The organism is Burkholderia cepacia (assembly GCF_001039005.1).
Taxonomy (GTDB): domain Bacteria; phylum Pseudomonadota; class Gammaproteobacteria; order Burkholderiales; family Burkholderiaceae; genus Burkholderia; species Burkholderia theae.
Window position 1 is genome coordinate 1 of sequence record NZ_LDWR01000032.1, and the last position, 51,478, is coordinate 51,478.

Here is a 51,478-nt window from a genome sequence, read left to right on the forward strand (position 1 = left end):
TGTGGGGGCGGGATGGGTGGGGTGTCGGGAAGGTCGGGCGGCTTGGTGGAAAACCGATGCGCGTCGGAAGGCGACCCGCCGGGGCGGCGACAGGCGCTGGCGCCCCGTGTGACAAGGGTTTTGGTGGCTTGAGGCGGTCACCCTCACCGTTGGAATGCACAGCGTTCCGATTGGTCGATGGCGCGGGATGTCCACAATGCCGCGCCCGCTGGCCGATCGGGCTCGCGCGCTCACCGTTCGATTGCACAGCGTTTCGAGTGGCGTCGGGGCGGAGATGTCCACATCCGTCATTGGTCTGCAATTCGCTCCGGCGCCGATCCTCACCGTCGACATTCACAGCGCGGCGAGTGGATTTCGGCGGTGGATATCCACACCGGGATCGGCGCATTGCGTCGGTCCGCCGTTCACCGTCACCGTTCGAATACACAGGATCGCGAGTGCGCTCGCCGGCCGGATATCCAGGTCGGATCTGCCTGCCGCGCAATCGCGAGGCTCGCCCTCACCGATGAATTACGCAGGGCTTCGAGTGGCTGCAATGGTCCTTGTCCAGGCCGGAACCGGCATTGTCACCCGGTCTCGCGCCGACCCTCACCGTTGAAAACCACAGCGCTTCGAGTGGGTCGGAGGGCAGGATATCCACATGAACGAGAATCGGTCGATCGATCGCGGGCGCGCATTTCGAATACGTACCGACGACCGGCAATCCACGCCTGACGCTGCACACCGTCCGATCAGGCGCCGACGCTCACCTTCAGAATACACAGTGGCGAGAGTTGCTTCGGCAGCCGGATATCCACACTGGAATCCGCGTTTTCTTCGTTCGCGTGCTGGCATCCGAGCCGGACCCACGCAGCGTGTCAGACGGCTTCGGCAGCCGAATGGCCGCATCCTGGCGGGCGTTCCGCCGATCGCGTGCAGATGCTCACCATTGAATTGCACAGCGCTTCGAGTTGCTTGAGAAGACGGGTATGCGCAGCGAAATCCGCACGTTGCAGACCACGCGCCTGCGCTCACCGTTAGAATGCACACCCCTTCGAGAGGCTTGCGGAACCGGATATCCACGTCGCGGCGCACTCGCGCTTCAGTCGCGCATGCGCGCGTTCGGCTAGAATGCGCGGCGCCCCGAACCACGCCAAAGACCGGGAAACGGCGCTGGAGTGGGCGCGTCGCGAGATCGGGCGCCGACACTCACCGTTTAATTTCACAGCATTTCGCTTCGTCTCGCGGGCGAGTTGTCCACAACCCTCTTCATCCGTTTCGCGGCATCCGGTCATCCTCACCTGTGAATTGCACAGGGCGCCGAGTCGTTTCGGGGGGGATATCCACAACTGATTGCGCAAAGAAACCTGCATCTCCACATCGGCAGAACCAGCCCGCGCATCGGCTCGCGGCCATCGGGCGATAACCGGAAAGCCCCATCCGGACGGCCTCCGCGGCACCCTCACCATTCAAATGCACAGCGTTTCGAGTCGCCTTGGCGGTGGGTTGTCCACATCCGTCCGGCCACGCATCGTCGAGCAGGCACGCGCTCCCGAGCGGCGCTATTCCGCAATCGACCGGATGACCGTCGCCGGATTACCGCCGACCAGCGTATTCGGGGGAACGTCCCTTGTGACGACCGCCCCGGCCGCGACGACCGAATTCTCGCCCACCATCACACCGCCGATGATCGTCGCGCCGGCGCCGATCCACACATTCCGTTCGATCAGGATCGGCTTCGCGACGACGAAGTCGCGCCGCCGGGAAGGCTCGACGGGATGGCCGGACGTGATGAGGCTGACGTTAGGCCCAATCATCACGTCGTCACCGATCTCGAGCCCGCCCAGGTCGTAGAACGTGCAGTTCTGGTTGACGAACACGTTGCGCCCGACCTTCATGCCGGCGCCGCCCGTCGCATGGAACGGCGGGATCAGCACGAAGCCGTCGTCCACCTGCGTGCCGACGAGTTCGCTGAACAGCGCGCGAACTTCAACCGCATCGTCGAACGTCAGACGGTTGAGCTTCGCGGTGATCGCCATCGCTCGTTTCACCTCGGCGACCATTGCCGCCGATTCCGGTGTTCTTCGCGGAATGATCGTGGTGCGATCGTCGTTTGACATGCGTGACTTGCCTCCTTGATTTCAGCGTCTCACGACGCGCGGTGATTGCGGCCGGAAGCTGGTTTCGCCGAGCGTGCGGGTGCTGCGGAATCGGCCGAGGCACATTGTAGAGATGCCGATCTGCGCGTCAGTTTTCGCGCACCTTATAACTAGTTTTAATATAACTAGTTATTCATTTAACTCTTATTGCAGCAGGCTTTGTCCGGCTTTCCGCCCGATTCCCGTTCGACACAACGCGTCGAACCAGACTCACACACCTGGGCGCCCCTGTCCGAACCTCCTGCGCTCGGGTACGCTTGAGCATCCACCGGACCGACACCTGCATCCACACGCGGAGGCGCGATGAAGCTCTACTACTGGCCGAAGACCCGGGCATTCCGGGCGCTGTGGATGCTCGAGGAAATCGGCGTCGTGTACGAACTCGTGCCGATCGACCTGCGCTCGCACGAACAGGGCAGCGACGCGTTCGTGCAGGTCAACCCGATGGCCAAGCTGCCCGCGCTCGACGATGGCAGCGTACCGTTCGCCGAATCGGGCGCCGTACTGCTCTATCTCGCCGACCGCTGTCCGGGCGCCGGGCTCGGCATTGCACCCGACGATCCGCTGCGCGGCCGTTTCCTGCAGTGGATGTTCTTCACGCCGACCTGCCTCGAACCGGCGATGGCCGAGAAATTCACGGGCGCGTCGGGCAATCCGGTCGCGTTCGGCTGGGGCAACATCACGCGCGTACAGCGTGCCCTCGCGCAAGCGCTCGCCCATAGCCCGTGGCTCGTCGGCGACCGTTTCACCGCGGCCGACCTGCTGCTCGCCAGCACGCTGAAGATCGCGCTCGACGCGCATCTGCTGCCGCACGAAGGCGTGCTCGGCGATTACGTCGCGCGCGCCGAGGACCGCGATGCGTTCCGCCGCGCGGTCGCGATCGAGCAGCGCGAAGCGGCCCGTCTGCTGCACGCGTGACGCCTGGCCGCCGCCGGCCACCCCGGGCACGCTTACGCGGCCGGGCCCGGTGCCGCGGCGCCGGCTTCGACCACCACGCCCGGCGAGCCACGCTCGTCGGTGTCGGCATCGACCGGCACGACCTCGTGAAAATGCGTGTAGTCGATGTGCGTGACGCCGCCCTCGTCGTGCATCAGGTCAACGTAGCGGTGACGCCAGCGGATCTCCCCATGCGCCCACGAGTGACGCGCCTGCATGACCTGCGCGGTCGTCTCGTCCGAGCCCTCGATCGTGATCAGCAACGACGCGTCGCGCGCGGCGAGCGACTCGGGCGTCTCACCGAACAGCGCGCTCGATTCGTCGATCACGTGCATCAGGTTCCAGCCGAGCAGAAAAATCGGATGCTCGCTGCGCACGAGCGACAGGTCGTGGATCTTGCGCAGCGTGTAGCCCTCGTGCGTGCCTTCGACGCGCATCAGCCGCAATTTCGCCTGCGCCTCGGCAATCACGTTCTGGCGCGCATTCGCGGCGCGCACCATCAGCGTCATCCGGCCGTTCAGCGGCCGCACGATCGCGTAGCGCGCGAACAGGATCTTCGCCTGCGGCCGGGAAAACCGCGCGAACACCAGCCCCGTGGCCAGCGCGATGCTCGACATCCCGACGAAGATTTCGAATGTCGCGACCATGTGCGCATAGAGGGTCTGCGGATGCATGTCGCCGTAACCGACGGTCGCGAGCGTCTCGACGCTGAAGAAGAACGCGCCGCCGAACCCGGCCGGCGACTGGTTCGCGATCGGCGCGCGGCCGAGCAGGTAGAGCGTCGCGAAACCGCCGTTGAGCAGCAGGAACACCAGCGCGAGCGACAGGAAGAACACGGGCCAGCTCACCGTCAGCGCGCGATGATAGAAGTCGCGCCAGCCGAGCGGCGGCATCCCGTACGCGACCACCGGGCGGGTGCCCGACCAGATCTTGCGGCCACGACGGCGGGGAGCGGAGGAGGACGAATCGACGTTCATCGCACGGTGCCTGTTGCAGGGAGGCGATGAGCGTAGCACGCGCGGCGGCGGCCGGGAATGCGGGCCGGTTCGGAACGGAAACCCGAACGAAAATCCGCTGCGCGGCCGTGCAGCGTCGAAAAAAAACCGGCCGCGTGTGAGCGGCCGGCAGCATCGTTATCGTGCGAACAAGCGCGGTGCGCGCCGCGGTCACTTCCGGTCGACGATCACCTGATCGAACGTCCCGCCATCGGCGAAATGGGTCTTCTGCGCGTTCGCCCAGCTGCCGAAGACCTGCTCGACGCTGAACGTCTTCAGCGACTTGAACTCGGACGCATGCTTCTTCAGCACGTTCGCGTCACGCGGGCGCAGATGGTGCTGCGCGATGATCTCCTGCGCTTCCGGCGTGTACAGGAAGTCGAGGTACGCCTGCGCGACCTTGCGCGTGCCCTTCTTGTCGACGACCTTGTCGACGACGGCGACGGGCGGTTCCGCGAGGATGCTCGCCGACGGATACACGGCGTCGAACTGCGCACCCGACGCGCCCGTGTCCATCAGCGCGACTTCGTTCTCGAACGTGACCAGCACGTCGCCGATCCCGCGTTGCGTGAACGTCGTCGTCGCGCCGCGGCCGCCCGAGTCGAGCACCGGCACGTTGCGGAAGATCGCCTTCTCGAAGTCGAGCGCCTGCTGGTCGGTCGCGCCCTTCTGCTTCTGGAAACCCCAGGCGGCCAGATACGCATAACGACCGTTGCCGGACGTCTTCGGGTTCGCGATGATCACCTGGACACCCGGCTTCGCGAGATCGCTCCAGTCCTTGATCGCCTTCGGGTTGCCCTTGCGCACGAGGAACACCATCGTCGTCGAGTACGGCGAGCTGTTGTCCGGGAAACGCGCGCGCCAGTCCTTCGGCAGCAGCTGGCCGCGTTCGGCGAGCAGGTCGATGTCGTTCGGCTGGTTCATCGTCACGATGTCGGCCTGCAGCCCCTGCAGCACCGACAACGCCTGCGCGCTCGACGCGCCGTGCGACTGCTTGATCGCGACCGTCTCGCCGGTCTTCTGCTTGTAGGCGGCGGCAAAGCTCGTGTTGATGTCCTTGTACAGCTCGCGCGTCACGTCGTACGACACGTTCAGGATCGACGTATCCGCGTGGGCGGCCGTCGCCGCCACGACCAGCGCCGCCGCCGCGCCCGTGTGCAGCCAGCGGCCGATCCCCTTCATGCTTGCCATCGTGATATGCCCCGTTCCAGTGGTGGTGAAAGTGCGTGACGGCACGCGTACGCGCTGTCATCGAAACGTAAGCGGGCATTCTAGCGGCCGGGCGCGGCGCGCTTTCCAATCAGTCGTGGAAAGCAAATCTCGAATCCTGCTAAACGCAGGCGGACGCTCGCGCGTGCGTCCGATCCAATGTTAAGATCGCCGCTCAGCCCACTTCACGGTTCATCCATGTCCGCTGCCCTGCGTTCGCCCTCGATCCTTGCCGCCATCGCGGCAGGTGCGTGCGCGGCCGGGCTGAAACTGAAAAAACGACTCCTCGACTGACGGGGACGTCGCGTCCCGTCAGGCGAATGCCGGACGGGATGCCCGCAGGTCGTTTCTTTCTCCTTGCACGCATGCCTCATTCCGGCAAACCGCCGGCGGAACGGTTCCTTCCCACTCCGTTTCCACCATGAGGCTTTGCATGAACACACGTTTCGAAGGTATCTGGCTGCCGATCATCACGCCGTTCCACCACGGCGAAGTCGATCATGCGGCACTCGCGCGGCTCGCGCGCCGCTATGCGGCCGCGGGCATCGCGGGATTCGTCGCGGGCGCGACGACCGGTGAAGGCGTGCTGCTCGACGCGCGCGAACAGGACGCCGTGTTCGCGACGCTGCGCGACGCGGCGCCCGGACTGCCGATCGTCGTCGGGCTGACCGCGAGCGCGACGCACTTCGCGGCCGCCCGCGCACGCGAACTCGCCGCGCTGCGGCCCGACGGGCTGCTCGTCACGCCGCCCGTCTACGTACGGCCGACGCAGGACGGCATCCGCCGCCATGTCGAGGCGATCGTCGACGCGGCCGACCTGCCGGTGCTCATCTACAACATCCCTTACCGCACCGGCGTGAACGTCGAACTGGACACGCTGCAGGCGCTCGCGCGCGACCCGCGTATCGCGGGCATCAAGGAATGCGGCGGCACGCTCGACCGGATGAGCCGGCTCGTGCACGACACGCCGCTCGCGATCCTGTCCGGCGACGACAACCAGAACTTCGCGGCGCTGTGCGCCGGCGCGCACGGTGCGATCGCGAGCAGCGCGCACGTGCTGCCCGAATGGCATGTGCGCATCCATGCGCTGCTGCGCGACGGGCGGCTCGCCGATGCGCGGCGCCTGTCGGTCGCGCTGCAGCCGCTCGTCGCGGCGCTGTTCGCGGAGCCGAACCCGGCACCGGTGAAGGCCGTGCTGGCCGCGCAAGGGTGGTGCGAAGACGGGTTGCGGCTGCCGTTCGTGCCGGCGAGCGAAGGGTTGCGGGAGCGGCTGGCAGCCCTCTGCGCGGCACTCGACGAAATCGAGTCGAACGTCGCGGCAGCATAGGCTGCCGTGACTCCCCAGGGCGCAGGCGATGAGTGAATCTCGACCCGGAGACTATTTCAAACTGTCAGAACCAGAGACAGGCCGTACCGCGCAAGAAGCGCGTCGGCGGTCACGAGCTGAAGCGGCTCGTGCCGCGCCTGCGCGACCAGCCAGCGATCGAACGGATCGCGATGGTAGTGGGGCAAATCATGGACTGCCGCCCCATGCACGGCCCTGACCGGCAACTCGCGAATCCCGCTTGCGCCGATCGAGCGGACCAGCTTGCCCACATCGATGTCGAGCTTTCCCAGGCCGGCCTTGATGGCGGCTTCCCAGATACTCGCGCTGCTGACGAAACGTTCGTCGGCAGCCGAGATCAGTCTGCGCGCCCGTGCGCTGAGCCTCGGGTCATGGGTCACGATCCACAAGAAGATGTGCGTATCGAGCAGCAGCCGCATCAGCGCCCTTCGAAGGCATCCAGCAGGTAATCGGGAAGCGGAGCGTCGAAGTCGTCCGCGATCCACGCCTGCCCTTGCAGGATGCCGAACCGAATGGGCGGCTTGGCGGACGCCCCGTCGCCGCGGGTCGTGGCATCGGCCCGTTGCGACGGATCGATCGCACTGGTATCGGGAATGTTCGCGTTTTGCATGATGACCTCCGTTACAGGTGACCCTCACTGTAGTCAGGTTCGCCCGAGCGATCCATTCGACCAATCGGCAGATGGACTGTCGAGTCGCAGCCCGCCGCAGCAATCGAACGTCTCGTCACGCCGCCAGCGCCACCGCCGCCCCCTCCGTCGCCTCCCGCACCGCCTGCGTCACGATCTGCGCGAGCCGGTCGACGGTCGGCGTCGCCGACGACGTGCGCCGCAGCAGGATCAGCGGCAGGCTCGGCAGCGCCGGCAGGCCGAACGACGCCGCGTCAAGCACGCGCACTGACGCGGGCAGCCCGTAGTGCGAGCGCACCGTCAGCCCGAGGCCGGCTGCCGCCGCGGCCCATAGCCCGGCAAGGCTCGGCGTCGTGAACGCGACGCGCCACGGCACGCCCGCGCGGTCGAGCGCGCCGGTCGCCGCGCCGAAGAACCGGCACGGCCGGTCGAATACGACGAGCGGCAGCGGCTCGTCCGGCGCGCGCACCGCACGACTGCCCGGTTCTCCCGCACTGCCGCCTGCGCCATCCTCCCCGCCGCCGTCCGCCCCGCCGAAACCGCCCGCGCCTGCCGCGCCGATCCATTGCATCGGCACCTGCGCGATCACTTCGCCGTCGATCCCCGTCCGCGCGACGAACGCCGCCGACGCCGGATCGCCCCACACGAGCGCGAGATCGAGCTGGTTCGCGTCGAGCCGGTCGAGCAGATCGGCATTGCGCGCCACGCGCGCCTCGATCTTCACCTTCGGATGCGCACGCGCGAATCGCCCCAGCACGTCGGGCAGGATCGCCTCGCCGAAGTCCTCCTGCAGCCCGACCCGCACCCAGCCGTCGAGATTCACGCCGCGCACGGCTGCGGCCGCCTCGTCGTTCAGCTCGATCATCCGCCGCGCATAGCGCAGCATCGCGTCGCCGGCGTCGGTCAGCGCGAGCCCGCGCCCGGCCTTCACGAACAGCGGCGTGCCGGCCTGCTCCTCGAGCTTGCGGATCTGCGCGCTCACCGCCGACGACGAACGTGCGACGCGGTCGGCCGCCTTCGCAAAACTGCCGAGATCCACGCCCGCGACGAGGCTGCGCAGCGCCGCCACGTCGAAGTTGGGCCGGGCCAGCGCGGCATCGGGCACCGCGAGCGACTCGCCGCCGCCGCGCGGGATATCTTGTCCGGACATGTCAACCATCCTGTTTTATCGAACGATTTATCAAAAACTTTCCGATTTTCAGGATGAATGTAGGCCGCCACACTGTCGATGTCAATTTCCAACCGGGACTGCCGCCATGGACACCTCGTGCATCGCTTCTCCCTCCTCGCCCGTCCGCGCCACGCGCGGCCCGGCCCATCGCTGGCGCGTGCTGGCGGCCGGCGTCGCCGCGAACATGAGTTTTTCGGCCGCCGCGGCCGGCATTCCGACCACCGCCGTGTGGATGCGCACGGCCTATCACCTCGACAACGGCGCGCTCGGGCTCGTGCTCGGCGCACTCGGCTTCGGCGTCGCGCTGTCCGAGCTGCCGTGGGGGATCGCCGCCGACCGCTTCGGCGATCGCCGCGTGCTGCTGACCGGGCTCGTCGCGACGGCCGCGATGCTCGCATTGATGGTGTGCACGATCGTCCCGACCGCGCACGCGGTGCCGCCGCTGATGCGCGTCGTCGTGGCGATGTGCGGCGTCGGCCTGCTCGGCGGCAGCGTGAACGGGTCGAGCGGGCGCGCGGTGATGCGCTGGTTCGGCGAACGCGAACGCGGGCTCGCGATGAGCATCCGGCAGACCGCCGTGCCGCTCGGCGGCGGCGTCGGCGCGGCGCTGCTGCCGTCGCTCGCGTCGCATCTGGGCTTCGCCGCGGTGTTCGGCGCGCTGATGCTGCTGTGCGCGGGATCGGCCGCGCTGACCTGGCGCTGGCTGCACGAGCCGCCCGCCGCACCGGCTGCCGCGTACGTCGCCGCGCCTCGTCCGGTCGAGCAGCCGCATCAGCCCGTGCGGCACGCGCGCAGCCCGCTCGCGAGCGGCGCCGTGTGGCGCATCGTGCTCGGCATCGGCGCGCTGTGCGCGCCGCAGTTCGCGGTGCTCACGTTCGCGACGGTGTTCCTGCACGACTTCGGCCGGCTCGACCTCGCCGGCATCAGCGCGGCGATGGTCGCGCTGCAGCTCGGCGCGATGGTGATGCGTGTCTGGAGCGGCCGCCATACCGACCGGCACGGCAACCGGCGTGCGTATCTGCGCGGTTCGGTGCTCGTCGCGGCCGGGTCGTTCACGCTGCTCGCGGCCGCGACGGCCGGCAGCGCGCACGTGCCGCTCGCGGCGATCGTCGCGATTCTCGTGTTCGCGGGCATCTGCGTATCGGCGTGGCACGGCGTCGCGTACACGGAGCTCGCGACGCTCGCGGGCGCGAACCACGCGGGCACCGCGCTCGGGATGGCGAATACGATCGTCTACCTCGGGCTGTTCGCGACGCCGCTCGCGATTCCGCCGCTGCTCGCCGTCAGTTCGTGGAGCGTGGTGTGGCTCGCGGCCGCGCTGGTCGCGGGCGCGACCTATCCGCTGTTCGCCGCGCGATAGCCACCGCGCGTTGCTTGCGGGCGTCGCGGCATGCACCACGACGCCCGCCTCTCCGTTAGCCCGCCTCGCGCGCCAGCGCACGCCGAGCGGCCGGCCGTTCGGCCTCGCGCTGCGCATGCGCGGTCCACGCGGGATGCCGCGCCATGTCGAGTCCGATCGCGACGCCCCAGCGATGCAGCACGAACAGGAACGGATCGACGATCGAATGCGCGCCCGGCTCGGCCCACGTGCGGCCGTCGGCGAGCGCGGCTTCGATCGACGCGTTCGCGGTTTCGATCACGCCGCGACCGTGCTCGCTGACCGCACCGTGCAGGGCCGGATCGCCGATGAAGCGGCCGGGCCGCCACAGCGCGCCGTAACCGACGCCATGCACCCAGCCGACCAGCCAGGCGAGCCATTCATGGCAGCGCGCCTCGCGCAGCGGATCGCCGAGCGGCAGCAATTGCGCGTCCGGATAACGGCGCGCGAGATACGTGAGGATCGCGGGCGTTTCGGTCAGCACGCGCAGTTCGCCCGGAATCGCGAGTACGGGCACGCGCGCCTTCTCGTTGATCGCGAGATAACGCGCTTCGAGGTTCTGCTGCTTCTGCACGGAGACGATCTCGACGTCGAACGGCGCGCCGGTTTCCTCCAGCGCGATGTGAGCGGCCAGCGAGCAGGCGCCCGGCGAAAGATAGAGACGATATGCGTTCATGGTGGTGTGGCCCGACGGGGCTGTGGAAGACGGAACCGAGTGTAGGAACGCGTGCCCGTGCGCCGCAAACGATGAATTGTCGTGCTCGGACATTAGTGTTACTAATACCCGAATGCGACGCATCCACCTTCCCCCGCTGCAGACGCTGCGTGCGTTCGAGACCGCCGTGCGGCTGCAGAGCTTCACGCGCGCGGCCGACGCACTCGCGCTCACGCAAGGCGCGGTCAGCCAGCACATCCGCGCGCTCGAGGCGCAGCTCGGTTATCCGCTCTTCACGCGCGAACGCAACGGCGCGACCCCGACGCAGGCCGCGCATGCGCTCGCGCTGCAGGTGCGCCAGGGCCTGAGCGTGCTCGAACGCGCATTCGAACCGGCGCTCGCCGTGCGCAGCCGCCCGCGCACCTGCGACGTCACGCTGAACGTCAGCGTGCTGCCGAGCGTCGCCGAGCGCTGGCTCGCGCCGCGCCTGCCGCGCTTCGCGGCCGCGCATCCGCACATCGCGATCGCGCTGCACCCGGACGTGGCGCTCGCGCCGCTGCGCAAGCGCGACCGCATCGACGTCGCGCTGCGCTACGGGCCCGGCACGTGGCCGGGCGTCGTCGCCGAGAAGCTGATGAACGAGACGATCTTCCCGGTCGCGAGCCCCGCGTACCGCAATCGCGACGGCGTCGCGCCGCGCGCGCCGGCCGACCTCGTGCGCGCGACGCTGCTGCGCCATCCTGCACAGCCGTGGGAACCGTGGTTCCAGGCCGCACGGCTCGACCTCACCGAATCCGCGCGCGCGCCGCGCTTCACCGATGCGAACGCGCTGATCGACGCGACGCTGAAAGGACGCGGCGTCGCACTCGCGCGCCGCTCGCTGATCGAACCCGAACTCGCGGACGGCACGCTCGTGCGCGTATCGACGGTGCGCGTGACCGACGTGTATGCGCACTACGTCGTGTGGCGCCCCGGCCACCCGCACGAAACGGCGATCCGCACCTGGCTCGACTGGCTGCGCAGCGAGGTGCGGCGCAAAACGCCTCGGCGCTGATAGGCGGCACGCGGCGATGGCCACACGCCGCCCGCATGCACACGCACGAAAGCAATTAGTCGGCTTGCCGAAAGCATTTCGCGATCACGCACCGGTCGCAAACGATTCACCGAAACGTCGCATCGCTTCGGCATACTCGAGAACGTTTCCCGATCAGCCTGCCAGGAGAGAAGTCATGCGTCGCGTTTTCGTCGCCGTCGTTCTGTGTGCCGCCGCTTTCGTCGCCGCCTGCAGCGATGACGCGCAGCACGATGCGCACGCGACCGACGCCTCGCAGCAGGCCGGCGCATCGGCCGGCTCCGCCAGCGCGTTCAACAGCGATGCATCCGCGAACGCCACCGCGTCCGATGCCGCCCCGCTCGCGCCGCCGGTCGTGCACTACCCGCCCGATGACGACGACGACACGAAACCCGCGATGAACGCGGCCGCGTCGGCCACCGCCGCGTCGTCACCAGGCTGATCGCGCCGTTTTCGTCCCCCTGACCGCAGAACCGAGGTGAACAACATGCCGTCATCGAGCCGCCGCCGTTTCCTGCATACCGTCGCACAATCCGCGGGCGCCGCCGTTGCGCTCAACGCGTTTCCCGAATCGATCCGCCGCGCGCTCGCGATTCCCGCCGCGCGCGGCACCGGCACGATCCGCGATGTCGAGCACATCGTCGTGTTCATGCAGGAAAACCGCTCGTTCGATCATTACTTCGGACACCTGCGCGGCGTGCGCGGCTACAACGACCGCTTCCCGATCCCGCTGCCGAACGGCAAGCCGGTGTGGTACCAGCCGTCGAAGGCCGATCCGGGCAAGCCGGTGCTGCCGTTCCGGCTGAATACGCTGACGACGAGCGCGCAGTGCGTCGGCGACCTCGACCACTCGTGGTACAAGACGCACGCGGCGATCGACGGCGGCCGCTACGACCAGTGGCCCGCGAACAAGACCGACATGACGATGGGCTATCACGTGCGCGAGGACATCCCGTTCCACTACGCGCTCGCCGATGCGTTCACCGTGTGCGACAACTACTTCTGCTCGCTGCCAGGGCCGACGCACCCGAACCGTTCGTACCTGATGACCGGCACGGTCGACCCGACCGGCAAGTTCGGCGGCCCGCTGCTCGACAACAGCGACTATGTCGACGGCGACGGGCCGCCCGCCTATCAACTGCTGTCGTGGACGACCTTCCCCGAGCGCCTCGAGGCGCACGGCGTGTCGTGGCAGATCTACCAGCAGGGCACGACAGGCAACGATCCGTACAACGGCAACTACGGCACGAACGTCCTGCAGAACTTCGCGAACTTCATCAACGCGAAGCCGGGTTCGTCGCTGTACCAGCGCGCGCAGACGGTGCGCACGCTCGACAACCTGAAGGACGACGTGATCAACGACCGGCTGCCGCAGGTGTCGTGGCTGTGCCCGCCCGCCGCGTTCTCCGAGCATCCGAAATACACGCCCGCATACGGCGCGAACTACACGTCGCAGATCCTCGACGCGCTCACGTCGAACCCGGACGTATGGCGCAAGACCGTGCTGTTCATCATGTACGACGAGAACGACGGCTTCTTCGACCACATCGTGCCGCCGCAGCCGCCGACGTCGGCCGCGCAGGGCGCATCGACCGTGACGACCGACGGCGAGCTGCATACGGTCGTGAACCCCGGCCGCGGCGGCAGCTACACGGCCGACGGGCTGCCGTACGGCCTCGGGCCGCGCGTGCCGATGACGGTCGTGTCGCCGTGGACGAAGGGCGGCTTCGTGTGCTCGCAGGTGTTCGACCACACGTCGGTGATCCGCTTCATCGGCGAGCGTTTCGGCGTCGACGAACCGAACATCACGCCGTGGCGCCGCACCATCTGCGGCGACCTCACCGCCGCATTCGACTTCCGCTCGTCCGACGCGTCGTTCCCGCCGCTGCCCGACACGAGCCAGTACCGCTCGATCGCGGACCAGCAGTGCACGTCGCAGCCCGCGCCGACCGTGCCCGCGACGCCGTCGCCGGTCGCGCCGCAGGAGCCCGGCGTGCGGCCGGCGCGTGCGCTGCCGTATGAACTTCATGTGAACGCGAGCGTCTACGGCGGGAACACGCTGCGCATCGAGCTCGCGAACCGCGGCAACCAGGGCGCGCACTTCCACGTGTATTCGACGAACCGCACCGACGGCCCGTGGCGCTATACGGTCGGCGCGCGCCGCCTGCTGCATGCGGATTTCGACCTGACGGTGACGAACGGCGCGTATGCGTTCTCGGTGTACGGGCCGAACGGCTTCGTGCGCGTGTTCTCGGGCAACGTGTCGGCCGGAACCGCGCCCCACCGCAAGCCGGCGCAGCCGGAGGTGAAGGCCGGCTACGACGTCGCGAACGGGAATTTGTACCTGAAGCTGCACAACCACGGCGGGGCGCACATCACGCTGACGCTGACCGACAACGCGTACGGCGCGCCGGCGCGGCAGGTCACGCTGCACGGCGGCGACGAGCGCGTCGAGCAGTGGGCGCTCGTGTCGAGCCACCAATGGTATGACGTGACGGTGAGCGACGGCGCGAACGGCACGTTCTCGCGCCGTTTCGCGGGCCACGTCGAGAACGGCCGGCCGAGCTATTCGGACCCGGCCGCGGTGCAGCCCGTCTCCGCGTCGTAAGCGCGACGGCGCGGCGTTGCGCGGCCCCCGCCGCGTAGCGCGCGCTACCTGGTCCGATCCGTCAGACCGCGTGCGCGAGCGCGCGGTCGACGAGCGCGGCTTCGAAGCCGTCGTCCGCGTCGCGAAAACGCAGCGGCGCCGCGCAATGGACGAGCGTGTCGATGAAGTACTTCGCGCGCGGCCACGGCCCGAAACCGGCGGCCGTGTTGATGTGTCCGGCGTCGCCGAGGTTCACGAACGCGCTGCCCAGGCGCTGCGCGAGCGTGCGCGCATCGGCGAGCGGCATCCACGGATCGGTCTCGCTGCCGATCACGATCGACGGCGCCGCGAGCCGGCGCGCGTCGAACGGCCCGGCGAACTTGAATTTCGCCGGACTGGCGGGCGCGACGAACAGCACGCCCGCGACGTCGCCGGCATGCGGCCACTGCGCGAGCGCATGCGCGGTCGCGAGGCAGCCGAAGCTGTGCGCGGCCAGCACGAACGGGCCGCGCTCGCGGTCGAGCAGCGCGCGCACGGATTGCGCCCAGCGCACGAGATCGGGCGCATCCCAGTCGTCCTGCTCGACCCGCAGCGAGCGCGGGAACTGTCGTTCCAGCCAGGTCTGCCAGTGAGCGCCTTCGCTGCCGTGCAGGCCCGGAACGGTGACGAGCCGCGGCGGCCACGCCGATTTGCTGCATGCGCGCATGATTGCCCTCACTTGCTTGAAGACGGGGTTCGATTGTGGCGCGCCGTATCCGGCGGCCGAACCAATATTTTGTGCTTTGCTTTTGCGCGGGGCGGCCATCCGCGGGGCGGCGACCCGGGGCGGGCCACCCCGCGCCGGGCGGCCCGTCCGCGCACCGGCACGCATTGCGCCGCGAAACCGTAGAATGTGGGCTTCCCGTCAGCTTCACACGGAACCGGGCCGGGCGCCGACGCGCCGGGCCCGGTCGTCAGGAGACGCCCCGATGTCCGCTACGCCCGCCGGCGCGCTGCGCCCGTTCCACCCCGCCTGTCCCGTGACGCGCCGCACCGGCGTGCACGAAATCACGCGATGAGGATCCTTTTTTATTCGCCTCACCAGGAAGCCGGCGCGTGGCGCGACGAGATCGCGCACGCGCTGCCGGAAGCCGAACTGCGCGCATGGCAGCCGGGAGACACGGCCGCCGCCGACTACGCGCTCGTCTGGCGCGCGCCGCACGAGTTCTTCGCGCCGCGCGACGGCCTGCGCGCGATCTTCAACCTCGGTGCGGGCGTCGACGCGCTGCTTGCGCTCGACCGTGCGCATCCGGGCACGCTGCCGCCACACGTGCCGCTCGTGCGGCTCGAGGATTCGGGCATGGCGCAGCAGATGGTCGAATACGTGACGCATGCGGTGTTGCGCTACCTGCGCCGCTTCGACGAATACGACGCGCAGCAGCGCGAGCGCCGCTGGCACCCGCTCGAACCGCATCCGCGCGCGAGTTTCACCGTCGCCGTGCTCGGCCTCGGCGTGCTCGGCGCGCAGGTCGCGCTCGCGCTCGCCGCACTCGGCCTGCCCGTGCGTGGTTACAGCCGCAGCGCGAAGCAGCTCGACGGCATCACGACCTTCGCCGGCGACGGTGCGTTCGACGCGTGCATCGACGGCGCGAAGGTGCTCGTCAACCTGTTGCCGAGCACGCCCGACACGGACGGCATCCTGTCGGCGCACACGTTCGCGCGGCTCGCGCCCGGTGCGTACGTCGTCAACGTCGCGCGCGGCGCGCATCTCGTCGAGGCCGACCTGCTCGACGCGCTCGAGAGCGGCCGGATCGCCGCGGCGACGCTCGACGTGTTCCATCGCGAGCCGCTGCCGGAAGACCATCCGTTCTGGCGCGCGCCGCGTATCACCATCACGCCGCACAGCTCGGCCGAGACACTGCGCGCGGAGGCCATAGAACAGATCGCCGGCAAGATCCGCGCATTCGAACGCGGCGAGCGCGTCGGCGGCATCGTCGACTACGCGCGCGGCTATTGAATTCCGCCTTGCCCAGATATCAGGAACCAGGAGACAACCATGACGTTCCCCACCGCCGTCAAGATCGTCGAAGTCGGCCCGCGCGACGGGCTGCAGAACGAGAAAACCTTCGTGCCGACCGACGTGAAGATCGCGCTCGTCGACCGCCTGTCGCGCGCCGGCTTTCGCAACATCGAGGCCGCGTCGTTCGTATCGCCTAAATGGGTGCCGCAGATGGCCGACGGCGCCGACGTGATGGCCGGCATCGAGCGCCGCGCGGGTACGGTGTACTCGGTGCTCACGCCGAACCTGAAGGGTTTCGAGAACGCCCTCGCCGCGCGCGCCGACGAAGTCGTGATCTTCGGCGCGGCAAGCGAGGCGTTCTCGCAGCGGAACATCAACTGCAGCATCGCCGAGAGCATCGCGCGCTTCGAGCCCGTCGCGAAGGCCGCGAAGGATGCGGGCCTGCGGCTGCGCGGCAGCGTGTCGTGCGCGCTCGGCTGCCCGTATCAGGGCGAGGTGCCGGTCGCATCGGTCGTCGACGTCGTCGAACGCTTCGCGGCGCTCGGCTGCGACGAGATCGACATCGCCGACACGATCGGCGTCGGTACGCCGAACCGCACGCGCGAAGTGCTCTCGGCCGTCACGCGCGTGTTCCCGCGCGAACGCCTGTCGGGCCACTTCCACGACACCTACGGCCAGGCGCTCGCGAACATCTACGCGGCGCTGTTCGAAGGGATCGAGATCTTCCACGCGTCGGTCGCCGGCCTCGGCGGCTGCCCGTACGCGAAGGGCGCGACCGGCAACGTCGCGACCGAAGACGTGCTGTACCTGCTGCAGGGCCTCGGCATCGACACCGGTGTCGATCTCGAGCAGGTGGTCGCCGCCGGCGACTTCATCTCGAACGCGATCGGCCGCACGAACGTGTCGCGCGCCGGCCGCGCGCTGATCGCCAAGGCGCAGAGCGCGGCCGACGCCGCGAACTGCGTCTGACCCCGGCATTCCATGGATTCCTCAATATGACGACACCTGCTTCATTCGATTCCCTCCCTGATTCCGCGCGGCGCGTCGCGCTGCTGCTGCGCGAGCGCGGACATGCGAAAGGCATCGTGATGCTCGCCGAAACCGGCAAGACCTCGGCCGAGGCCGCGGCCGGGCTCGGCTGCTCGGTCGCGCAGATCGCGAAGTCGATCCTGTTTCGCCGGCAGTCGGACGGCGCGCCCGTGCTGGTGGTCGCGAGCGGCGTCAACCGGGTCGACGAGAAGAAGGTCGCCGCGCAGGTCGGCGCGGTCGGCCGCGCGGACGCGAAGTTCGTGCGCGACAACACCGGTTACGCGATCGGCGGCGTCTGCCCCATCGGCCATCTCGTCGAACCCGTCACGCTGATCGACGCCGATCTGCTCGAGCTCGACAGCCTGTGGGCCGCCGCCGGCCATCCGCACGCGGTGTTCAACCTGTCGCCGCACGAACTCGTGTCGCTGACGGGCGCGCCGGTCGCGGATGTCGCATTGCGGGACCAGGCATGAGCGACGTGCCGGTGGCAGTGGTAGTCGGCACGGTCGCATCGCCGTGCACGGACGTCTGCAGGATCGATCCGCGCACCGACTGGTGCGCGGGCTGCCTGCGCACGCGCGGCGAGATCAAGGAGTGGCGTGCGTCGGACGACGACGCGAGGCGCGCGCTGCTCGCGCGGCTCGATGCGCGGCGGCGCCTGATCGCCGGCAGCGAGACATAAAAAAAAGCCGTTCAGCCTCACGGGCGAACGGCGTCGAGATCGGAATCCTGTGAACGTGATCAACGTCACAGCCCGCATCATACGAGCGACGCGGCCGCATTGCATCGGGTGTTTCCCTACAACTTCTTACAGCGTTTTTCACGCGTGCGCGCGGGCCCCTTTCGGGTGCAATCCGCGCGCAATCCTCGTTCCCGACCAACACACCAGGCAAGCCGCGGCGATGCCCCGCAGCGGCGCCGAATCGTACGATCGTTTCAGTTGCCGACCGCCGCGCGACGCACGGGCACGATGCGCCAGCCGAGATTCACGCCGGCCGCCGCGAGCAGGATCAGCAGCGCGCCGAACACCTGCGTCCACGCGAGCGTCTGCCCGAACGCGACGTGATCGACGACGATCGCGACGACCGGATAGACGAACGACAACGCACCGGTCATCGCGGTCGGCAGCTTCTGGATCGCGCCGTACAGCAGCACATACATCAGGCCCGTGTTCACGACGCCGAGCACGACGAGGTCGAGCCACTGCGCGGCGGTCGCCGGCAACGTGCCGAAGTGCGCGAACGGTGCGAGCAGCACGACGCCGAGGCCGGCCTGCAGCAGCGCGAGCAGATGCGGCGGCGTGCCCTTCAGGTGCTTCGTGACGATCGACGAGATCGCATACAGGAATGCCGCGCCGAGCGACAGCGCGACGCCTTCCAGATATTCGCCCGGCACCGCGAGCACGGCGGGTTCGACCCGCACCACGAAGACGAGCCCGGCGAACGCGAGCGCGAGCGCGAGCCACGCGATCGTCGACGCGGAGATCCGTTCGCGGAACACGATCGCGCCGAGCGCGACGAGCATGAACGGCTGCGTGTTGTAGACAGCGGTCGCCATCGAGATCGACGCGCGCGAATAGGCGGCGAACAGCAGCAGCCAGTTCGCGACGATCGCAACGCTGCCGAGCGTCGCGAGCGCGAGCATCCGCGGCGAGAACAGCGAGCGGCGCAGGAAGCCGAACGCCGCGCAGACGATCGCGAGCGTCGCCGCGCCGAACAGGCAGCGGAAGAACACAACGTTCGTCAGCGGCTGCTTCGACGACATCACCAGCCAGCCGATCGTGCCGGACATCATCATCGCGACGATCATCTCGGCGGCACCGCGGCGCATTTCATTCGAGGCCATCATGAACTCCGTTGAAGAGAGTGGATGACTTCGATTCTAGAAACTTGCTTTCGTCGCAACCATGGCTAAACTGAAGTGAAATAACCGATTCACCTTCGAAAGCAAAGCGATCATGCCGAAACGCCTTTCCCCGCCTGCCGTCACGTCGCTCGACGCGACCGACCGCGCGATCCTCGCGGCGCTTGCCGACGACGCGCGCATCGCAACCAGCGAACTCGCACGGCAGATCGGGCTGTCGGCACCCGCGACCGCCGACCGTGTGCGGCGGCTCGAGGCGCAAGGCGTGATCGCCGCGTTCACCGTCGAGCTCGATCCGCGCGCGCTGGGCTACACGCTGCAGGCGATCGTCCGCGTGAAGCCGCTGCCCGGCCAGTTGCATCTGGTCGAGGAGTTGCTGCGGCGGATTCCCGAATTCGTCGAATGCGACAAGGTGACCGGCGAGGACTGCTTCATCTGCCGGCTCTACCTGCGCACGATCGAGCACCTCGACGACATCCTGTCGAAGGTGACGGAGCGCGCGGAGACGAGCACCGCGATCGTGAAATCGACGCCCGTGCCGCGCCGGCTGCCGCCGCTCGCCGAGGACGACGGCGCGCACCGCTGAGCGGGCGGCGCGCGCCGCCCGCGCGCGCCCCTTACGCGGCTGGGTCGCGCGCCTCGAAGAACGCGAGCAGTTCGTCGATCAGCGCGACGGGCGCCTCTTCCGGAATGTAGTGCCCGCACTCGAGCGCACGGCCGCTGACGTCGCGCGCGACGCGCCGCCATTCGTCGAGCGGATCGAAGCAGCGGCCGACGATCCCGTTCGCGCCCCACAGCACGCGCAGCGGGCACGCGACCTTGTTGCCGCGTTCGAGGTCCGCACGGTCGTGCTCGAGATCGATCGTCGCCGACGCGCGGTAGTCCTCGCACATCGCATGCACGGCGCCCGGCTGCGCGAGCGCGGCACGGTACGCGTCGAGCGCCTCGGGCGCGAACGGCGCGAGCCCGGCGGACCGGTTGCCCATCACGCGCTCGATATACGCATCGGTATGCGCGCCGATCAGCGTCTCGGGCAGCGGCTCCGGCTGGATCAGGAAGAACCAGTGGAAATACGCGGTCGCGAACGCGCGATCGGTTTTCTCGTACATCGCGAGCGTCGGCGCGATGTCGAGCAGCATCATCCGCTCGACGGCGTCCGCGTGATCGAGCGCGAGCCGGTGCGCGACACGCGCGCCGCGATCGTGCGCACACACGTGGAACTGCTCGAAGCCGAAATGCCGCATCACGGCGACCTGGTCGGCCGCCATCGCACGTTTCGAATACGGCACGTGCTGCGCGTCGCTCGGCGGCCGGCCCGATGCGCCGTATCCGCGCAGGTCGGTGGCGATCACCGTGAAGTGATTCGCGAGCGTCGCGGCAACGCGATGCCAGATCATGTGGGTTTGCGGATGCCCGTGCAGCAACAGAAGCGGCGGGCCCGTGCCTCCTTTGACACCGAAGATGTCGGTGTCCTGCACCGTCACGCGAAACGGTGCAAACGCCTCAAACGACATGGTTTATTTCTCGTTGGTTTGTTATGGCGGCTATTTTAGGAGCGCTTGCGCGTCTTCACAGTGGGGTAGCCACCAGAATCCGTAGAACGAGAACACTCACTCGATTGCCGCCACACCGCGCAGTTTGTTAAGCTCGCGTAGAATCGCACGACCGTTCGTATTAATATGAGCGAACGAAGTCGTTCCGCAGCTACACTCGAATCACCGTTCGAAACGCAAAGCATGGTGTCGGCGTCAGCGCGACCGCGCGGGTGCCGACCGCCCCTGGAGACTGGAGACATCACATGGCATTGCCCACTGTCCTGCAGAACCTGACGCTGCCCGTCATCGCGTCGCCGATGTTCATCGTCAGCTACCCCGAACTCGTGCTCGCGCAATGCAAGGCGGGCATCGTCGGTTCGTTCCCCGCGCTCAACGCCCGTCCGGCCGAACTGCTCGACGAGTGGCTCACGCAGATTCAGTCGGCGCTCGCCGAGCACAAGGCGCAACACCCCGACGCGGTGATCGGCCCGATCGCGGTCAACCAGATCGTCCACCAGTCGAACGCGCGGCTCGAGCACGACGTGCGCGTCTGCGTCGAGCACAAGGTGCCGATCTTCATCACGAGCCTGCGCGCGCCGGCGCGCGAGATCGTTGACGCGGTGCACAGCTACGGCGGCATCGTGCTGCACGACGTGATCAACCTGCGCCACGCGCAGAAGGCGCTCGAAGCCGGCGTCGACGGGCTGATCCTGGTCGCGGCCGGCGCCGGCGGCCACGCGGGCACGACGTCGCCGTTCGCGCTCGTCGGCGAAGTCCGCAAGATCTTCGACGGTCCGATCGTGCTGTCCGGCTCGATCGCGAACGGCGGCTCGATCCTCGCCGCGCAGGCGATGGGCGCCGATTTCGCGTACATGGGCACGCGCTTCATCGCGACGCAGGAAGCGCACGCGATCGACGACTACAAGCGCGCGATCGTCAACGCGAAATCCTCGGACATCATCTACACGAACCTCTTCACGGGCGTGCACGGCAACTACATCCGCGAGAGCATCGAGAAGGCCGGCCTCGATCCGGAAGCGCTGCCGGAATCCGACAAGACCAAGATGAATTTCGGCGGCGACAAGACGAAGGCGTGGAAGGACATCTGGGGTGCCGGCCAGGGCGTCGGCCTGATGGACGACTTGCCGAGCGTGGGCGCGCTCGTCGAGCGCCTGAAGCGCGAGTACGACGACGCGAAGGCGCGGCTCGGCATTACGCGCTGAAGGATGCGGCGGCCATGATCCGACCGCCGCAACGACGATTAACGCCGGACCAAACAAAAAGCGCGAACCGCAATGGTTCGCGCTTTTTTCATGGCCCCGTCGCAGCGGGACGCGCCGCTTAGCCTGTGCGCTTGATCCGCGTGATCGGCAGCACGCGCAGCCGCGACTCGATCGACGGGCACAGCGACTGCCCTTCGAAACGCGCCGCCAGGAAATCGACGAACGAACGCACCTTCGCGGACACGTGCCGGCGGCTCGCGTAGACCGCATAGATCGGCGCCTCGTGCGGCGGCACCGAATCGAGCAGCACCGGCACGAGCCGGCCGGATTCGATATCGTCGCCGACCACTTCGGTGCCGAGCAGCGCGATGCCCGCGCCCGCGAGCACGGCCGCACGCAGCCCTTCGAGATGGTTCACGATCAGGTTGCCGTTGAGGTTCACGCGCGACGCGGCCGCCGCATCGATCACCAGCGAGTCGAGCATCGTCGAATTCGAGTCGCGCCGCAGGTAGTTGTGGTGCGCGAGATCGGCGATCGTGTCGGGCGTGCCGTGCTTGTCGAGATACTCGGGCGACGCGACCAGCAGGATGTGTGCGGTCGCGATCTGCCGCGCGACCAGCGACGACGATTTCAAGCCGTTCGGCGCCGCACGCACCGCGACGTCGTAGCCTTCCTCGATCAGGTCGACCACGCGATCGGACAGCGTCATGTCGACGGTCACGTCCGGGAACCGGCCCGCGTAATCGGTAACGGCCTGCATCACGTGCCGCAACCCGAATGCGGACAGCGACGTCACGCGCAGCCTGCCTTGCGGCACCACGCTCGCGGCGCCGACGGCCTGCCCGGCTTCGTCGAGTTCGGACAGCGCCTGCACGAGGCGCTCGTAATATTCGCGTCCGGCCTCGGTAGGCGCGACGCGTCGTGTCGTGCGATGCAGCAGCCGTGCGCCGAGCTGCTGCTCGAGATGCATCACGTGCTTGCTCGCCATCGCAGCCGACATCTGCATGCGCTCGGCCGCGCCGACGAAGCTGCCCACTTCGACGACGTAGCGAAACACATTCATGCTGACGAGGGTATCCATCGAACTAGCTCGTAATGACGGGGGAATGGTCCAATTACGAGATAGGGTAACAAAGGCGAGGAAACAGAAAGGTCAACAAAGGCAAAACGGCGCCGCGGGTGGCGGCGCCGTTTCGGGCGGGAAAACATGTAGACGGGACGCGCGATTTCCGCGTGCGTCCGGCGCACCGATCGCGCGTGCGCGTCAGAACTTCGCGCGGATGCCTGCGCCGAACGTGTTGCCGCTCGACAGGCCGCTGATGTGGTCGTTCATGTACGCCGCGTAGACGTCCGTGCGCTTGGACAGCGGATAGTCGTAGCCGACCGCCCAGGTCTGCCGCGTCTGGTCGAGGCCGCCGGCGTCACGCGAATACGCGTACGACGCCATCGCGCTGCCCACGCCGAGCGGCACCGACACGCCGCCCTGCGCGGTGTTCACGTGCCAGCTGCCCGCGACCTGGTCATTCTTCGTATACATGTACTGGCCGAACAGCTTCACGAGCTTCAGGTCGTAGGTCGCGCCGACCAGCGCGATGCCCTGGCTCTTCATGCCGGTGACGAGTGCGCTCAGGTCCTGCGGGCCGTTGTTGAAGTTCACGTACTGATACGTGGCGGTCGCCGCGAACGGGCCGTTCGCATAGTTGAACTGCGCGCTCCACTTCTTCGAACGGTTGTCGCCGGCCTGGTTGCCGAGCGCGTACATTGCGCCGAAATTCAGGCCACCGAACGACGGCGACGTGTACGACAGCGCGTTGTTCCAGCCCGAATCGCCCACCGCGCCCTGATCGCTCGGGTAGGTCGGGAACGTGCCGAGGCCGAGGAACACGTGATACACCATCGGCGAGAAGGTGTACGAGTCGTAGAACGGGTTGAACAGGATCGTCGACAGGAACAGGTGCGTCGTCAGGCGGCCGGCCGTCACCGTGCCGTACGGCGAATCGATGCCGACATACGCGTTGCGCGCGAAGAACGTGTCGCCCTGGAAGCGGCCGAACTGGCCGTTCTGCGCGCGGAAGAAGCTTTCCAGCGTGAAGATCGCCTTGTAGCCGTTGCCGAGATCCTCGGTGCCGTGCAGGCCCCAGTACGACGTCGACATCCCGCCGCCGCTCACGTTCCACGCGCGGTCGCCGCCCGGGAACTTGGTTGCGCCGACCCATTCGTCGACCTGACCGTAGAGCGAAACGCTCGATTGCGCATGGACGGGAGCGGTAGCCGCCACGCAGGCGGCGGCTGCGATCAGCTTGACGGACGTGCGCGACGCACGGCGGGCGAATGCTTTCATGGGATCTCCAGGTTTTGTCGAATAGTCGATAAGTGGCGCGAGCGTTGTTTTATGGAGCCGAGTGCTTGCGTCGTATGGGGCGCAGCCATCTTTACGGATCATTCGTCCGGTCAAAATTGCGCACACTTATTGCTGGTATAGCGCCAGCATTAACTTCGAGGAATCGATACATGGCCGGGTACACGTCGGCGGCCCGGCGCAAAAGCGACGGCGCGGCGGGACGGCGGCGTGGCACACGCGAGCCGGGCGCGAAAGATAGCGCAATGCGACGGGAAAATCAGCGGAAATCTGCGCGCGACTGTGGCGAATTCGCATCAGCCGGCGGGGGGACGAGCGCGCGGGCGCTCAGTTTCGGTAGAACGGGGAGAACAGCGGTGAGTGTGCAGGCTCTTCCTGCGAGCGGGGCGGCGGCATCGGACGGCCGCCGCGCTCCTCGTTGTAGCGCGCGACGTCGGCGCGGATCGAACCGGCGCGCAGCGGCACGTTGCCGCCGCCCGGCGGGCGCGGCATCTGGCGCGCGTCGGCGCTGATCGGACGATACGGGCTTTGCGCGGCGTAATGGCCGTACGACGGCGTCGGCCGCAGCCCCCAGCGGGAGCCGTAGCTGCTCACGCCGCCGGGGCGCACACCGGCGGGAGGCGGAACGCGGCGCCAGACAGGCCCGCCGCCGGCCTGGCCGTACGCTTGACCGTACGCGCGCATGTCGCCGCCGCCGAAGCCGTGGCCGCCGAACGCATGACCGCCGTGGGGCGGTTGCGCGAGCGCGAGCGGCATCAGCAGCGTGCCGAGCACGCCTGCCACCCATCGTCCGATCTTCCGTTTCACCCGTTCCGTCATCGTTCAGTGCCTGTCCACGCCCGCCGCCGGCTCCTTTCGGCCGACCCAAGGCTTTCAGCAGTAATTTATGAGCGGCCCGAAAATGTGTCGAGCCAAAAAGTGTTATGTCACGGGCATCGGTGTAACACCATGTTACTGCTAGGTTTTTTCACTTCAGGGCGCGAACGCGACAGAACATTTTTCTGCCGTTTTGCGCATTGCCGGGCGTGAGCGGTGGTCGTTGTCACATGCAATCGATTCATCAATCGATTCTCACAATGAATTTGTGTAGTGAATGACCAACCGGGACAATAACGCCATCCGCGCGCGCGACGCGCGCCTTCGTCGTTTCCGAATCGAGTTTCCGATGGCCCGTCCCCGTTTTCTTCCCGACAACTTCACGCTCGCGCTGGTCGGCACCGTCGTGCTCGCGAGCCTCCTGCCTTGCCGCGGCCCGGCCGCCCATGCGTTCAACTGGGCGACCAACATCGCCGTCGGCCTGCTGTTCTTCCTGCACGGCGCGAAGCTGTCGCGCGAAGCCGTCGTCGCGGGCGCGACCCACTGGCGGCTGCACGCGGTCGTGCTGCTCAGCACGTTCGCGCTGTTCCCGCTGCTCGCTCTCGCGCTGAAACCCGTGCTGCAGCCGCTCGTCACGCCGACGCTTTATGCAGGTGTGCTGTTCCTGTGCACGCTGCCGTCGACGGTCCAGTCGTCGATCGCCTTCACGTCGATCGCGAAGGGCAACGTGCCGGCCGCCGTGTGCGCGGCATCCGCGTCGAGCCTGCTCGGGATCTTCGTCACGCCGGCGCTCGTCGGGCTGATGATCACGTCGCAGTCGGCCGCCGCCGCGTCGCCGTGGAGCACCGTCGGCAGCATCGTGATGCAGTTGCTCGTGCCGTTCGTCGCCGGCCAGCTGCTGCGCCCCGTGATCGGCGGCTGGATCGAACGCAACCGCGGCGTGCTGCGCTTCGTCGACCAGGGCTCGATCCTGCTGGTCGTCTACGTCGCGTTCAGCGAGGCCGTCAACCAGGGCCTGTGGCACCAGATTCCGGCCCACGCGCTCGGCGGCCTGCTGGTCGTCAACCTCGTGCTGCTCGCGATCGCGCTGCTGCTGACCGCGTTCGTCAGCAAGCGGCTCGGCTTCAACCGCGCCGACCAGATCACGATCATCTTCTGCGGATCGAAGAAGAGCCTCGCGGCCGGCGTGCCGATGGCGAAGGTGATCTTCTCGGCGAACGCGGTCGGCGCGATCGTGCTGCCGCTGATGCTGTTCCACCAGATCCAGCTGATGGCGTGTGCGGCGCTCGCGCAGCGCTGGGGCGCGCGCGACATGAGCGGCGAGCGCGGCGGGCAGGACGATGCGACGCCCGCGCCCGGCACGCTGAGCGCGGGCAAGCGCTGACGCACGCAGCGACGCGATGCACCACCGGCGCCCATTGCGTCACGAAATCTTCATTCAATTCTCCGCGAGCGGTGCCGTTAAGCCGGGCGTCCCGTCGATTCGGCTGCCCTCGCCCATGCCCGCGCTCCACCCCGCCCCCGCTGCCGTCAGCACCGCGCGCCTGATCGCGGACCGCGCGCTCGCCGCCGTCTTCCAGCCGATCGTCGACCTCGGATCGGGGACCGTCGTCGGTTACGAGGGCCTGATACGCGGCCCGCGCGGCACCGATCTCGAACAGCCCGCCGCGCTGTTCGCGCAGGCCGCGCGCGAAGGCGCAACCATCGCGCTCGAACAGGCCGCCGCGCGCACCTGTCTCGACGCGTTCGCGGCGCTCGGCTGCGACGGCAAGCTGTTCCTCAACTTCAGCGCGGGCACGATCCTGCAGCTCGCGCGCGAACGCGAGCGCGCACGCCTGCTGCTCGGCCGCGCGCGGGTCGGCGCCGAGCGCATCGTGATCGAGCTGACCGAGCAGAACGCGGTGCCGGACATCGCGCACATCGGGCCGGCGGTCGCCTCGCTGCGCGACGCCGGCATTCAGTTCGCGCTCGACGACTACGGCACCGCGAACGCGAGCATGAACCTGTGGCTGCGCCTGCATCCGGACGTCGTGAAGATCGACCGCTTCTTCATCCACGACATCGCGCGCGACCCGCTCAAGTTCGAGGCCGTGAAAGCGATGCAGCACTTCGCGCACGCGAGCGGCGCGCAATTGATCGCGGAAGGCATCGAGAACGAATGCGACCTGATCGTCGTGCGCGACATGGGCATCTGCTGCGTGCAGGGCTTCCTGCTCGGCCGGCCGAACGCGCAGCCGTCGCGGGTCGTCGCGCCGGCCGCGCGCGACGCGATCCGCGCGCCGCACATCGCGGTGTTTCCCGGCGCGACGCGCACCGTGCGGCCGGCCGGCACGATCGCCGCGAAGATGCTCGTCTCCGCGCCGGCGCTGTCGCGCGACGCGACCAGCAACGACGTGCTCGACCTGTTCAACCGGATGCCCGAGCTGCACGCGGTCGCGCTCGTCGAACGCGGGCGGCCCGTCGCGCTCGTGAATCGCCGCGGCTTCATCGACCGCTTCGCGCTGCCGTACCACCGCGAGGTGTTCGGGAAGAAGCCGTGCCTGCAGTTCGCGAACGACGCGCCGCTGATGATCGACAACGCGACGACGTTCGAGCAGCTCGCGATGCTGCTCGCGAGCCACGACCAGCGCTATCTCGCGGACGGCTTCGTGATCACCGAACACGGCCGCTACGTCGGGCTCGGTACCGGCGAGAGCCTGGTGCGCGCGGTGACCGAGATGCGCATCGAGGCCGCGCGTTACGCGAATCCGCTGACGTTCCTGCCCGGCAACATCCCGATCAGCGCGCACATCGACCGCCTGCTGCAGCGCGACGCCGGCTTTCATGCGTGCTACGTCGACCTGAACCAGTTCAAGCCGTTCAACGACCAGTACGGCTACTGGCAGGGCGACGAGGTGCTGAAATTCGCCGCGACGGTGCTGGCCGGCGTGTGCGATCCACAGCGCGACTTTCTCGGGCACGTCGGCGGCGACGATTTCCTCGTGCTGTTCCAGCACGACGACTGGCACGCGCGCGCCACCGACGCGATCGCGCGCTTCAACGACGGCGCGCAACTCTTCTACACGCAGGCCGACCGGGAGGCGGGCGGGCTGCGCGGCGAGGACCGCCACGGCAACCCGGCGTTCTTCGGCTTCGTGACGATGGCGATCGGCGCGGTCGGCGTGCCGGCCGGCGCGCACGGCACGCAGCGCTACGGCAGCGACGAGATCGCGTCGGTCGCGGCGCTCGCGAAGCGGCGTGCTAAGCAGCAGCCGGACGGGCTCGCGGTCGTCGATCTCGACGCGGGGCGCGCCGCGCTGCGCAATCGCGGCGAACCGCCGGCCGCGGCGATGCGCTGAACGGCGGGCGACTGCCGTTCGCGAATACGGCGGCGCCTCGTGCGAACGGGGCAAACGTCCGCCCGTCTTCCGCCGGGCCGTTGCGCACCGGCTTCCGACCGGCCCGTGCAGGCCACCGAGCCCCCGCGTGGACGCGCGAGGCGCGCTCGCTTCCCGTCCACTTCCCGCCCGCCGTGCGCGCCGCCACGCACCCGCACGGTCACCTTGCCTTTTTCGCGTTTTGTTTAGTATTTTTAGTAACGTCGTTTTCGCAGATTAGCGCCTAAATGCCCGTAATTTTCGGGTATTCCCCGGTTATCCGGCCCGAATTCCGCGATACGTTTTACTATACAATCGCTTTCACCCTAAACAAACCGGACCCCGAACGATGGGTACCACCATTCGCGATGTGGCGCGGGCGGCAGAGGTCTCGATCGGCACCGTCTCCCGCGCGCTGAAAAACCAGCCGGGCCTGTCCGAAGCAACGCGTGCGCGCATCGTCGAGATCGCGCAGCAACTCGGCTACGATCCCGCGCAGTTGCGGCCGCGCATCCGCCGGCTCACCTTCCTGCTGCACCGCCAGCACAACCGCTTTCCCGCGAGCCCGTTCTTCTCGCACGTGCTGCACGGCGTCGAGGATGCATGCCGCGAACGCGGCATCGTGCCGACGCTGCTCACGGTCGGCCCGAACGACGACGTGCTGCGCCAGATGCGTCCGCACGCGCCCGACGCGATCGCGGTGGCCGGCTTCATCGAGCCCGAGACGATCGAGGCGCTCGCCGCGACCGGCCGGCCGCTCGTGCTGATCGACCTGTGGGCGCCCGGGCTGCGTTCGGTCAACATCGACAACGCGACGGGCGCCGCGCTCGCGATGCGCCACCTGCTGGCCACCGGCCGCTCGCGGATCGCGTTCATCGGCGGCTCGCCCGCGCACTACAGCATCGCGCAGCGCGCGATCGGCTACCGGCGCGCGTTCTTCGAGGCTGGGCGGCTGTTCGATCCCGCGTACGAAGTGACGATCGACGCGGGGCTCGACCCCGACACGGGCGCCGCGCGTGCGATGGAGCAACTGCTCGACGCGCCGGGCCCGCGCCCCGAAGCCGTGTTCGCGTACAACGACGCGGCCGCGCTGGCCGCGCAGCGCGTGTGCACCGCGCGCGGCCTGCGGATTCCGGACGACATCGCGATCGTCGGCTTCGACAACATCCCGGCCGCCGCGCACGCGAGCCCGCCGCTCACGACGCTCGCGGTCGACAAGGAAGCGCTCGGCCGCCGCGGCGTCGAGCTGTTGCTCGCCGAGTCTCCCGAGCGCACCGAGCTTTCCCTGCCCGTCGAGCTGATCGTGCGGGCCAGCAGCCAGCCCGCCGGCTCCCCGGCACTCGATATCGCCACGGCCACCGAATCATGAACATGCCCCCGGTCCAACCCTGCACGGCCGCGCCGGCCGCCCACACGCAAGCCGCGCCGTTCGTCGCGAGCTTCCGCGATCCGTCGTTCCTGCTGTCGCACATCGAGGACACGCTGCGCTTCTACGCGACGAACGCGTTCGACCCGACGGGCGGCTTCTACCACTACTTCCGCGACGACGGCAGCATCTACAACCGCACGTCGCGCCACCTCGTCAGCAGCTGCCGGTTCGTCTTCAACTACGCGATGGCGTACCGGCATTTCGGCGATCCGCGTCACCTCGAGTACGCGCGCCATGGGCTGCGCTTCCTGCGCGACGCGCACTGGGACGACGAACTGCAGGGCTACGACTGGGAACTCGACTGGCGCGACGGCGCGAAGCGCGCGACGCTCGACGGCGCGCGCCACTGCTACGGGCTCGCGTTCGTGCTGCTCGCGGCCTCGCACGCGACGATGGCCGGCATCGACGAGGCGCGCCCGCTGATCGCGGCGACCTACGAACTGGCCGAGCACCGCTTCTGGGACGCGGCCGCGGGCCTGTATGCGGACGACGCAACGCCGAACTGGATCGTGTCGTCGTACCGCGGCCAGAACGCGAACATGCACATGACGGAAGCGCTGCTCGCGGCCTACGAGGCGACCGGCCACCTCACTTACCTCGATCGCGCGGAAAAGCTCGCGAGCCACATCACGCAGCGCCAGGCCGCGCTGTCGGGCGGGCTCGTGTGGGAGCACTACCATGCGGACTGGTCGGTCGACTGGGACTACAACAAGGAAGATAGCTCGAACATCTTCCGTCCGTGGGGCTTCCAGCCCGGGCACCAGACCGAATGGGCGAAGCTGCTGCTGATCCTCGACCGGCACCGCCCGCTCGACTGGCTCGTGCCGCGCGCGGCCGAGCTGTTCGACGCGGCGCTGACGCACGCGTGGGACGCCGATCACGGCGGCCTGTACTACGGCTTCGGCCCCGACTTCACGATCTGCGACCACAACAAGTACTTCTGGGTGCAGGCGGAAACCTTCGCGGCGGCCGCGATGCTCGGCGCACGCACCGGCAGCGAACGCTTCTGGGACTGGTACGACGAGATCTGGCGTTATAGCTGGACGCACTTCGTCGATCACCGCTACGGCGCGTGGTACCGGATCCTCACCTGCGACAACCGCAAGTACAGCGACGAGAAGAGCCCTGCCGGCAAGACCGACTATCACACGATGGGCGCGTGCTACGACGTGCTCGCGACCCTCGCACGCACGGTGCGCAGCGAGCCGACGCAATGAGCGGCGGCACGTTTCCGGCTTTCGTGTCGGCGGGCGACATCCTGACCGACATGGTGCGGGCGGGCGATGCGCAGTGGACGTCGGTGCCGGGCGGCGCCGGCTGGAACGTCGCACGCGCGGTCGCGCGGCTCGGCGTGCCGAGTGCGCTCGCGGGCTCGATCGGCGAGGACTGCTTCTCCGACGCGCTGTGGCACACGAGCGAAGCGGCCGGGCTCGACCTGCGCTTCCTGCAACGCGTCGCGCGGCCGCCGCTGCTCGCGATCGTCCACGAGACGCGGCCGCCCGCGTACTTCTTCATCGGCGAAGCGAGCGCCGATCTCGCATTCGATCCCGCGCGGCTGCCGGCCGGCTGGACCGACCACGTGAAATGGGCGCATTTCGGCTGCATCAGCCTCGTGCGCGAACCGCTCGCGGGCACGCTGGCCGCGCTCGCGGCCGACCTGCATGCGCGCGGCGTGAAGATCAGCTTCGACCCGAACGTCCGGAACCTGATGACGGCCGCGTACCGGCCGACGCTGGAGAAGATGGCCGGGCTCGCCGACCTGATCAAGGTATCCGACGAGGATCTGCGGCACCTGTTCGGCGGCGACGGCCCCGACGCGGTCGCGGCGGTGCGCGCGCTGAACCCACGCGCGGCCGTGCTGGTCACGCGCGGCGCGCAGGCGGCGACGCTCTACGCGGACGGCGACGTGCACGAAGCCAGCCCGCCGCGCGTCGAGGTGGCCGACACCGTCGGCGCGGGCGACGCGTCGATCGGCGGCATGCTGTTCAGCCTGATGGCCGCGCCGCAGCGCGCGTGGCGCGAGCATCTCGGGTTCGCGCTGGCGGCGGGCGCCGCCGCATGCCGGCACACGGGCGCGCACGCGCCGACGCTCGACGAGGTGGTCGCGCTGATCGAGCGCTGATCGAGCGCCGACCGGGCCGTTCGGTCACCGATAAGCGCCGCTGTACATGCTGCGCCGCAGTGCTACGATGAAGTGTCGTTTTGCGGGAGAGCACGATGGACACCAACACGTTCACGAAAGGCATCTACACGGCCAAGGCGCATACCCAGCATTCGGCCAACGGGCAGTTCCAGGGTTACGTGATCCTCTCGCGGGACGACGGGGACGATACCGAGAACACGCGCTACGACGTCCACTCGACGAGCCCCAGCGAGGATGAGGCGTTCGACGAGGCGAAGGCGCTCGCGCACCGGATTCTCGGCGAGATCGAGCTGTAGCGCGCGCCGCCGATTCGGCGCGGCTCAGAGCAGCCGCGCCACCATCGATACCAGCATCGTCAGCACCAGCGTCGACATGAACGGGAACGGGTAGCGCCGCCCGCCGAGCGTCAGCGTGACGTCGCCCGGCATCCGCCCGATGCCGAGCTTGCCGAGCCACGGCCAGCAGCGTGTCAGGATCATCACCGCGACGAACGACGTCATCAGCCAGCGCAGCATGTGCGGCCCCCGTCAGAGCGCGTGCGAGCGATCGCCGCGCGCAAACGCGTCGAGCGTACCGTCGATGCCGCGCGAGAACGCGATCACCTTGAACAGCTCGCCCATCTCGGCTTCGGAGATCAGCTTCTGCACCGCGTTCGCGGCCGGCAGGAATTGCCGGATCTCGGACGGATCGATCGCGGCCAGCGCGTCGGTGATGCCCGCGTTCAGCAGGAAGCGCGCCTGCGACGTGTAGCCGAGCAGGTCGGCGCCGGCGGCGACGGCCGCGTCGTAGATGCCGGTGAATTCGACGTGCGCGGTGATGTCCTGCAGCCCCGGGTACAGGAACGGGTCGTCGTGCGCGTGGTGGCGGTAGTGGCACATCAGCGTGCCGCGGTCGCGCTGCGGATGGTAGTACTCGTGCGCGGGAAAACCGTAGTCGACCAGCAGCACCGCGCCGCGCGCCAGCATCGTGCAGACGGTGCGCGTGAACGCCAGCGCGGCCTCGTGCGTCTCGGTCACATAGCCGTCGGCGACCTCGGCGGCGAGCCCCGCGAGCACCGGCGGCTGGCTGGCCGGCGCGGCCGGCCGGTCCTCGAACACGAACGCCTGCCGCGCGTCGAGCGCGACGCCGCGCTCGTGCCATGCGCCGTCCGCCTTCGCGAACAACCGCACCGGCATTGCATCGAGCACCTCGTTGCCGACCACGACGCCCTCGAACCGCTCGGGCAGCGCGTCGAGCCAGCGCACCTTCGCCGCGAGCGCCGGCGCGGCCGTCGAAATCGTGTCGCGCTGCCGCTCACGCAGCTCGCCGGACAGGTCGACGATCAGGTATTCGTCGAGTTCGGCGCCCAGCGCGTCCAGCGCCATGAGCAGCCCGGCCGCGAGCTTGCCCGTGCCGGCGCCGAATTCCATCACGCGACGCGTGCCGCTCGCCGCGAGCGCTTCCGCGACCGGTTGCGCGAGGGTCTGCGCGAACAGCGGCGACAGCTCGGGCGCGGTGACGAAGTCGCTGCCGTCGTCGGCGCGGCGCCCGAATTTGCGTGCGCCGCCGCTGTAATAGCCGAGGCCCGGCGCGTACAGCGCGCGTTCCATGAAGCGGTCGAACGGCAGCCAGCCGCCGGCCGCCGCGATCTCGTCGCGCAGTTGCGCGGCGAGGGTTTCGGACTGCGCGAGCGCGTCAGGGCCGGGAGCAGGTAAACTAGCGGGTTCGTGAGCTTTCGGGTTCATCCCGGCATTGTAAATGACCGTTTCAGCCGATACGTCGACCCTGCGCGTGGTGCTCGTCGCGGGTGCCCTGGGCAGCGCGGCCGACGCCGCGTCGATCGGCCGCGCGCTCGCGACGGGATTCGCGCGGCGCGGCTGGGACGTCGCGCTGCAGCGCAGCCAGGGCGCGCCGCGCGCGGCCGCCGACGCGATCGTCGCCGAAGTCGCGGCGCTCGGCCGCCGCGCGGCCGTGCTCGACGCCGATCTGGCCCTGGAAGCCGATGCAGCCGCGCTGGTCGCCTCATGCGGTGCGGCGCTCGGCCGGCCCGCGTGCGCGGTGTTCGTGAGCGCCAGCGCGGGTGCCGACGACGCGCTCACGGTGGACGGTGCGTCGCTCGCCGGCGCGCTCGCGCGCAACGTGACGGCGCCGCTCGCGCTGGCCCGCGCGCTCGCCGACGCGACGCCCGACGCCGCACGCGAGCACGAAGCGCTGCGCGCGTGTGCGATCCACGTGCTGGACCAGGCGCTGTTTCACCCGGCGCCGGAACAGCTGTCGCACGCGCTGATGCAGGCCGCGCTGAACCGCGCGACGGCGGCGCTGGCGGTCGCGCTCGCGCCGAAGGTGCGAGTCGCGGCGCTCGTGCGCGGCCACGCGCCGCACGCGGACGACATCGCGGCGGCCGCCTGCTATCTCGCGAGCGCGCCCGGCGTCACGGGCGCGACGCTGACCGTCGACGGCGGCGAGCACCTCGTGCCGCCCGCCGCCGGCCCGAATGAATGAACCGCGCGGGCGTGCGGCCTTGACCGCCGCCGCCCGCGCCGCTTTGCGTGCGCGCACGCCAATTTGACTGGGACGACCATGTTTTCCGCTCTCCTGCACCCCCGCCTCGCGGATTGCCGCAGGCTCTACCTGCGCGATTACGAGGTGCACATCAACATCGGTGCCTTCGAACACGAGAAGCGCGGCGAGCAGCGCGTCGTCATCAACGTCGACCTGTTCGTGCCGCTCGCGCTGTCCACCCCCGTCGACGACCGGCTGCACGAAGTCGTCGACTACGACCTGATGAAGCAGAGCGTCGCGCAATGCGTGGCGCGCGGCCACATCCACCTGCAGGAAACGCTGTGCGACTCGATCGCCGCGCACCTGCTGGCGCACGATGCCGTGCGCGCGGTACGCGTCTGTACCGAGAAACCGGACGCTTATCCGGACTGCGACGCCGTCGGCGTCGAAGTCTTTCGCATCAAGGACGAGGAGCGCGCATGAACGCCCCCCACATGAATGACACGGCGGCCGATGCCGCCACCCTCGACGCGGCCGCCCCGGCCGGCCGCCAGGTGCTGACGCGCCGCGAGCAGAAGGAAGCGTACGAGAACAACAAGCTGTTCAAGCGGATCGTGCGCCAGGTCGGCCAGGCCATCGGCGACTACAACATGATCGAGCACGGCGACAAGGTGATGGTCTGCCTGTCGGGCGGCAAGGACAGCTACGCGATGCTCGACGTGCTGCTGCGCCTGCGCGAGCGCGCGCCGATCGACTTCGACATCGTCGCGGTGAACCTCGACCAGAAGCAGCCGGGCTTCCCCGAGCACGTGCTGCCCGAATACCTGAAACAGGTCGGCGTGCCGTTCCACATCGAGAACCAGGACACCTACAGCATCGTCAAGCGGCTCGTGCCCGAGGGCAAGACGACCTGCTCGCTGTGCTCGCGGCTGCGCCGCGGGATCCTGTACCGCGTGGCCGGCGAGCTCGGCGCGACCAAGATCGCGCTCGGCCACCACCGCGACGACATCGTGCAGACGCTGCTGCTCAACATGTTCTACGGCGGCAAGCTGAAGGGGATGCCGCCGAAGCTGCAGTCGGACGACGGCAAGAACATCGTGATCCGCCCGCTCGCGTACGTGAAGGAAACCGATCTCGAGAAATACGCGGAGCTGCGCGAATTCCCGATCATCCCGTGCAACCTGTGCGGCAGCCAGCCGAACCTGAAGCGCGCGGAAATGAAGGCGCTGATCCGCGAATGGGACAAGCGCTTCCCCGGCCGCGTCGAGAACATGTTCAACGCGCTCGCGAAGGTCGTGCCGTCGCACCTGATGGACGCGACGCTGTTCCCGTTCGCATCGCTGCGCGCGACCGGCGAAGCCGATCCGCACGGCGACATCGCGTTCGACGAGGAACCGTGCGCGTCGGGCGACGACACCGCGGCGCCGGGCGCCGCCAAACCGATCTCGATCGTCCAGTTCGACGATCTGTAAGCGGGGCCTGAACACCCGCCGGAATGGGGCGCCGGCCGCCGTTTCCGGCGCTGCCGCACCGGCGCGGCGGCCCCGGAACGGCGGGGGCCGCATGCTAAAATGGACAGCTTCGAACTCCTCTGACAAGCTGGCGCCATGAATATCGTGATTTTGGCGGCAGGCACCGGCAAGCGCATGCGTTCCGCGCTGCCGAAAGTGCTTCACCCCCTGGCCGGCAGGCCGCTCCTCTCCCACGTCATCGACACCGCGCGCACGCTGCAGCCGTCCCGGCTGGTCGTCGTCGTCGGTCACGGCGCCGAGCGGGTCCAGGCCGCCGTCGCCGCACCCGACGTCCAGTTCGCGGTGCAGGCCGAACAGCTCGGCACCGGCCACGCGGTGCGCCAGGCGCTGCCGCTCCTCGATCCCGCACAACCGACGCTCGTGCTGTACGGCGACGTGCCGCTCACCCGCGCGTCGACGCTGCAGCATCTCGTCGACGCCGCGCGCGAAGGCCGCTACGGGATTCTGACCGTCACGCTCGACGATCCGACCGGTTACGGCCGCATCGTGCGCGACGTGTCCGGCTTCGTCACGCGCATCGTCGAGCAGAAGGATGCATCGCCGGAACAGCTGAAGATCGCCGAGATCAACACGGGCATCATCGTCACGCCCACGGCCCAGTTGTCGATGTGGCTCGGTGCGTTGAAGAACGAAAACGCGCAAGGCGAGTATTACCTGACCGACGTCGTCGAACTCGCGATCGAGGCCGGCTTCGAGGTCGTCACGTCGCAGCCCGACGAGGAATGGGAAACGCTCGGCGTGAACAGCAAGGCGCAGCTCGCCGAACTCGAGCGCATTCATCAGCGCAATGTCGCGGACACGCTGCTCGTCGAAGGCGTCACGCTCGCCGATCCGGCGCGCCTCGACGTGCGCGGCACGTTGCGCTGCGGCCGCGACGTGTCGATCGACGTGAACTGCGTGTTCGAAGGCAACGTGACGCTCGCCGACAACGTGACGATCGGCGCGAACTGCGTGATCCGCAACGCGTCGGTCGGCGCCGGCACGCGCATCGATGCGTTCACGCACATCGACGGCGCCGAACTCGGCGCGAACACCGTGATCGGCCCGTACGCGCGGCTGCGCCCCGGCGCGCAGCTCGCGGACGAAGCGCACGTCGGCAACTTCGTCGAGGTGAAGAACGCGGTGATCGGCCACGGCTCGAAGGCGAACCACCTCACGTACATCGGCGACGCCGACATCGGCGCGCGCGTGAACATCGGCGCGGGCACGATCACCTGCAACTACGACGGCGCGAACAAGTTCCGCACCGTGATCGAGGACGACGTGTTCGTCGGCTCCGACACGCAGCTCGTCGCGCCCGTGCGCGTCGGCCGCGGCGTGACGATCGCCGCCGGCACGACGATCTGGAAGGACGTTGCCGACGGTCTTCTCGCGTTGAACGACAAGACCCAGACCACGAAGAGCGGCTACGTCCGCCCGGTCAAGAAGAAAAGCTGAACCTTTTGCGGGCGCCCGTGCGGCGCCCGCGTCGACTTACAGGACTGACCCATTCATGTGCGGCATTGTCGGCGCAGTTGCGCAACGTAATATCGTTCCGGTGCTGATCGAAGGATTGCGGCGCCTCGAATACCGTGGCTACGACTCGTGCGGCGTCGCCGTGCTCGAGCCGGGCGCACCGAAGCGTGCGCGCAGCGTCGCACGTGTCGCCGATCTCGACGCGCAGGTGCGCGAGTCGCACCTCGAAGGCACGACGGGCGTCGCGCATACGCGCTGGGCCACGCACGGCGCACCCGTCACGCACAACGCGCACCCGATCTTCTCGTCGGACGCGCTCGCGCTCGTCCACAACGGCATCATCGAGAACTTCGAGCCGCTGCGCGAAGCGCTGCGCGCGAAAGGCTACGAATTCGTGTCGCAGACCGACACCGAAGTGATCGCGCACCTCGTGCACAGCCTGTATCGCGGCAACCTGTTCGACGCCGTGCGCGAAGCCGTGCTGCAGCTGCACGGTGCGTATGCGATCGCCGTGATCCACAAGGACCAGCCGCACACCGTCGTCGGCGCACGCCAGGGTTCGCCGCTCGTCGTCGGCCACGGCGACGGCGAGAACTTCCTCGCGTCCGATGCGCTCGCGCTCGCGGGCAGCACCGACCGCTTCACGTTCCTCGAGGAAGGCGACGTGTGCGAACTGTCGCTCGACGGCGTGAAGATCCTCGACCGCAACGGCGCGCTCGCGCAGCGCGAAATCCGCGTCGTCAGCGCATACGGCGGCGCGGTCGAGCTGGGCCCGTATCGCCACTTCATGCAGAAGGAAATCTTCGAGCAGCCGCGCGCGATCAGCGACACCGTGCCGCAAACCGACGCGTTCGACGCGACGCTGTTCGGCGACGCCGCGCCCGCCGCGTTCGCGGACATCGACAGCCTGCTGATCCTCGCGTGCGGCACGAGCTACTACTCGGGCCTCACCGCGAAGTACTGGCTCGAATCGATCGCGAAGATCCCGACGCAGGTCGAGATCGCGAGCGAATACCGATACCGCGAATCGGTGCCGAACCCGCGCCAGCTCGTGCTCGTGATCTCGCAGTCGGGCGAGACGGCCGACACGCTCGCGGCGCTCAAGCATGCGCAGTCGCTCGGCCACACGCATACGCTCGCGGTCTGCAACGTCGCGACGAGCGCGATGGTGCGCCTGACCGAAATGCAGTTCCTGACGCACGCGGGCACCGAGATCGGCGTCGCGTCGACGAAGGCGTTCACGACGCAGCTCGTCGCGCTGTTCGTGCTGGCCGCGACGCTCGGCAAGCTGCGCGGGCACGTCGACGCCGCGCAGGAAGCCGAATTCCTGAAGCAGCTGCGCCACCTGCCGGCCGCGCTGAACAGCGTGCTCGCGCTCGAGCCGCAGATCATCGCGTGGTCGGAGGAATTCGCACGCAAGGAAAACGCGCTGTTCCTCGGCCGCGGGCTGCACTACCCGATCGCGCTCGAAGGCGCGCTGAAGCTGAAGGAAATCTCGTACATCCACGCCGAGGCCTATCCGGCCGGCGAACTGAAGCACGGGCCGCTCGCGCTCGTCACGGAAGCGATGCCGGTCGTCACGGTCGCGCCAAACGACACGCTGCTCGAGAAGCTGAAGTCGAACATGCAGGAAGTGCGCGCGCGCGGCGGCGAGCTGTACGTGTTCGCCGATGCCGATACGCAGATCGTCAACGACGACGGCCTGCACGTGATCCGGATGCCGGAACACTACGGGCAGCTGTCGCCGATCCTGCACGTGGTGCCGCTGCAGCTGCTCGCGTATCACACCGCGTGTGCACGCGGCACCGACGTCGACAAGCCGCGGAACCTCGCGAAATCGGTGACGGTGGAGTAAGGCAGGACGACCGGGACGGCCCTCGAGAGGCTGTCCCGACCCGTATCGGCACGAAGCAGGCCATTTGGCGAGGTCGAAATATGTACCACGTAGTGGTATATAATCCTGTGCTAATTCGATCGGCCCGACATGCCTGCTTCCGTACGACGCGTCTTCAAGACGAAGTGGTTTCACAAGGCAGCCAGAAAAGCAGGCATCGCCGATGCCGAACTCTGCCGCACCGACGCCGATATCGCGACGCTGATCGCACTGAAAGAGCTGGTGGAGATTTGCAATGGCCAAGAGTCGATTCAAGAGCGACGCAACGGAGGCGATCCACAGCGCCGCGTCGGGTCTCTATCGCGCCGCGCTGATCGACAAGAAAACGATGCGCGAATACGACGATCTCTGCATCGAAGCCGCCCCGCAATTCGATCCGGAAGCGATCGCCCGCATCCGCAAATCCGTCAACGTCAGCCAGAGCGTGTTCGCGCTCTACCTGAACACGACAACGTCGACGATCCGCCAATGGGAACAGGGCGACAAGCGGCCGAGCGGCATCGCCGCACGGATGCTCCAGATCGTCGAGAAACACGGGCTCGAGGTGTTCTCCTGAACCGGCCTCCCCGAATGCGCATGCACGGCCGCCCCCGCACCGGATACCGCGACGCGACCCGCAAGGAATATGACGGAGACACAATGGTAGCAAGACTGTTTGGATGCGGATTGCTGGCGCTGACGTTCGCGTCGACCGGCTGGGCCGCCGAGCACTACGTCGAAGTCTGGAACCCGCCCGAGGCGCGGCAGCCGGCAGCACATGCGCCCGCGCATGCGGGCGCCGACGCGCACGCCGGCAAGAGCGCGGAGAAGCACGCGAGCGCAACGCCGAAAACCGCCGTGAAAGCGCACAAGCGCCGCGTTGCGCAAGCCGTGAAAGCCGGTTCGCATCACCCCGCCGCCACGGCCGTGGCGCCCGCCGTACCGCGCCCCGTCGCGCAGCCCGCACCGGGCCGCCTCACGGTGATGCAGCCTGCCGACCCCGACGCGACGCGCACGCTCAAGTTCTCCGACATTCCGCGACAATACACGCCGGACGGCAACGTGCTGCGGGTCGGCACGCACGACCGCTCCGCGGAGGTGACTCGATAATGGAAGCGCAAACCTACCTCGGCTACCAGATCTGGGGCCACGCGATCCTGCAGCAGGACGAGATCCTGCAACCCGAACGCTTCGCGGCGAGCGGCACGATCACGCAGAACAACCGGCTCGTCGAAGCGTCCGGTGTGCTCGGCGTGTTCGACACCGAGGACGACGCACGCGAGGCCGGACTCGAATGGGCCCGCGCGTGGATCGACAGCCACCGCTGACCGGCATGGCCGCGTACATCCGGCGTGCGGCCGTACACGGGCCGGCCGCGAGCCGTAAACGAAAGAAGGGGCGTCCATGACGCCCCTTCTTTCGTTCTGACCCGGCACACTCACGCGGCAGGCCGCGGCGACCTCACCGCCGCGTGCGGACGGCCGACGAGCCGCGTCAGCACGACGATCGCCACCAGTGTCGCGACGTATGCGGCGATCTGGATGCCCGCCGGACGCGCGGTATAGCCGATCAGCGTATGCAGCGCCTTGCCGACGATACTCGTCTCCTTCAGCAGCCACGATGTATCCCAGATCATGTCGCCCCACGACGGTACGAGGCCGGCCGCCAGCAGGAAACCGACACACTGGCTCGCCATCCCGGCCGCCAGCAGCACGATCAGCGCGTTGGTGACGGAGAAGAGGCGCTTCAGCGGAATCTGCAGCAGGCCCGCATACATCGCATAACCCAGCCCGGCCCCGCCGAGCACGCCGAGCAGCCCGCCGGCAATCATCTGCGGCGTCTGCCCCGGGTCGCCCGCGGCGATGCCGTACAGGAACAGCACGGCCTCGGAGCCTTCGCGCAGCACCGCGACGCCGACCACGATCGCCAGCCCCGTCAGCGGCCGGCTGCCGGCCGCGACGGCCCGGCCGACTTCGCCCATATGCAGCGCCATCTCACGACCGTGCCGGCTCATCCAGATGCAGTGCCAGGCCAGCATCAGCGTCGCGACGAACATCACGCCCGCGTTGAAGACTTCCTGCCCCATGCCGGACGCCCACTGCGAGATCACGTCGGCGAACGCCGCGATCAGGCCCGCGCCGATCACGCCGCCGACGAGCCCGCCGCCGACCCACCAGCCGCGCCGCGGCACGCCCTTCGTGGCGGCCATCACGATCGAGACCACCAGCGCGGCCTCGAGCACTTCACGAAAGACAATCAGCGCGGTAGACAGCATGGCGGGATTCGCTTATTTGACGGTCAGGTGGGTCTTCGACTGCGCTTCGTGATACTCGTCGTGAAACTCGTAGGTGCCGGCCTTCAGCGGTCCGACCAGGATCTCGGCCGATTTGCCGGCAGGAATGACCTTCTCGGCCTTGAAGTCGTCGCTCTCGAATTCCGCGGGCGTCGCATCGAGGTTCTTCACGACGAATTTCACTTTCTTGCCGGCCGGAATCGTCACGCCATCGGGCGAAAACTTGTGGTCCTTCAGCGTCAGGTTGACGACGTCGTCGGCGGCGAATGCGGTGGCGGCGGACATGCCCAGCAGGACAGCGGCGAAACCCAGTGCGAAACGGTTCATGTGCGTGACGAAATGAAATATCGAAGGGCATTGATATTAAGATCGATTCGCATTTTCATATCGCACGCCCTTACTGTCACTATGGAGATAGCGCTTCACAAGGTCGCACCGTGCGTTGCCTGGCAAGGCTCTCGTCGCATGGCGCCGGTGGCGCACCGGCGTCAATCGGGAAAGATTCCGACTGACTCATGCGACTGCCTTCCGATTCGTCTGACTTCACGCTGGCGAGCGATCTCGCCGCGCGGGGCGACCACGCATGTGACATGCTGTATGAATGCGCTTGACCTTCCCACCATGGCAAGCTTCATGCTGACCCTACTCGTCAATCGTCAACTCAGGAGAACACGATGGAATTCGAAGTCCAGGACATGACCTGCGGCGGCTGCGCCAATGCGATCACGCGCGCGGTAACGGCCGCCGATCCCGCCGCGAAGCTCGACATCGACGTCGCGGCGAAGCGCGTCACGGTCGAATCGGCGCAAGGCGCCGAGCGCGTGCAGTCGATCATCGAAGCCGCGGGCTTCCACCCCGCGCTGCGCAGCGCGTAACGCGGGCTGCGGGCGCACCGCCGAACGGCGATGCGCCCCGGTAGCGCGTCAGCGCAGCCGGATGAGCGTCGACTTCAGCTCGGTGTACTTCTCGAGCGCGTGCAGCGACTTGTCGCGGCCGTTGCCCGACTGCTTGTAGCCGCCGAACGGGAAGTTCATGTCGCCGCCCTCGTCGTAGCAATTCACCCACACCGTACCCGCACGCAAGCGGCGCGACACGTCGTGCGCGGTCGTCAGGTTCGACGTCCACACCGCCGCGGCGAGCCCGTATTCGGTGTCGTTCGCGATCCGCACGGCCTCGTCGACATCGTCGAACACGATCACCGACAACACGGGCCCGAAGATCTCCTCGCGCGCGATCCTCGCATCGTGCTTCACCTCGAACACCGTCGGCTCGACGTAGAAGCCGCCGGTTTCCTCCTTCACGCGCGCACCGCCCGTGACGAGCTTGCCCTCGCCGCGCCCTGCCTCGATGTAGCCGAGCACGCGCTCGAGCTGGATACCGTCGACGATCGCGCCCATCGACACCGACGGATCGAGCGGATTGCCGGGCACGTAAGCGCGCGCGGCCGCCACGAGCTTCTCGATGAACGCGTCCTTGATGTCGCGATGCACGAGCAGCCGCGAACCGGCCGTGCACATCTCGCCCATGTTGTAGAAGATCGCGCCGGCCGCTGTTTGCGCGGCGCGATCGAGATCGGGGCAATCGGGCAGCACGATGTTCGGCGACTTGCCGCCGAGTTCGAGCCACGCGCGCTTCAGGTTCGATTGCGCGGCGTACTGCATGATCAGCTTGCCGACCGCCGTCGATCCCGTGAATGCGATGCAGTCGACGTCGCGATGCAGCGCGAGCAGCTTGCCGGGTTCGCCCGCACCCGGCACGACGTTGAACACGCCGGCCGGGATGCCGGCTTCATGCGCGAGCTGCGCGACGCGGATCGCGGTCAGCGGCGATTTCTCCGACGGCTTCAGCACGACGCTGTTGCCGGCCGCCAGCGCGGGGCCGAACTTCCACGCGGCCATCAGGATCGGGAAGTTCCACGGCACGACGGCCGCCACCACGCCGACCGGCTCGCGCGTGACGAGACCGACGAGATGATGATCGGCCGGCGCGACCTCGCCGCCGACCTTGTCGATGGCTTCCGCAAACCATTCGACGCAGTACGCGGCGCCCGGCACGTCGACCGTCGTCGTGTCGCCGATCGGCTTGCCCGCATCGAGTGTCTCGAGCAGCGACAGTTCGTCGAGATGCTCGTGCATCAGCGCGGCCCAGCGCAGCAGCACCGTTTTGCGCGCACGCGGATTCAGGCCGGCCCACACGCCCGCGTCGAACGCGCGGCGCGCGGCCGCGACGGCTGCATTCACATCGACTTCGCCGCAATCGGCGACCTTCGCCAGCACGCGGCCGTCGATCGGGCTCACGCAGTCGAACGTCTTGCCGCCGTGCGCGTCGCGCGACGCGCCGTCGATGAATGCGCGCCCTTCGATCGTGAGCGACGCCGCCTTGTCCTGCCAGTCAGCCAAAGTCAACTTGTTCATCAGGATGCCTCAATGTTGTGACATTCGCGATGCGACACGCCGCGCGCCCGATGCGCGGCCGGCCGTCAGCGAATGCGGTGATGCGCGGTCAGAAGGTCGCCGGCGAATTGGCCGAGACGACCTCGCAGATCAGTTCCGCGCTGGGATTGCGAAAACGGTGCGGTAAACGGCTCTCGAAGTAGTAGCCGTCTCCAGGGTCGAGCAGCCACGTCGCGCCGTCGACGGTCAGCTCGAGCCGGCCCGACACGACGACGCCGCCCTCGTGCCCCGCGTGCACGAGCATCTCGGGCCCGGTGTCGGCGTGCGGCTGGTAGATCTCGCGCAGGATGCACATGTTGCGGTCCTTCACGCTCGCGCCGACCAGATGAAACGCGAGCGTGTCGCTGCCGAGGTTCGGCATGTCGTCGCGACGCGACACGACCGAGCGCGATTCGACGAGCTCGAACGTGAAGAACTCCGCGAGACTCATCGGTATGCATTCGAGCAACTTCTTCAGCGAGCCGACCGACGGGCTCACGCGGCCCTGTTCGATCAGCGAGATCGTGCCGTTGGTCACGCCGGCCCGCTTCGCGAGTTCACGTTGCGACAGGCCATGCTTGTTGCGCACGTAACGCAGGCGCTCGGCGACTTCGGTGGACATCGATTCGGTTTCGGACACGATAAGTGCGATGACAAAGTGAAACGACGCAGTGGACAGCCGTTGAATATTCTAATCACTTTATGCCGCGTATTAACGGGGAAAACCCTGAAAGGCGTTCGAAATAATGAACACGCCGCGGATCATTCCAGTTGCGAATCTTTTGTTCGCACTGCTCGGGAAACCCCTGATGCAGGACCGTTAAAAAACATTTGACGCCGTTTTTGGCTCGTATATGCTGGCTCTCAGGTCAGCGTCATTTAGTTTTCATAGGCAGCAAAACGCGTTATTGCAACGCAAAAATTGATGCCCATCAATGTAAATGACGCGTAACCGGCGCCTTGATTATTTTAAACGCCCAGCGCGTCGAGAAGGTCAGGTGTTCAATACTTTCAACAACCCAGTCGAGTGTAATCGTGAGAGTCCGTGGCCCTCTGGTGAGGTGGGATCGAAGCGTGGCGCGAAGTTCGCGCAGCGCGGCATCCCCTTCCGATGGCAGTTGCGGCTGGCATAGTCCTCGCCTGCAGCATCTGTCGATCTACACCATCCTGTCCCGTCGTTCCGTTCGGCGTCACAACGCCGTATCCGCACGCGCATTCGTCGCCGTCGATACCGACGAAGTGGCGTCGCTGCTGCCGTAGCGCCTCTCCTTTCTTTACGTCGTTCGTTTGGTCTGCTGATTCGCCAACCGCATGGTCCATGCGGTGACGGAACGCGTTCGCGCATTCGTTGCCGCGTCGCGTATCGCAACCCAACGAACGACGGCCTGATCGTCGCGCGCAGCGCGGATCGCCACGTCATCCCGCTGCGCCCATTCACCAGCGGCCTTGCGCTTTTCGCCAGGCTGCGGGGCGGCTGCACGCCTGCGTTTTGTCGAATCAGGCAACACGCACGCAGCAGTCCTCTGGATAACTGATTGACGTCATGGAAAGGAAACCCCTCGTCGGCATCACCGCCGACCTCACGCAAATCGGCGCTCACGCGTCGCATACGGTCGGCGACAAATACGTCGCCGCGATCGTCGACGGCGCGCAGGCGCTCGCGATGGTGCTGCCCGCGCTCGGCGAGCGCCAGTCGGTCGACGACATCCTCGACACGGTCGACGGCTTGCTGTTTACCGGCAGCTACTCGAACGTCGAGCCGCACCTGTACGGCGGCGAGCCGAGCGCGCCCGGCACGAAACACGACCCGGCCCGCGATGCGACGACGCTGCCGCTGCTGCGCGCGGCGATCGCTGCGGGCGTGCCGGTACTCGCCGTCTGCCGCGGCTTCCAGGAGCTGAACGTCGTCTGCGGCGGCACGCTGCACCAGCGCGTGCATGAAGTGCCGGGCCTCGCCGATCACCGCGAGGACGACGCCGCGCCGATGGAGACGCAGTACGGCCCCGCGCACGTCGTGCACCTGACGCCCGGCGGCAAGCTGCATGCGCTCGCCGGCGGCCGCGACGAAGTAAACGTGAACTCGCTGCACAAGCAAGGCATCGCGCGGCTCGGCTCCGGCCTTGCCGTCGAGGCCGTCGCGCCGGACGGCCTGGTCGAGGCCGTCAGCGTCGTCGATGCCCCCGCTTTCGCACTCGCCGTGCAGTGGCATCCGGAATGGCGGCATGCGCATGACCCGCTGTCGAGCGCGATCTTCCGCGCCTTCGGCGACGCATGCCGCGCCCGCCGGAATGCCCGCACGCGAACCCTGGCCGCTGCCGCGCTCGCCTGAGCGCGCCGACCAAACAACGAGAACAGACATGCAAGATATCGAAAGTTTTCTGAAACAACACCGGATCACCGAAGTCGAGGCGATCATTCCCGACATGGCCGGTATCGCGCGCGGCAAGATCACGCCGCGCAACAAGTTCACGTCCGGCGAATCGATGCGCCTGCCGCAGGCCGTGATGGTGCAGACCGTCACCGGCGAATATCCGGAAGACGGCTCGCTGACCGGCGTGACCGACCCCGACATGGTGTGCGTGCCCGACGAGTCGACGATCCGCCTGATCCCGTGGGCCACCGACCCGACCGCGCAGGTGATCCACGACTGCGTGCACTTCGACGGCTCGCCGGTCGAGATCTCGCCGCGCTACGTGCTACGCCGCGTGCTCGACCTGTACAAGGCGAAGGGCTGGAAGCCCGTGGTCGCGCCCGAACTCGAGTTCTACCTGGTCGACATGAACAAGGACCCGGACCTGCCGCTGCGTCCGCCGGTCGGCCGGACGGGCCGCCCCGAAACGGGCCGTCAGTCGTATTCGATCGAAGCCGTCAACGAGTTCGATCCGCTGTTCGAGGACATCTACGAGTACTGCGAAGCGCAGAACCTCGACATCGACACGCTGATCCACGAAGTCGGCGCCGCGCAGATGGAGATCAACTTCATGCACGGCGATGCGCTGTCGCTGGCCGACCAGGTGTTCCTGTTCAAGCGCACGGTGCGCGAGGCCGCGCTGCGTCACAACATGTACGCGACGTTCATGGCCAAGCCGATGGAAGACGAGCCGGGTTCGGCGATGCACGTGCACCAGAGCATCGTCGACGAGGAAACGGGCCAGAACCTGTTCACGTCGCCGGAGACGGGCGGCGCGACGTCGATGTTCTACAACTATCTCGCGGGGCTGCAGAAGTACACGCCGGCACTGATGCCGATCTTCGCGCCGTACATCAACTCGTATCGCCGGCTGTCGCGCTTCATGGCTGCACCGATCAACGTGCAGTGGGGTTACGACAACCGCACGGTCGGCTTTCGCATCCCGCACTCGGGCCCGTCGGCACGCCGTATCGAGAACCGAATCCCGGGCGTCGACTGCAACCCGTACCTCGCGCTCGCCGCGACGCTCGCGGCCGGTTATCTCGGCATGACGCAGCGCCTGGAGCCGACCGAACCGCTCGTCAGCGACGGCTACGACTTGCCGTACCAGCTGCCGCGCAACCTCGAGGAAGGGCTGACGCTGATGGCCGCATGCGAGCCGCTCGGCGAGATCCTCGGCCACAAGTTCCTGAAGGCGTATTTCGCGCTGAAGGAAACCGAATATGAAGCGTTCTTCCGCGTGATCAGCTCGTGGGAACGCCGCCATCTGCTGCTGCACGTCTAAGCGCGCGCACAACCGCATACGGAATCACGGAGGAAACATGACTTACCGCAACGAATCTGCCTGGATCCAGCCGGCCGCGCCGGCCGCCGCGCCGCGCGCGACGCAGGCACGCTCGACCGCCGAATACCGCGCGCTCGACGCCGCGCACCACATCCACCCGTTCTCGGACATGGGCGCGCTGAACCGCGCGGGCAGCCGCGTGATCGTGAAAGCCGACGGCGTCTACCTGTGGGACTCGGACGGCAACAAGGTCATCGACGGGATGGCCGGCCTCTGGTGCGTGAACGTCGGCTACGGCCGCAAGGAACTTGCCGATGCCGCGTATCACCAGCTGCGGGAGCTGCCGTTCTACAACACGTTCTTCAAGACGACGCACCCGCCGGTCATCGAACTGTCGGCGATGCTCGCGGAAGTGACGCCCGCCGGCTTCAACCACTTCTTCTATTGCAACAGCGGCTCGGAAGGCAACGACACCGTGCTGCGCCTCGTGCACCAGTACTGGCGCGTGCAGGGCAAGCCGCAGAAGAAGTTCGTGATTTCGCGCAAGAACGGTTATCACGGCTCGACGATCGCGGGCGGCACGCTCGGCGGGATGGGCTACATGCACGAGCAGATGCCGTCGAAGGTCGAGCACATCGTGCATATCGACCAGCCGTATTTCTTTGGTGAAGCGCAGCCGGGCGAAACACCGGAAGCGTTCGGTCTCGCACGTGCGCAGCAACTCGAAGCGAAGATTCTCGAACTCGGCGCGGAGAACGTTGCCGCATTCATCGGCGAGCCGTTCCAGGGCGCGGGTGGCGTGATCTTTCCGCCGTCGACGTACTGGCCGGAAATCCAGCGGATCTGCCGCAAGTACGACATCCTGCTCGTCGCCGACGAGGTGATCGGCGGGTTCGGCCGCACCGGCGAATGGTTCGCGCACCAGCACTTCGGCTTCGAGCCGGATCTGATCACGATGGCGAAGGGCCTCACGTCGGGTTATGTGCCGATGGGGGCGGTCGGCATTCACGAGCGTGTTGCACGCCCGATCATCGACAACGGCGAATTCAACCACGGCCTCACGTACTCGGGTCACCCGGTCGCCGCGGCCGTTGCCGTTGCAAACCTGAAGCTGCTGCGCGACGAAGGGATCGTCGAGCGCGTGAAGAACGACACCGGCCCGTACTTCCAGGCACTGATGCGCGAAACCTTCGCGCGTCACCCGATCATCGGCGAAGTGCATGGCCATGGCCTCGTCGCGAGCCTGCAGCTTGCCGAAGCGCCGGCCGAACGCCGCCGCTTCGCGAACGGCGGCGACGTCGGCACGATCTGCCGCGACTTCTGCTTCAACGGCAACCTGATCATGCGCGCGACCGGCGACCGGATGCTGCTGTCGCCGCCGCTCGTGATCTCGCGTCCGGAAATCGATGAACTCGTATCGAAGGCGAAGAAGGCCGTCGATGCAACCGCCCAGCAACTGGGTATTTCGTAACGGCTTTGCCTACAAGCGTGCGGCGGGCGCCGCACGCCGCCATAACCAGGGGAATTCCACCATGCGTGCCTGCTTTCTTCGCCAAGCCTGTTCTGTTGCCGCCCTTGCCGCCGCGGCAGCGTTCACGTCAGTCGCCAGCCCATCGGCGCATGCCGAGGACCTGAATGTCTACAACTGGTCCGACTACATCGCACCGGACACGATCCCGAACTTCCAGAAGCAGACGGGCATCCACGTCAAGTACGACAACTACGACAGCGACGACACGCTTCAGGCGAAGCTGCTTGCCGGCAGTTCGGGTTACGACATCGTCGTGCCGACGTCGAACTACATGGCCAAGCAGATCCAGGCCGGCGTGTACCAGAAGCTCGACAAGTCGAAGCTGCCGAACCTCGCGAACCTCGATCCGCTGCTGATGAAGATGATCTCGGATGCGGACCCGGGCAACCAGTACGGTGTCCCCTGGGCCTACGGCACGGACGGCATCGGCTACAACGCGCAGGCAGTGAAGAAGGCACTCGGCGACAAGGCGCCCGTCGACAGCTGGGCACTGGTGTTCGACCCGGCCAACATGGAGAAGCTGAAGGGCTGCGGCGTGTCGTTCCTCGACCAGGCCGTCGACGTGTTCGCCGCCACGCTGCAATACATGGGCAAGGATCCGAACAGCAAGAACCCCGGCGATTACCAGGCCGCATTCGAAGTCCTGAAGAAAGTCCGCCCGTACATCACCCAATTCAACTCGTCCGGCTACATCAACGACCTCGCGAACAACGACGTGTGCGTCGCGCTCGGCTGGTCGGGCGACGTCGGCATCGCGCATCGCCGCTCGTCCGAAGCGAAGCGCTCGTACGACATCAAGTTCTCGAACCCGAAGGAAGGCGGCCTGCTGTGGTTCGACGTGATGGTGATCCCGAAGGATGCGCCGCACCCCGAGGCTGCACTGAAGTGGATCAACTACATTTCCGATCCGAAGGTCAACGCGGCGATCACCAACACGGTGTTCTACCCGACCGCGAACAAGGCCGCGCACCCGTTCGTCACGCCGTCCGTCGCGCAGGACCCGACCGTCTATCCGCCTGAAGACGTGCTGAAGAAGATGGTGCTGATGAAGCCGATGCCGGCCGACATCCTGCGTCTCCAGAACCGCCTGTGGGCACAACTGAAGACCGGCCACTGATCGCCAGGCATCACGGCGGCGCAGGCATCGCTCCACGCCTGCCCGCCTGAGATTCGCGGACCTCCGTCCGCCCGCGCGCGCCGCGCGCACTGTTCCATCCGGCACGAGCCGTTGTCCGCGAGTCGCGTTGCACGCCTCGCGCGGGGACGCTCACGCCTGCAATCCGTGAAGAACGAATGGTGACTCCCATGCAATCGATACCCTCTTCCGCTGCTGCACGACAAACCCAACCGGCCGCCGCGCCCCGTACGCAAAACGACGCGTTCGTGCGCATCGAAAACGTCGTGAAGAAATTCGGCGACAGCACGGCCGTCGACAACGTAAACCTGACGATCGCGAAGAACGAACTGTTCGCGCTGCTCGGCAGCTCGGGCTGCGGCAAGTCCACGCTGCTGCGCATGCTCGCCGGGCTGGAGACGGCGACCTCCGGCAAGATCTTCGTCGACGGCGAGGACCTCGCATCGCTGCCGCCGTACCGCCGCCCCGTGAACATGATGTTCCAGTCGTACGCGCTGTTCCCGCACATGACGGTCGAATCGAACGTCGCGTTCGGCCTGAAGCAGGAAGGCACGCCGAAGAACGAGATCAAGGAACGCGTGGCCGACGCGCTCGCACTCGTGCAGATGAGCAAGTACGCGCAACGCAAGCCGCATCAGCTCTCCGGCGGCCAGCAGCAGCGCGTCGCGCTGGCCCGCTCGCTGGTCAAGCGCCCGAAGCTGCTGCTGCTCGACGAGCCGATGTCCGCGCTCGACAAGAAGATCCGCCAGAAAACCCAGCTCGAACTCGTGAACATCATCGACAAGGTCGACGTGACCTGCGTGATGGTCACGCACGACCAGGAAGAGGCGATGACGATGGCCAGCCGCCTCGCGGTGATGAGCGAAGGCAAGATCGTGCAAATCGGTGCGCCGGGCGAGGTGTACGAGTTTCCGAACAGCCGTTTCTCGGCCGAATTCATCGGCTCGACCAACCTGTTCGAGGGCCGCGTCGTCGAGGACGAGCCCGATCACATCTTCGTCGAGAGCGACGACCTCGAGACACGCATGTACGTGAGCCACGGCGTGACGGGCCCGCTCGGGATGCCGGTCGGCATCTCGGTGCGCCCCGAACGTGTGCACGTGTCGCGCGAGAAGCCGGGCTCGAAGCACAACTGGGCGCGCGGTGTCGTGACCGACATCGCATACATGGGCAGCTACTCGCTGT

At 67.6% G+C, this 51,478-nt stretch carries 52 protein-coding genes; 33 read left to right on the plus strand and 19 right to left on the minus strand.

Features of this window, described 5'->3' with window-relative positions; all coding sequences use genetic code 11:
• Positions 1–1,541: 1,541 nt before the first annotated feature.
• Entirely contained in the window at positions 1,542–2,099 is a 558-nt protein-coding gene (locus VL15_RS18995; protein ID WP_048247732.1) for a sugar O-acetyltransferase, read from the minus strand.
• A gap of 342 nt (positions 2,100–2,441) precedes the next feature.
• Between VL15_RS18995 and VL15_RS19000 the strand changes: the two genes are divergently transcribed.
• Positions 2,442–3,056, plus strand: coding sequence for a glutathione S-transferase family protein (locus tag VL15_RS19000; protein WP_048247734.1), 615 nt, complete (start codon positions 2,442–2,444; stop codon positions 3,054–3,056).
• Between the two features lie 32 nt (positions 3,057–3,088).
• On the opposite strand, the gene VL15_RS19005 is transcribed toward VL15_RS19000, so the two are convergent.
• Positions 3,089–4,051 (minus strand): ion channel, encoded by a 963-nt coding sequence (locus tag VL15_RS19005; RefSeq protein ID WP_048247735.1) that lies wholly within the window; start codon positions 4,049–4,051, stop codon positions 3,089–3,091.
• A 189-nt stretch (positions 4,052–4,240) separates the two neighbouring features.
• Positions 4,241–5,260, minus strand: a complete 1,020-nt coding sequence (locus tag VL15_RS19010) for a sulfate ABC transporter substrate-binding protein (RefSeq protein WP_048247737.1) — start codon at positions 5,258–5,260, stop codon at positions 4,241–4,243.
• A gap of 451 nt (positions 5,261–5,711) precedes the next feature.
• Here VL15_RS19010 and dapA point away from each other — a divergent pair, with 451 nt between their 5' ends.
• Complete coding sequence (dapA, locus tag VL15_RS19015) at positions 5,712–6,605, plus strand: 4-hydroxy-tetrahydrodipicolinate synthase (protein WP_048247739.1); 894 nt, start codon at positions 5,712–5,714, stop codon at positions 6,603–6,605.
• 56 nt (positions 6,606–6,661) lie between these two features.
• Here the strand turns inward: dapA and VL15_RS19020 are convergent, their stop codons facing one another.
• The 3 genes from VL15_RS19020 to VL15_RS19030 all read right to left on the minus strand — a co-directional run bounded on the left by VL15_RS19020 (position 6,662) and on the right by VL15_RS19030 (position 8,401).
• On the minus strand, positions 6,662–7,042 hold the full coding sequence (locus VL15_RS19020; protein ID WP_048247741.1) for a type II toxin-antitoxin system VapC family toxin: 381 nt from the start codon (positions 7,040–7,042) through the stop codon (positions 6,662–6,664).
• Positions 7,042–7,233 (minus strand): hypothetical protein, encoded by a 192-nt coding sequence (locus VL15_RS19025; RefSeq protein ID WP_048247743.1) that lies wholly within the window; start codon positions 7,231–7,233, stop codon positions 7,042–7,044. Before VL15_RS19025 ends, VL15_RS19020 begins: the two co-directional genes overlap by 1 nt.
• 115 nt (positions 7,234–7,348) lie before the next feature.
• Positions 7,349–8,401, minus strand: coding sequence for a LysR substrate-binding domain-containing protein (locus VL15_RS19030; protein ID WP_048247745.1), 1,053 nt, complete (start codon positions 8,399–8,401; stop codon positions 7,349–7,351).
• A gap of 106 nt (positions 8,402–8,507) precedes the next feature.
• Between VL15_RS19030 and VL15_RS19035 the strand changes: the two genes are divergently transcribed.
• Complete coding sequence (locus VL15_RS19035; RefSeq protein ID WP_048247748.1) at positions 8,508–9,782, plus strand: MFS transporter; 1,275 nt, start codon at positions 8,508–8,510, stop codon at positions 9,780–9,782.
• A gap of 55 nt (positions 9,783–9,837) precedes the next feature.
• On the opposite strand, the gene VL15_RS19040 is transcribed toward VL15_RS19035, so the two are convergent.
• Complete coding sequence (locus VL15_RS19040; protein WP_048247749.1) at positions 9,838–10,476, minus strand: glutathione S-transferase family protein; 639 nt, start codon at positions 10,474–10,476, stop codon at positions 9,838–9,840.
• A 112-nt stretch (positions 10,477–10,588) separates the two neighbouring features.
• Between VL15_RS19040 and VL15_RS19045 the strand changes: the two genes are divergently transcribed.
• The 3 genes from VL15_RS19045 to VL15_RS19055 all read left to right on the plus strand — a co-directional run bounded on the left by VL15_RS19045 (position 10,589) and on the right by VL15_RS19055 (position 14,135).
• Positions 10,589–11,509, plus strand: coding sequence for a LysR substrate-binding domain-containing protein (locus tag VL15_RS19045; RefSeq protein ID WP_048247751.1), 921 nt, complete (start codon positions 10,589–10,591; stop codon positions 11,507–11,509).
• A gap of 175 nt (positions 11,510–11,684) precedes the next feature.
• A complete protein-coding gene (locus VL15_RS19050) occupies positions 11,685–11,969 on the plus strand; it encodes a hypothetical protein (RefSeq protein ID WP_048247752.1) in 285 nt (94 codons plus the stop codon).
• A gap of 45 nt (positions 11,970–12,014) precedes the next feature.
• Positions 12,015–14,135 carry a phosphocholine-specific phospholipase C gene (locus VL15_RS19055; RefSeq protein ID WP_048247754.1) on the plus strand — a complete coding sequence of 707 codons (2,121 nt, stop codon included), beginning with the start codon at positions 12,015–12,017 and terminating at the stop codon, positions 14,133–14,135.
• A gap of 61 nt (positions 14,136–14,196) precedes the next feature.
• Here the strand turns inward: VL15_RS19055 and VL15_RS19060 are convergent, their stop codons facing one another.
• Complete coding sequence (locus tag VL15_RS19060) at positions 14,197–14,820, minus strand: RBBP9/YdeN family alpha/beta hydrolase (protein WP_048247756.1); 624 nt, start codon at positions 14,818–14,820, stop codon at positions 14,197–14,199.
• Between the two features lie 348 nt (positions 14,821–15,168).
• On the opposite strand from VL15_RS19060, the gene VL15_RS19065 reads away from it, so the two are divergent.
• Genes VL15_RS19065 through VL15_RS19080 form a run of 4 tightly spaced genes read left to right on the plus strand, consistent with a single transcriptional unit; the run spans position 15,169 to position 17,824 of the window.
• Positions 15,169–16,110 carry a 2-hydroxyacid dehydrogenase gene (locus tag VL15_RS19065; protein ID WP_048247757.1) on the plus strand — a complete coding sequence of 314 codons (942 nt, stop codon included), beginning with the start codon at positions 15,169–15,171 and terminating at the stop codon, positions 16,108–16,110.
• Positions 16,111–16,149: 39 nt separating this feature from the next.
• Positions 16,150–17,082 carry a hydroxymethylglutaryl-CoA lyase gene (locus tag VL15_RS19070; RefSeq protein WP_048247761.1) on the plus strand — a complete coding sequence of 311 codons (933 nt, stop codon included), beginning with the start codon at positions 16,150–16,152 and terminating at the stop codon, positions 17,080–17,082.
• A 26-nt stretch (positions 17,083–17,108) separates the two neighbouring features.
• The gene (locus tag VL15_RS19075) at positions 17,109–17,615 is read left to right on the plus strand and encodes a YbaK/EbsC family protein (protein ID WP_048247763.1); all 507 of its coding nucleotides are present in this window, start codon (positions 17,109–17,111) and stop codon (positions 17,613–17,615) included.
• A complete protein-coding gene (locus VL15_RS19080) occupies positions 17,612–17,824 on the plus strand; it encodes a DUF1289 domain-containing protein (RefSeq protein ID WP_048247765.1) in 213 nt (70 codons plus the stop codon). Before VL15_RS19075 ends, VL15_RS19080 begins: the two co-directional genes overlap by 4 nt.
• Positions 17,825–18,078: 254 nt before the next feature.
• Here VL15_RS19080 and VL15_RS19085 read toward each other — a convergent pair whose 3' ends face one another.
• Complete coding sequence (locus VL15_RS19085) at positions 18,079–18,987, minus strand: DMT family transporter (protein ID WP_048247767.1); 909 nt, start codon at positions 18,985–18,987, stop codon at positions 18,079–18,081.
• A gap of 112 nt (positions 18,988–19,099) precedes the next feature.
• Here VL15_RS19085 and VL15_RS19090 point away from each other — a divergent pair, with 112 nt between their 5' ends.
• Entirely contained in the window at positions 19,100–19,591 is a 492-nt protein-coding gene (locus VL15_RS19090; RefSeq protein WP_048247769.1) for an Lrp/AsnC family transcriptional regulator, read from the plus strand.
• A gap of 31 nt (positions 19,592–19,622) precedes the next feature.
• Here the strand turns inward: VL15_RS19090 and VL15_RS19095 are convergent, their stop codons facing one another.
• A complete protein-coding gene (locus tag VL15_RS19095) occupies positions 19,623–20,519 on the minus strand; it encodes an alpha/beta fold hydrolase (protein WP_048247771.1) in 897 nt (298 codons plus the stop codon).
• A 284-nt stretch (positions 20,520–20,803) separates the two neighbouring features.
• Between VL15_RS19095 and VL15_RS19100 the strand changes: the two genes are divergently transcribed.
• Entirely contained in the window at positions 20,804–21,763 is a 960-nt protein-coding gene (locus VL15_RS19100) for an NAD(P)H-dependent flavin oxidoreductase (RefSeq protein WP_048247773.1), read from the plus strand.
• Positions 21,764–21,881: 118 nt separating this feature from the next.
• Here VL15_RS19100 and VL15_RS19105 read toward each other — a convergent pair whose 3' ends face one another.
• The 3 genes from VL15_RS19105 to VL15_RS19115 form a co-directional block, all read right to left on the minus strand.
• Positions 21,882–22,844, minus strand: coding sequence for a LysR family transcriptional regulator (locus VL15_RS19105; protein WP_048247775.1), 963 nt, complete (start codon positions 22,842–22,844; stop codon positions 21,882–21,884).
• A 183-nt stretch (positions 22,845–23,027) separates the two neighbouring features.
• Positions 23,028–24,104, minus strand: a complete 1,077-nt coding sequence (locus VL15_RS19110; RefSeq protein ID WP_048247776.1) for a porin — start codon at positions 24,102–24,104, stop codon at positions 23,028–23,030.
• A 345-nt stretch (positions 24,105–24,449) separates the two neighbouring features.
• A complete protein-coding gene (locus tag VL15_RS19115) occupies positions 24,450–24,941 on the minus strand; it encodes a hypothetical protein (protein WP_048247778.1) in 492 nt (163 codons plus the stop codon).
• 346 nt (positions 24,942–25,287) lie between these two features.
• On the opposite strand from VL15_RS19115, the gene VL15_RS19120 reads away from it, so the two are divergent.
• From VL15_RS19120 to VL15_RS19145, 6 genes are all read left to right on the plus strand, one after another.
• Positions 25,288–26,322: a bile acid:sodium symporter family protein gene (locus tag VL15_RS19120; protein WP_048247824.1), complete on the plus strand. Its 1,035-nt coding sequence runs from the start codon at positions 25,288–25,290 to the stop codon at positions 26,320–26,322.
• 115 nt (positions 26,323–26,437) lie between these two features.
• A complete protein-coding gene (locus VL15_RS19125; RefSeq protein ID WP_048247781.1) occupies positions 26,438–28,276 on the plus strand; it encodes an EAL domain-containing protein in 1,839 nt (612 codons plus the stop codon).
• A gap of 367 nt (positions 28,277–28,643) precedes the next feature.
• On the plus strand, positions 28,644–29,663 hold the full coding sequence (locus VL15_RS19130) for a LacI family DNA-binding transcriptional regulator (RefSeq protein ID WP_048247783.1): 1,020 nt from the start codon (positions 28,644–28,646) through the stop codon (positions 29,661–29,663).
• Positions 29,660–30,940 carry an AGE family epimerase/isomerase gene (locus VL15_RS19135; protein ID WP_048247785.1) on the plus strand — a complete coding sequence of 427 codons (1,281 nt, stop codon included), beginning with the start codon at positions 29,660–29,662 and terminating at the stop codon, positions 30,938–30,940. Before VL15_RS19130 ends, VL15_RS19135 begins: the two co-directional genes overlap by 4 nt.
• Positions 30,937–31,845 (plus strand): carbohydrate kinase family protein, encoded by a 909-nt coding sequence (locus tag VL15_RS19140; protein WP_048247786.1) that lies wholly within the window; start codon positions 30,937–30,939, stop codon positions 31,843–31,845. The genes VL15_RS19135 and VL15_RS19140 overlap by 4 nt, the downstream gene beginning before the upstream one ends.
• 95 nt (positions 31,846–31,940) lie before the next feature.
• Positions 31,941–32,162, plus strand: coding sequence for a hypothetical protein (locus VL15_RS19145; protein ID WP_048247788.1), 222 nt, complete (start codon positions 31,941–31,943; stop codon positions 32,160–32,162).
• A gap of 24 nt (positions 32,163–32,186) precedes the next feature.
• Here the strand turns inward: VL15_RS19145 and VL15_RS19150 are convergent, their stop codons facing one another.
• Together VL15_RS19150 and VL15_RS19155 are read right to left on the minus strand one after the other, a co-directional pair.
• Positions 32,187–32,381 carry a DUF2905 domain-containing protein gene (locus tag VL15_RS19150; protein ID WP_031399528.1) on the minus strand — a complete coding sequence of 65 codons (195 nt, stop codon included), beginning with the start codon at positions 32,379–32,381 and terminating at the stop codon, positions 32,187–32,189.
• A 12-nt stretch (positions 32,382–32,393) separates the two neighbouring features.
• The gene (locus tag VL15_RS19155; protein ID WP_048247790.1) at positions 32,394–33,590 is read right to left on the minus strand and encodes a class I SAM-dependent methyltransferase; all 1,197 of its coding nucleotides are present in this window, start codon (positions 33,588–33,590) and stop codon (positions 32,394–32,396) included.
• Between the two features lie 13 nt (positions 33,591–33,603).
• Here VL15_RS19155 and VL15_RS19160 point away from each other — a divergent pair, with 13 nt between their 5' ends.
• From VL15_RS19160 to VL15_RS19195, 8 genes are all read left to right on the plus strand, one after another.
• On the plus strand, positions 33,604–34,347 hold the full coding sequence (locus VL15_RS19160) for an SDR family oxidoreductase (protein WP_048247792.1): 744 nt from the start codon (positions 33,604–33,606) through the stop codon (positions 34,345–34,347).
• A gap of 78 nt (positions 34,348–34,425) precedes the next feature.
• Positions 34,426–34,830, plus strand: coding sequence for a dihydroneopterin aldolase (locus VL15_RS19165; protein WP_048247794.1), 405 nt, complete (start codon positions 34,426–34,428; stop codon positions 34,828–34,830).
• A complete protein-coding gene (gene ttcA, locus VL15_RS19170) occupies positions 34,827–35,819 on the plus strand; it encodes a tRNA 2-thiocytidine(32) synthetase TtcA (RefSeq protein WP_048247796.1) in 993 nt (330 codons plus the stop codon). The genes VL15_RS19165 and ttcA overlap by 4 nt, the downstream gene beginning before the upstream one ends.
• Positions 35,820–35,954: 135 nt before the next feature.
• Positions 35,955–37,316: a bifunctional UDP-N-acetylglucosamine diphosphorylase/glucosamine-1-phosphate N-acetyltransferase GlmU gene (gene glmU / locus VL15_RS19175; protein ID WP_048247798.1), complete on the plus strand. Its 1,362-nt coding sequence runs from the start codon at positions 35,955–35,957 to the stop codon at positions 37,314–37,316.
• 55 nt (positions 37,317–37,371) lie between these two features.
• Entirely contained in the window at positions 37,372–39,189 is a 1,818-nt protein-coding gene (glmS, locus tag VL15_RS19180; protein WP_048247799.1) for a glutamine--fructose-6-phosphate transaminase (isomerizing), read from the plus strand.
• A gap of 274 nt (positions 39,190–39,463) precedes the next feature.
• Complete coding sequence (locus VL15_RS19185) at positions 39,464–39,784, plus strand: helix-turn-helix domain-containing protein (RefSeq protein WP_048247801.1); 321 nt, start codon at positions 39,464–39,466, stop codon at positions 39,782–39,784.
• A gap of 83 nt (positions 39,785–39,867) precedes the next feature.
• Positions 39,868–40,317 carry a hypothetical protein gene (locus VL15_RS19190; RefSeq protein ID WP_048247803.1) on the plus strand — a complete coding sequence of 150 codons (450 nt, stop codon included), beginning with the start codon at positions 39,868–39,870 and terminating at the stop codon, positions 40,315–40,317.
• The gene (locus tag VL15_RS19195) at positions 40,317–40,535 is read left to right on the plus strand and encodes a hypothetical protein (protein WP_048247805.1); all 219 of its coding nucleotides are present in this window, start codon (positions 40,317–40,319) and stop codon (positions 40,533–40,535) included. Before VL15_RS19190 ends, VL15_RS19195 begins: the two co-directional genes overlap by 1 nt.
• Positions 40,536–40,645: 110 nt before the next feature.
• On the opposite strand, the gene VL15_RS19200 is transcribed toward VL15_RS19195, so the two are convergent.
• Together VL15_RS19200 and VL15_RS19205 are read right to left on the minus strand one after the other, a co-directional pair.
• The gene (locus tag VL15_RS19200) at positions 40,646–41,482 is read right to left on the minus strand and encodes an FTR1 family iron permease (protein WP_048247806.1); all 837 of its coding nucleotides are present in this window, start codon (positions 41,480–41,482) and stop codon (positions 40,646–40,648) included.
• A gap of 12 nt (positions 41,483–41,494) precedes the next feature.
• Positions 41,495–41,827: a cupredoxin domain-containing protein gene (locus VL15_RS19205; RefSeq protein ID WP_048247808.1), complete on the minus strand. Its 333-nt coding sequence runs from the start codon at positions 41,825–41,827 to the stop codon at positions 41,495–41,497.
• Between the two features lie 347 nt (positions 41,828–42,174).
• On the opposite strand from VL15_RS19205, the gene VL15_RS19210 reads away from it, so the two are divergent.
• Positions 42,175–42,375, plus strand: a complete 201-nt coding sequence (locus tag VL15_RS19210) for a heavy-metal-associated domain-containing protein (protein WP_048247810.1) — start codon at positions 42,175–42,177, stop codon at positions 42,373–42,375.
• Between the two features lie 48 nt (positions 42,376–42,423).
• Here the strand turns inward: VL15_RS19210 and VL15_RS19215 are convergent, their stop codons facing one another.
• Both VL15_RS19215 and VL15_RS19220 read right to left on the minus strand, forming a co-directional pair.
• A complete protein-coding gene (locus VL15_RS19215) occupies positions 42,424–43,914 on the minus strand; it encodes an aldehyde dehydrogenase (RefSeq protein ID WP_048247812.1) in 1,491 nt (496 codons plus the stop codon).
• A gap of 88 nt (positions 43,915–44,002) precedes the next feature.
• A complete protein-coding gene (locus VL15_RS19220) occupies positions 44,003–44,554 on the minus strand; it encodes a cupin domain-containing protein (protein WP_048247826.1) in 552 nt (183 codons plus the stop codon).
• A gap of 413 nt (positions 44,555–44,967) precedes the next feature.
• Here VL15_RS19220 and VL15_RS43210 point away from each other — a divergent pair, with 413 nt between their 5' ends.
• The 6 genes from VL15_RS43210 to VL15_RS19245 form a co-directional block, all read left to right on the plus strand.
• Positions 44,968–45,192, plus strand: coding sequence for a hypothetical protein (locus tag VL15_RS43210; RefSeq protein ID WP_072437498.1), 225 nt, complete (start codon positions 44,968–44,970; stop codon positions 45,190–45,192).
• A 283-nt stretch (positions 45,193–45,475) separates the two neighbouring features.
• Positions 45,476–46,261 carry a gamma-glutamyl-gamma-aminobutyrate hydrolase family protein gene (locus VL15_RS19225; protein ID WP_048247815.1) on the plus strand — a complete coding sequence of 262 codons (786 nt, stop codon included), beginning with the start codon at positions 45,476–45,478 and terminating at the stop codon, positions 46,259–46,261.
• Between the two features lie 28 nt (positions 46,262–46,289).
• Positions 46,290–47,627 (plus strand): glutamine synthetase family protein, encoded by a 1,338-nt coding sequence (locus VL15_RS19230; protein ID WP_048247817.1) that lies wholly within the window; start codon positions 46,290–46,292, stop codon positions 47,625–47,627.
• A gap of 37 nt (positions 47,628–47,664) precedes the next feature.
• Positions 47,665–49,098 (plus strand): aspartate aminotransferase family protein, encoded by a 1,434-nt coding sequence (locus tag VL15_RS19235; protein WP_048247819.1) that lies wholly within the window; start codon positions 47,665–47,667, stop codon positions 49,096–49,098.
• 61 nt (positions 49,099–49,159) lie between these two features.
• Positions 49,160–50,275, plus strand: coding sequence for a polyamine ABC transporter substrate-binding protein (locus tag VL15_RS19240; RefSeq protein ID WP_048247822.1), 1,116 nt, complete (start codon positions 49,160–49,162; stop codon positions 50,273–50,275).
• Between the two features lie 188 nt (positions 50,276–50,463).
• Positions 50,464–51,478, plus strand: a 1,015-nt coding sequence (locus VL15_RS19245) for an ABC transporter ATP-binding protein (protein ID WP_048247828.1), incomplete at its 3' end; no start/stop codon positions are given.

What these genes read in the sequence shown, in the direction of transcription:
- VL15_RS18995 (WP_048247732.1), bottom strand. Translation starts at nt 2,099, where the DNA reads ATGTCAAACGACGATCGCACCACGATCATTCCGCGAAGAACACCGGAA.
- VL15_RS19000 (WP_048247734.1), top strand. Translation starts at nt 2,442, where the DNA reads ATGAAGCTCTACTACTGGCCGAAGACCCGGGCATTCCGGGCGCTGTGG.
- VL15_RS19005 (WP_048247735.1), bottom strand. Translation starts at nt 4,051, where the DNA reads ATGAACGTCGATTCGTCCTCCTCCGCTCCCCGCCGTCGTGGCCGCAAG.
- VL15_RS19010 (WP_048247737.1), bottom strand. Translation starts at nt 5,260, where the DNA reads ATGGCAAGCATGAAGGGGATCGGCCGCTGGCTGCACACGGGCGCGGCG.
- dapA (WP_048247739.1), top strand. Translation starts at nt 5,712, where the DNA reads ATGAACACACGTTTCGAAGGTATCTGGCTGCCGATCATCACGCCGTTC.
- VL15_RS19020 (WP_048247741.1), bottom strand. Translation starts at nt 7,042, where the DNA reads ATGCGGCTGCTGCTCGATACGCACATCTTCTTGTGGATCGTGACCCAT.
- VL15_RS19025 (WP_048247743.1), bottom strand. Translation starts at nt 7,233, where the DNA reads ATGCAAAACGCGAACATTCCCGATACCAGTGCGATCGATCCGTCGCAA.
- VL15_RS19030 (WP_048247745.1), bottom strand. Translation starts at nt 8,401, where the DNA reads ATGTCCGGACAAGATATCCCGCGCGGCGGCGGCGAGTCGCTCGCGGTG.
- VL15_RS19035 (WP_048247748.1), top strand. Translation starts at nt 8,508, where the DNA reads ATGGACACCTCGTGCATCGCTTCTCCCTCCTCGCCCGTCCGCGCCACG.
- VL15_RS19040 (WP_048247749.1), bottom strand. Translation starts at nt 10,476, where the DNA reads ATGAACGCATATCGTCTCTATCTTTCGCCGGGCGCCTGCTCGCTGGCC.
- VL15_RS19045 (WP_048247751.1), top strand. Translation starts at nt 10,589, where the DNA reads ATGCGACGCATCCACCTTCCCCCGCTGCAGACGCTGCGTGCGTTCGAG.
- VL15_RS19050 (WP_048247752.1), top strand. Translation starts at nt 11,685, where the DNA reads ATGCGTCGCGTTTTCGTCGCCGTCGTTCTGTGTGCCGCCGCTTTCGTC.
- VL15_RS19055 (WP_048247754.1), top strand. Translation starts at nt 12,015, where the DNA reads ATGCCGTCATCGAGCCGCCGCCGTTTCCTGCATACCGTCGCACAATCC.
- VL15_RS19060 (WP_048247756.1), bottom strand. Translation starts at nt 14,820, where the DNA reads ATGCGCGCATGCAGCAAATCGGCGTGGCCGCCGCGGCTCGTCACCGTT.
- VL15_RS19065 (WP_048247757.1), top strand. Translation starts at nt 15,169, where the DNA reads ATGAGGATCCTTTTTTATTCGCCTCACCAGGAAGCCGGCGCGTGGCGC.
- VL15_RS19070 (WP_048247761.1), top strand. Translation starts at nt 16,150, where the DNA reads ATGACGTTCCCCACCGCCGTCAAGATCGTCGAAGTCGGCCCGCGCGAC.
- VL15_RS19075 (WP_048247763.1), top strand. Translation starts at nt 17,109, where the DNA reads ATGACGACACCTGCTTCATTCGATTCCCTCCCTGATTCCGCGCGGCGC.
- VL15_RS19080 (WP_048247765.1), top strand. Translation starts at nt 17,612, where the DNA reads ATGAGCGACGTGCCGGTGGCAGTGGTAGTCGGCACGGTCGCATCGCCG.
- VL15_RS19085 (WP_048247767.1), bottom strand. Translation starts at nt 18,987, where the DNA reads ATGGCCTCGAATGAAATGCGCCGCGGTGCCGCCGAGATGATCGTCGCG.
- VL15_RS19090 (WP_048247769.1), top strand. Translation starts at nt 19,100, where the DNA reads ATGCCGAAACGCCTTTCCCCGCCTGCCGTCACGTCGCTCGACGCGACC.
- VL15_RS19095 (WP_048247771.1), bottom strand. Translation starts at nt 20,519, where the DNA reads ATGTCGTTTGAGGCGTTTGCACCGTTTCGCGTGACGGTGCAGGACACC.
- VL15_RS19100 (WP_048247773.1), top strand. Translation starts at nt 20,804, where the DNA reads ATGGCATTGCCCACTGTCCTGCAGAACCTGACGCTGCCCGTCATCGCG.
- VL15_RS19105 (WP_048247775.1), bottom strand. Translation starts at nt 22,844, where the DNA reads ATGGATACCCTCGTCAGCATGAATGTGTTTCGCTACGTCGTCGAAGTG.
- VL15_RS19110 (WP_048247776.1), bottom strand. Translation starts at nt 24,104, where the DNA reads ATGAAAGCATTCGCCCGCCGTGCGTCGCGCACGTCCGTCAAGCTGATC.
- VL15_RS19115 (WP_048247778.1), bottom strand. Translation starts at nt 24,941, where the DNA reads ATGACGGAACGGGTGAAACGGAAGATCGGACGATGGGTGGCAGGCGTG.
- VL15_RS19120 (WP_048247824.1), top strand. Translation starts at nt 25,288, where the DNA reads ATGGCCCGTCCCCGTTTTCTTCCCGACAACTTCACGCTCGCGCTGGTC.
- VL15_RS19125 (WP_048247781.1), top strand. Translation starts at nt 26,438, where the DNA reads ATGCCCGCGCTCCACCCCGCCCCCGCTGCCGTCAGCACCGCGCGCCTG.
- VL15_RS19130 (WP_048247783.1), top strand. Translation starts at nt 28,644, where the DNA reads ATGGGTACCACCATTCGCGATGTGGCGCGGGCGGCAGAGGTCTCGATC.
- VL15_RS19135 (WP_048247785.1), top strand. Translation starts at nt 29,660, where the DNA reads ATGAACATGCCCCCGGTCCAACCCTGCACGGCCGCGCCGGCCGCCCAC.
- VL15_RS19140 (WP_048247786.1), top strand. Translation starts at nt 30,937, where the DNA reads ATGAGCGGCGGCACGTTTCCGGCTTTCGTGTCGGCGGGCGACATCCTG.
- VL15_RS19145 (WP_048247788.1), top strand. Translation starts at nt 31,941, where the DNA reads ATGGACACCAACACGTTCACGAAAGGCATCTACACGGCCAAGGCGCAT.
- VL15_RS19150 (WP_031399528.1), bottom strand. Translation starts at nt 32,381, where the DNA reads ATGCTGCGCTGGCTGATGACGTCGTTCGTCGCGGTGATGATCCTGACA.
- VL15_RS19155 (WP_048247790.1), bottom strand. Translation starts at nt 33,590, where the DNA reads ATGAACCCGAAAGCTCACGAACCCGCTAGTTTACCTGCTCCCGGCCCT.
- VL15_RS19160 (WP_048247792.1), top strand. Translation starts at nt 33,604, where the DNA reads ATGACCGTTTCAGCCGATACGTCGACCCTGCGCGTGGTGCTCGTCGCG.
- VL15_RS19165 (WP_048247794.1), top strand. Translation starts at nt 34,426, where the DNA reads ATGTTTTCCGCTCTCCTGCACCCCCGCCTCGCGGATTGCCGCAGGCTC.
- ttcA (WP_048247796.1), top strand. Translation starts at nt 34,827, where the DNA reads ATGAACGCCCCCCACATGAATGACACGGCGGCCGATGCCGCCACCCTC.
- glmU (WP_048247798.1), top strand. Translation starts at nt 35,955, where the DNA reads ATGAATATCGTGATTTTGGCGGCAGGCACCGGCAAGCGCATGCGTTCC.
- glmS (WP_048247799.1), top strand. Translation starts at nt 37,372, where the DNA reads ATGTGCGGCATTGTCGGCGCAGTTGCGCAACGTAATATCGTTCCGGTG.
- VL15_RS19185 (WP_048247801.1), top strand. Translation starts at nt 39,464, where the DNA reads ATGGCCAAGAGTCGATTCAAGAGCGACGCAACGGAGGCGATCCACAGC.
- VL15_RS19190 (WP_048247803.1), top strand. Translation starts at nt 39,868, where the DNA reads ATGGTAGCAAGACTGTTTGGATGCGGATTGCTGGCGCTGACGTTCGCG.
- VL15_RS19195 (WP_048247805.1), top strand. Translation starts at nt 40,317, where the DNA reads ATGGAAGCGCAAACCTACCTCGGCTACCAGATCTGGGGCCACGCGATC.
- VL15_RS19200 (WP_048247806.1), bottom strand. Translation starts at nt 41,482, where the DNA reads ATGCTGTCTACCGCGCTGATTGTCTTTCGTGAAGTGCTCGAGGCCGCG.
- VL15_RS19205 (WP_048247808.1), bottom strand. Translation starts at nt 41,827, where the DNA reads ATGAACCGTTTCGCACTGGGTTTCGCCGCTGTCCTGCTGGGCATGTCC.
- VL15_RS19210 (WP_048247810.1), top strand. Translation starts at nt 42,175, where the DNA reads ATGGAATTCGAAGTCCAGGACATGACCTGCGGCGGCTGCGCCAATGCG.
- VL15_RS19215 (WP_048247812.1), bottom strand. Translation starts at nt 43,914, where the DNA reads ATGAACAAGTTGACTTTGGCTGACTGGCAGGACAAGGCGGCGTCGCTC.
- VL15_RS19220 (WP_048247826.1), bottom strand. Translation starts at nt 44,554, where the DNA reads ATGTCCACCGAAGTCGCCGAGCGCCTGCGTTACGTGCGCAACAAGCAT.
- VL15_RS19225 (WP_048247815.1), top strand. Translation starts at nt 45,476, where the DNA reads ATGGAAAGGAAACCCCTCGTCGGCATCACCGCCGACCTCACGCAAATC.
- VL15_RS19230 (WP_048247817.1), top strand. Translation starts at nt 46,290, where the DNA reads ATGCAAGATATCGAAAGTTTTCTGAAACAACACCGGATCACCGAAGTC.
- VL15_RS19235 (WP_048247819.1), top strand. Translation starts at nt 47,665, where the DNA reads ATGACTTACCGCAACGAATCTGCCTGGATCCAGCCGGCCGCGCCGGCC.
- VL15_RS19240 (WP_048247822.1), top strand. Translation starts at nt 49,160, where the DNA reads ATGCGTGCCTGCTTTCTTCGCCAAGCCTGTTCTGTTGCCGCCCTTGCC.